50 protein-coding genes and 1 riboswitch are annotated in these 55,313 nt (G+C 59.9%); of the genes, 41 read left to right on the top strand and 9 right to left on the bottom strand.

Going from position 1 to position 55,313, the window contains the following annotated elements:
- The first annotated feature begins 150 nt into the window (after positions 1-150).
- From argF to DW732_RS08650, 29 genes are all read left to right on the top strand, one after another.
- Positions 151-1,146, top strand: a complete 996-nt coding sequence (gene argF / locus DW732_RS08785) for an ornithine carbamoyltransferase (RefSeq protein WP_006234279.1) — start codon at positions 151-153, stop codon at positions 1,144-1,146.
- 138 nt (positions 1,147-1,284) lie between these two features.
- On the top strand, positions 1,285-2,772 hold the full coding sequence (locus DW732_RS08780; protein WP_369831392.1) for a YfcC family protein: 1,488 nt from the start codon (positions 1,285-1,287) through the stop codon (positions 2,770-2,772).
- A gap of 477 nt (positions 2,773-3,249) precedes the next feature.
- Entirely contained in the window at positions 3,250-4,731 is a 1,482-nt protein-coding gene (locus tag DW732_RS08775; RefSeq protein ID WP_118099318.1) for a DUF1846 domain-containing protein, read from the top strand.
- Between the two features lie 212 nt (positions 4,732-4,943).
- Positions 4,944-5,282: a hypothetical protein gene (locus tag DW732_RS08770; RefSeq protein ID WP_117734940.1), complete on the top strand. Its 339-nt coding sequence runs from the start codon at positions 4,944-4,946 to the stop codon at positions 5,280-5,282.
- Between the two features lie 178 nt (positions 5,283-5,460).
- A complete protein-coding gene (locus DW732_RS08765; protein ID WP_117734941.1) occupies positions 5,461-7,122 on the top strand; it encodes a CTP synthase in 1,662 nt (553 codons plus the stop codon).
- Between the two features lie 2 nt (positions 7,123-7,124).
- A complete protein-coding gene (xerD, locus tag DW732_RS08760; protein WP_199569027.1) occupies positions 7,125-8,066 on the top strand; it encodes a site-specific tyrosine recombinase XerD in 942 nt (313 codons plus the stop codon).
- 462 nt (positions 8,067-8,528) lie between these two features.
- The gene (locus tag DW732_RS08755; protein ID WP_006234269.1) at positions 8,529-8,963 is read left to right on the top strand and encodes a division/cell wall cluster transcriptional repressor MraZ; all 435 of its coding nucleotides are present in this window, start codon (positions 8,529-8,531) and stop codon (positions 8,961-8,963) included.
- 20 nt (positions 8,964-8,983) lie between these two features.
- Complete coding sequence (gene rsmH, locus DW732_RS08750; RefSeq protein WP_006234266.1) at positions 8,984-9,949, top strand: 16S rRNA (cytosine(1402)-N(4))-methyltransferase RsmH; 966 nt, start codon at positions 8,984-8,986, stop codon at positions 9,947-9,949.
- A 90-nt stretch (positions 9,950-10,039) separates the two neighbouring features.
- On the top strand, positions 10,040-10,510 hold the full coding sequence (locus DW732_RS08745; protein WP_118099317.1) for a hypothetical protein: 471 nt from the start codon (positions 10,040-10,042) through the stop codon (positions 10,508-10,510).
- Positions 10,511-10,770: 260 nt separating this feature from the next.
- On the top strand, positions 10,771-12,393 hold the full coding sequence (locus DW732_RS08740; RefSeq protein ID WP_118099316.1) for a penicillin-binding protein 2: 1,623 nt from the start codon (positions 10,771-10,773) through the stop codon (positions 12,391-12,393).
- Between the two features lie 127 nt (positions 12,394-12,520).
- Complete coding sequence (gene murF / locus DW732_RS08735; RefSeq protein ID WP_118099315.1) at positions 12,521-13,945, top strand: UDP-N-acetylmuramoyl-tripeptide--D-alanyl-D-alanine ligase; 1,425 nt, start codon at positions 12,521-12,523, stop codon at positions 13,943-13,945.
- Positions 13,946-13,948: 3 nt separating this feature from the next.
- A complete protein-coding gene (gene mraY / locus DW732_RS08730; protein WP_118099314.1) occupies positions 13,949-14,968 on the top strand; it encodes a phospho-N-acetylmuramoyl-pentapeptide-transferase in 1,020 nt (339 codons plus the stop codon).
- A 9-nt stretch (positions 14,969-14,977) separates the two neighbouring features.
- Complete coding sequence (murD, locus tag DW732_RS08725) at positions 14,978-16,384, top strand: UDP-N-acetylmuramoyl-L-alanine--D-glutamate ligase (protein ID WP_118099313.1); 1,407 nt, start codon at positions 14,978-14,980, stop codon at positions 16,382-16,384.
- A gap of 36 nt (positions 16,385-16,420) precedes the next feature.
- Positions 16,421-17,914: a putative lipid II flippase FtsW gene (ftsW, locus tag DW732_RS08720; RefSeq protein WP_118099312.1), complete on the top strand. Its 1,494-nt coding sequence runs from the start codon at positions 16,421-16,423 to the stop codon at positions 17,912-17,914.
- On the top strand, positions 17,904-19,019 hold the full coding sequence (gene murG / locus DW732_RS08715) for an undecaprenyldiphospho-muramoylpentapeptide beta-N-acetylglucosaminyltransferase (RefSeq protein WP_117734948.1): 1,116 nt from the start codon (positions 17,904-17,906) through the stop codon (positions 19,017-19,019). The genes ftsW and murG overlap by 11 nt, the downstream gene beginning before the upstream one ends.
- A gap of 97 nt (positions 19,020-19,116) precedes the next feature.
- Positions 19,117-20,535 (top strand): UDP-N-acetylmuramate--L-alanine ligase, encoded by a 1,419-nt coding sequence (gene murC, locus DW732_RS08710; RefSeq protein WP_117734949.1) that lies wholly within the window; start codon positions 19,117-19,119, stop codon positions 20,533-20,535.
- Between the two features lie 5 nt (positions 20,536-20,540).
- Positions 20,541-21,452 (top strand): UDP-N-acetylmuramate dehydrogenase, encoded by a 912-nt coding sequence (gene murB, locus DW732_RS08705; protein WP_006234257.1) that lies wholly within the window; start codon positions 20,541-20,543, stop codon positions 21,450-21,452.
- Entirely contained in the window at positions 21,409-22,665 is a 1,257-nt protein-coding gene (locus DW732_RS08700; RefSeq protein WP_233539422.1) for a cell division protein FtsQ/DivIB, read from the top strand. Before murB ends, DW732_RS08700 begins: the two co-directional genes overlap by 44 nt.
- A gap of 199 nt (positions 22,666-22,864) precedes the next feature.
- A complete protein-coding gene (gene ftsZ, locus DW732_RS08695; RefSeq protein WP_117734951.1) occupies positions 22,865-24,019 on the top strand; it encodes a cell division protein FtsZ in 1,155 nt (384 codons plus the stop codon).
- A 209-nt stretch (positions 24,020-24,228) separates the two neighbouring features.
- Complete coding sequence (locus DW732_RS08690) at positions 24,229-25,029, top strand: polyphenol oxidase family protein (protein ID WP_118099311.1); 801 nt, start codon at positions 24,229-24,231, stop codon at positions 25,027-25,029.
- Entirely contained in the window at positions 25,026-25,862 is an 837-nt protein-coding gene (locus DW732_RS08685) for a phosphate ABC transporter substrate-binding protein (protein WP_117734953.1), read from the top strand. The genes DW732_RS08690 and DW732_RS08685 overlap by 4 nt, the downstream gene beginning before the upstream one ends.
- A gap of 1 nt (position 25,863) precedes the next feature.
- Positions 25,864-26,790, top strand: a complete 927-nt coding sequence (gene pstC / locus DW732_RS08680) for a phosphate ABC transporter permease subunit PstC (protein WP_118099310.1) — start codon at positions 25,864-25,866, stop codon at positions 26,788-26,790.
- Between the two features lie 3 nt (positions 26,791-26,793).
- Positions 26,794-27,699 carry a phosphate ABC transporter permease PstA gene (pstA, locus tag DW732_RS10005; RefSeq protein ID WP_199569782.1) on the top strand — a complete coding sequence of 302 codons (906 nt, stop codon included), beginning with the start codon at positions 26,794-26,796 and terminating at the stop codon, positions 27,697-27,699.
- A gap of 12 nt (positions 27,700-27,711) precedes the next feature.
- On the top strand, positions 27,712-28,515 hold the full coding sequence (gene pstB, locus DW732_RS10000) for a phosphate ABC transporter ATP-binding protein PstB (RefSeq protein ID WP_117647229.1): 804 nt from the start codon (positions 27,712-27,714) through the stop codon (positions 28,513-28,515).
- 92 nt (positions 28,516-28,607) lie between these two features.
- On the top strand, positions 28,608-29,465 hold the full coding sequence (locus tag DW732_RS08670; protein WP_118099309.1) for a PhoU domain-containing protein: 858 nt from the start codon (positions 28,608-28,610) through the stop codon (positions 29,463-29,465).
- A 120-nt stretch (positions 29,466-29,585) separates the two neighbouring features.
- The gene (locus tag DW732_RS08665) at positions 29,586-30,323 is read left to right on the top strand and encodes a YggS family pyridoxal phosphate-dependent enzyme (RefSeq protein ID WP_118099308.1); all 738 of its coding nucleotides are present in this window, start codon (positions 29,586-29,588) and stop codon (positions 30,321-30,323) included.
- Between the two features lie 60 nt (positions 30,324-30,383).
- On the top strand, positions 30,384-31,109 hold the full coding sequence (locus DW732_RS08660; protein ID WP_117734958.1) for a cell division protein SepF: 726 nt from the start codon (positions 30,384-30,386) through the stop codon (positions 31,107-31,109).
- Positions 31,110-31,124: 15 nt separating this feature from the next.
- Positions 31,125-31,412: a YggT family protein gene (locus tag DW732_RS08655; RefSeq protein WP_369832059.1), complete on the top strand. Its 288-nt coding sequence runs from the start codon at positions 31,125-31,127 to the stop codon at positions 31,410-31,412.
- Positions 31,413-31,473: 61 nt separating this feature from the next.
- Positions 31,474-32,148 (top strand): DivIVA domain-containing protein, encoded by a 675-nt coding sequence (locus DW732_RS08650; RefSeq protein ID WP_117734960.1) that lies wholly within the window; start codon positions 31,474-31,476, stop codon positions 32,146-32,148.
- Positions 32,149-32,324: 176 nt separating this feature from the next.
- Here DW732_RS08650 and DW732_RS08645 read toward each other — a convergent pair whose 3' ends face one another.
- The 3 genes from DW732_RS08645 to DW732_RS08635 form a co-directional block, all read right to left on the bottom strand.
- Positions 32,325-32,855: a nitroreductase family protein gene (locus DW732_RS08645; RefSeq protein WP_118099319.1), complete on the bottom strand. Its 531-nt coding sequence runs from the start codon at positions 32,853-32,855 to the stop codon at positions 32,325-32,327.
- Positions 32,856-33,224: 369 nt separating this feature from the next.
- The gene (locus DW732_RS08640) at positions 33,225-33,848 is read right to left on the bottom strand and encodes a DUF47 domain-containing protein (RefSeq protein WP_117734961.1); all 624 of its coding nucleotides are present in this window, start codon (positions 33,846-33,848) and stop codon (positions 33,225-33,227) included.
- Between the two features lie 67 nt (positions 33,849-33,915).
- Positions 33,916-34,965 (bottom strand): inorganic phosphate transporter, encoded by a 1,050-nt coding sequence (locus DW732_RS08635; protein ID WP_117734962.1) that lies wholly within the window; start codon positions 34,963-34,965, stop codon positions 33,916-33,918.
- 285 nt (positions 34,966-35,250) lie between these two features.
- On the opposite strand from DW732_RS08635, the gene DW732_RS08630 reads away from it, so the two are divergent.
- The 5 genes from DW732_RS08630 to DW732_RS08610 all read left to right on the top strand — a co-directional run bounded on the left by DW732_RS08630 (position 35,251) and on the right by DW732_RS08610 (position 39,032).
- The gene (locus DW732_RS08630) at positions 35,251-35,553 is read left to right on the top strand and encodes a hypothetical protein (protein WP_117762849.1); all 303 of its coding nucleotides are present in this window, start codon (positions 35,251-35,253) and stop codon (positions 35,551-35,553) included.
- Between the two features lie 83 nt (positions 35,554-35,636).
- Entirely contained in the window at positions 35,637-36,332 is a 696-nt protein-coding gene (locus tag DW732_RS08625; RefSeq protein WP_118099307.1) for a Bax inhibitor-1 family protein, read from the top strand.
- Between the two features lie 137 nt (positions 36,333-36,469).
- Entirely contained in the window at positions 36,470-37,606 is a 1,137-nt protein-coding gene (locus DW732_RS08620; RefSeq protein WP_118099306.1) for a TIGR02452 family protein, read from the top strand.
- 75 nt (positions 37,607-37,681) lie between these two features.
- Positions 37,682-38,341 (top strand): SGNH/GDSL hydrolase family protein, encoded by a 660-nt coding sequence (locus DW732_RS08615; protein ID WP_158550217.1) that lies wholly within the window; start codon positions 37,682-37,684, stop codon positions 38,339-38,341.
- A gap of 85 nt (positions 38,342-38,426) precedes the next feature.
- Positions 38,427-39,032 carry a pentapeptide repeat-containing protein gene (locus DW732_RS08610; protein ID WP_233505133.1) on the top strand — a complete coding sequence of 202 codons (606 nt, stop codon included), beginning with the start codon at positions 38,427-38,429 and terminating at the stop codon, positions 39,030-39,032.
- 61 nt (positions 39,033-39,093) lie between these two features.
- Here DW732_RS08610 and thiD read toward each other — a convergent pair whose 3' ends face one another.
- A complete protein-coding gene (gene thiD / locus DW732_RS08605; protein ID WP_117794778.1) occupies positions 39,094-39,924 on the bottom strand; it encodes a bifunctional hydroxymethylpyrimidine kinase/phosphomethylpyrimidine kinase in 831 nt (276 codons plus the stop codon).
- 180 nt (positions 39,925-40,104) lie between these two features.
- On the bottom strand, positions 40,105-41,439 hold the full coding sequence (gene thiC / locus DW732_RS08600) for a phosphomethylpyrimidine synthase ThiC (RefSeq protein ID WP_117734969.1): 1,335 nt from the start codon (positions 41,437-41,439) through the stop codon (positions 40,105-40,107).
- Positions 41,431-41,547, bottom strand: a riboswitch (TPP riboswitch). Its footprint overlaps the gene before it by 9 nt.
- Before the next feature lie 62 nt (positions 41,548-41,609).
- On the opposite strand from thiC, the gene DW732_RS08595 reads away from it, so the two are divergent.
- Positions 41,610-42,131 carry a hypothetical protein gene (locus DW732_RS08595; RefSeq protein ID WP_118099305.1) on the top strand — a complete coding sequence of 174 codons (522 nt, stop codon included), beginning with the start codon at positions 41,610-41,612 and terminating at the stop codon, positions 42,129-42,131.
- A 39-nt stretch (positions 42,132-42,170) separates the two neighbouring features.
- On the opposite strand, the gene DW732_RS08590 is transcribed toward DW732_RS08595, so the two are convergent.
- Together DW732_RS08590 and DW732_RS08585 are read right to left on the bottom strand one after the other, a co-directional pair.
- Positions 42,171-42,980, bottom strand: a complete 810-nt coding sequence (locus DW732_RS08590) for a YaaA family protein (protein WP_117799215.1) — start codon at positions 42,978-42,980, stop codon at positions 42,171-42,173.
- Between the two features lie 103 nt (positions 42,981-43,083).
- Positions 43,084-44,481, bottom strand: coding sequence for an aminopeptidase (locus DW732_RS08585; protein ID WP_118099304.1), 1,398 nt, complete (start codon positions 44,479-44,481; stop codon positions 43,084-43,086).
- 166 nt (positions 44,482-44,647) lie between these two features.
- Here DW732_RS08585 and polA point away from each other — a divergent pair, with 166 nt between their 5' ends.
- Entirely contained in the window at positions 44,648-47,398 is a 2,751-nt protein-coding gene (gene polA, locus DW732_RS08580; RefSeq protein ID WP_118099303.1) for a DNA polymerase I, read from the top strand.
- A 159-nt stretch (positions 47,399-47,557) separates the two neighbouring features.
- On the opposite strand, the gene DW732_RS08575 is transcribed toward polA, so the two are convergent.
- Positions 47,558-48,385, bottom strand: a complete 828-nt coding sequence (locus DW732_RS08575) for a Cof-type HAD-IIB family hydrolase (RefSeq protein ID WP_117776705.1) — start codon at positions 48,383-48,385, stop codon at positions 47,558-47,560.
- A gap of 554 nt (positions 48,386-48,939) precedes the next feature.
- Between DW732_RS08575 and DW732_RS08570 the strand changes: the two genes are divergently transcribed.
- The 4 genes from DW732_RS08570 to ndk all read left to right on the top strand — a co-directional run bounded on the left by DW732_RS08570 (position 48,940) and on the right by ndk (position 52,904).
- Complete coding sequence (locus DW732_RS08570) at positions 48,940-50,166, top strand: argininosuccinate synthase (RefSeq protein ID WP_117734975.1); 1,227 nt, start codon at positions 48,940-48,942, stop codon at positions 50,164-50,166.
- 235 nt (positions 50,167-50,401) lie between these two features.
- On the top strand, positions 50,402-50,572 hold the full coding sequence (locus DW732_RS09905) for a hypothetical protein (RefSeq protein WP_158550218.1): 171 nt from the start codon (positions 50,402-50,404) through the stop codon (positions 50,570-50,572).
- Positions 50,573-50,690: 118 nt separating this feature from the next.
- Entirely contained in the window at positions 50,691-52,121 is a 1,431-nt protein-coding gene (gene argH / locus DW732_RS08565) for an argininosuccinate lyase (protein WP_117743597.1), read from the top strand.
- Positions 52,122-52,499: 378 nt separating this feature from the next.
- Positions 52,500-52,904 carry a nucleoside-diphosphate kinase gene (gene ndk, locus DW732_RS08560; protein WP_117862172.1) on the top strand — a complete coding sequence of 135 codons (405 nt, stop codon included), beginning with the start codon at positions 52,500-52,502 and terminating at the stop codon, positions 52,902-52,904.
- Positions 52,905-53,138: 234 nt separating this feature from the next.
- Here ndk and rpiB read toward each other — a convergent pair whose 3' ends face one another.
- Entirely contained in the window at positions 53,139-53,606 is a 468-nt protein-coding gene (rpiB, locus tag DW732_RS08555) for a ribose 5-phosphate isomerase B (RefSeq protein ID WP_055251633.1), read from the bottom strand.
- A 267-nt stretch (positions 53,607-53,873) separates the two neighbouring features.
- On the opposite strand from rpiB, the gene DW732_RS08550 reads away from it, so the two are divergent.
- Entirely contained in the window at positions 53,874-55,196 is a 1,323-nt protein-coding gene (locus tag DW732_RS08550; RefSeq protein WP_118099302.1) for a serine dehydratase subunit alpha family protein, read from the top strand.
- Positions 55,197-55,313: the final 117 nt, after the last annotated feature.

Below are 55,313 nucleotides of genomic sequence, written 5' to 3'. Positions count from 1 at the left end.
GCGCTGCATGAGCATGCCCTTCTGGCGCGAGGACCTCTAAGTCTTTTCGTTTCCGGTGCGGTCTCCCTACAACCGCACCGGTTTCGCCCGTCAAACGGGTAGCATTACGTAAGTAATTAAGGAATTCATTTCTTCGAAAGGAAACGAACCATGGGTGTTAACCTCTCCGGCCGTAGCTTCCTCAAGCTTCTCGACCTCACCACCGAGGAGATCGAGTACCTGCTCAAGCTCTCCAAGAACTTCAAGGATATGAAGCGCGCTGGCGTTCCGCACCGCTATCTCGAGGGCAAGAACATCGTCCTGCTCTTCCAGAAGACCTCCACTCGTACCCGCTGCGCCTTCGAGGTCGGCGGCATGGATCTGGGCATGGGCGTCACCTATCTCGATCCCGGTTCGTCCCAGATGGGCAAGAAGGAGTCCATCGAGGACACCGCCCGCGTTCTCGGCCGCATGTATGACGGCATCGAGTTCCGTGGCTTTGCCCAGGACGACGTCGAGGAGCTCGCCGCTAAGTCCGGCGTGCCCGTGTGGAACGGCCTGACCACTGAGTGGCACCCCACTCAGATGCTCGCCGACATCCTGACCGTCCAGGAGAACTTCAACTACGACATCAAGGGCAAGACCCTCGTCTTCATGGGTGACTGCAAGAACAACGTCGCTCGCTCCCTCATGGTTGTCTGCTCCAAGCTCGGCATGAACTTCGTGGCCTGCGGCCCCGAGGAGTGCATGCCCGCTGACGACGTCATCGAGGCCTGCAAGCCCATCGCCGAGGCCAACGGCTGCACCATCAAGCTGACCACCGACGTCAAGGACGGCGTCACCGGTGCCGACGTCATCTACACCGACGTGTGGGTCTCCATGGGCGAGCCCGACGAGGTCTGGGCCGAGCGCATCGCTCAGCTCACCCCGTATCGTGTCACCTCCGAGGTCATGGCTATGGCCAACCCGGGTGCCATCTTCCTGCACTGCCTGCCCAGCTTCCACGACACCAACACTACGATTGGCGCCGAGAAGTGCGAGCAGTTCGGCATCACCGAGCAGGAGGTCACCGACGAGGTCTTCGAGAGCCCCGCTTCCAAGGTCTTCGACGAGGCTGAGAACCGCATGCACACCATCAAGGCTGTCATGTACGCTACGCTCAAGTAAGAGCATCTAGCATCTCGCTCGGGGTGCATTGCTGCGCACCCCGAGCGCTTTTGTCTGGTAAAAATCTCGCACCGAGCGACATGCACGGCACGGAAGAGCCGCTTTGGGCGAGATCAGTAAATGATTTATGAAGGGGGGATGAGAACTATGACTGAGACCGCTAAGAAAAAGCGCGGTATGCCTTCATCGTTCACCATTCTTCTTGCTCTGCTGGCAATTGTCGCGGTTGTTACCGTTATCGTCTCCGGTACGTCCGGCGGCGCGGTTACCGCTGCCCGCCTGAGCGATTTCTGCACCGCCCCGGTCAAGGGCTTCGCTGACGCTCTGCCCGTCTGCCTCTTCGTTATGATCCTCGGCGGCTTCCTCGGCATGATGACCGAGACCGGCGCCCTGGACAACGGCATTGCCGTTCTGGTGCAGAAGCTTAAGGGCAACGAGATCATGCTCATTCCCGTGCTGATGCTCATCTTCTCCCTCGGTGGTACCACCTATGGTATGTGCGAGGAGACCGTTCCCTTCTACGCCCTGCTCGCCGCTACCATGATGGCTGCTGGCTTCGACCCCATGGTCGGCGCTGCTACCGTCCTGCTCGGCGCTGGCTGCGGCTGCCTGGGCTCCACGGTTAACCCGTTCGCCGTCGGCGCTGCCGTCGACGCTCTGACCGGCGTTGGCATTGAGGTCAACCAGTCCATCATCATCGGCCTCGGTGCCGTCCTGTGGATTGTTACCACTGCCATGTCCATCGTCTTCGTCATGAGCTATGCCAAGAAGGTCAAGGCTGACAAGGGTTCCACCATCCTTTCGATGCAGGAGCTCAAGGACGCCGAAGAGGCTCACGGCAAGGCTGCTTCCGAGGTTAACAAGGAGGTCAAGCTCACCGGTCGTCAGAAGGGTGTTCTGATCGCCTTTGCCTTCACCTTCGTCGTCATGATCGTCGGCTTCATCCCGCTGGCCGACCTCAACGAGGGCGTCGCCAACTTCTTCGATGCTGGCGCTGTCTATGACGCCGACGGTAACGCCATCGTTCAGGGCTGGTCTGCCCTGATCACCGGCCTGCCCATTGGCCAGTGGTACTTCGACGAGGCTTCCACTTGGTTCTTCCTCATGGCTATCCTGATCGGTATCATTGGTGGCCTGTCCGAGAAGCAGATCGTCAACACCTTCATCACCGGCGCTGCCGACATGATGTCCGTTGTCCTCGTCATCGCTCTCGCCCGTGGTATCTCCGTCCTCATGGCTAGCACCGGCCTCGACGTCTACGTCCTTGACGCTGCCGCCAATGCTCTGGCTGGCCTGTCCGGCGTGATCTTCGCTCCCATGAGCTTCCTGGTCTACTTTGGCCTGTCCTTCCTGATCCCCTCGACCTCCGGTATGGCCACCGTTTCCATGCCCATCATGGGACCGCTGGCTGTTAAGCTCGGCTTCTCGCCCGAGGTCATGGTCATGATCTTCTCCGCCGCCATCGGCGTCGTGAACCTGTTCACCCCGACCTCCGGCGCCATCATGGGCGGTCTTGCCCTGGCCAAGATCGAGTGGACGACCTGGCTCAAGTTTGCTCTTAAGCTCATCGTCGCTCTCTCCGTCGTCTGCGCCGTCATCCTGACCATCGCTTGCGTGATGCTCTAAGTACCCCTTGGGTACCCCACGGAAACCATGACGATCCTGTAAAGGATCACCTGGTCATCGTCTGTCCGGTGGGGTAACCCCACCGGTAGACTCCTACCTTTAGCCTCCTCCCGTTCCGTGCGCGGGGGGAGGCGCACTTATGTTGCGCGGCTCTACGAACCGCGCAACCAGTCGACGCTGCGCGCCGTCCAGAACGACAATTTGTCATTCAAAAGGCAAGGCATGACCAAAAGGTCTATGCCTTGCCTTTTTCATGCCAACTTGTTCGTTCTAGGCGGCGCTCGCTGACGTTGCATCTTCCTGCGACGTTTCTATTGTTGGTGCAAGGTGGTGCCGTCCCAAATAGACTACCCGGGTTCCTTACGGTTGCGTGGTGGCGTGTTTGGTTGGTGCCCGTTGTTGGCCTGGCCTTTGGGAAGGGCAGGCTTCGCTATAATCGCGTAGGAACTTAATTGGGAAACGGGACGGGAGCCATACATGCGCCAGGGTTTCGACAATGCGAAGTATATCGAGCTGCAGGCTGCTCATATTAAGGAGCGCATCTCGCAGTTTGGCGGCAAGCTGTATTTGGAGTTTGGCGGCAAGCTGTTCGATGACTATCATGCCAGCCGCGTGCTGCCGGGCTTTGAGCCGGACAGCAAGTTTCGCATGCTCAAGAGCATCGCCGATGACGTCGAGGTCATCATTGCAATCAATGCGAACCATATCGAGAAGAACAAGGCCCGTGGCGACTTGGGTATTACCTATGATGAAGACGTCCTGCGCCTGGTCGATCTGTTCCGAGGGAATGGATTTGCCGTTGCCGCCGTGGTAATCACGCAGTATGCCGGCCAGCCCGCTGCCGATGTCTTCCGCAATCGTCTGAACGCGCTCGGTATTCCCGCCAAGCTGCATTATCCCATCGAGGGCTATCCGCACGATGTCGATCTGATTGTTTCTGACGAAGGCTACGGCAAGAACGAGTTTGTCGAGACCACGCGTCCGCTCGTTGTCGTGACGGCACCCGGCCCTGGCTCGGGCAAGCTTGCCACCTGCCTGTCGCAGCTGTATCACGAGCATGAGCACGGTACCGCCGCTGGCTATGCCAAGTTCGAGACCTTCCCGGTCTGGAATCTTCCTCTGACGCATCCGGTCAATATCGCCTACGAGGCCGCCACGGCAGACCTTGACGATGCCAACATCATCGATTCGTTCCATCTTGAGGCTTACAACAAGACCACGGTCAATTACAACCGTGATGTTGAGGCATTCCCGGTTGTTCGCGCCCTTATGGAAAAGATTCTGGGCGAGAGCCCCTATCAGAGCCCTACGGACATGGGCGTCAACATGGTTGGCTTTGCCATTACCGACGACGATGCCTGCCGTGATGCCTCCAAGATGGAGATCGTGCGCCGCTATTTTGCCGCGGTTGAAAGCGTGCGCCGTACCGGCGTGGGCGACGAACAGGTCGATCGTCTCAAACTCATCATGAAAAAGGCCGGCATCGATAAAAACTATTCGCCGGCGCGCTCGGCTGCCCTCACCAGAGAGCAACTGACGGGCGGTCCCGTGGGCGCCATGGTCATGCCGGACGGTTCTGTTGTGACCGGTAAGACCTCAACGCGCCTGGGTGCCGCGAGCTCGCTGATCATGAACGCCCTCAAGCATGTCTCGGGCGTGGACCTAGAGCTCGAAGTCATCAGCGACGAGGCGATCGAGCCCATCAGCAAGCTCAAGACGCATTTCCTGGGTAGCAAAAACCCTCGCCTCCATACCGACGAGACGCTCATGGCGTTGTCGATCACCTCGGCTACGAGTGAGACTGCCGCCCGTGTCCTTTCGGGCCTGGAGCAGCTCCGCGGCTGCGACGCCTTCTTTAGCGTTATCATCTCGCCGACTGATGAGACGGTGCTGCGCAAGCTGGGCATCAATGTGTGCTGCGAGCCTAAATTCGAGCGTCGTGGATTCTTTCACCGCTAAAACGAGACGATTGGTCTGATTAGGCCGCATGGGGTATATGCCCTATGCGGCTTAATTAATCAACATTGCCTTTGTTTGGGTTAAAAATAGCCCGTTTACCTGCCTATAAGTGATTTGAGCGGTATACAATAACGCTGATGTAACATCCTTTGCGGGATACGCCGGTCGCGCACGGCGCGTTAAATGCTCGTGCTCGGTTTGAGGAGGCTGCTATGGCGGGCAAGGGTCGTGCGAGTGTCAACGATATGAAGCGTGTCGAGGTGCTGGTGTTGATGGAGATCGACCGGCAAACCGAAGACAATGGCGGGCCGTATGGTTTCTCGCGCAAAACGCTTGCCGAGTGCGTGGGGGTTTCGCCGTATCGTGCCCGCGCCGCAATCGATCGCTTGGATTCCGAAGGCATGATTGATGTCGTCTCGCGTTATAGCGATGACGGCGGTCAGCTTGCAAATGGCATTTGCCTCACCGAACGTGGCGAGTGGTATCTTGAGGGCGTCCGTACCGGTATGCTCGTTCAAGAAATGCTTGAGGACGAGGTTGCTGATCGATAGCAGCATGTAACCCTTGCCATAGCGACGCTGCCTGGGACACCGGGCGGCGTTTTGTTTCAAGACTGAGAAATGCAATCGCACGCGAGAAAAATTGCGAACGGTCCGCGGCGCGAGTATTACAATGAAGACCCGTAAGATGTGGATAAACAACTTCTACGGGAAGTGCAGGTAACTCAATATGACCAAGCATGTGTTCGTAACCGGTGGTGTGGTTTCGTCCCTGGGCAAGGGTATTACCGCGGCCTCGCTGGGCCGTCTGCTCAAGTCGCGTGGCTACAAAGTAACGATGCAAAAGGCCGACCCGTATCTGAACGTCGACCCCGGTACCATGAGCCCCTTCCAGCATGGTGAGGTCTTCGTTACCGAGGACGGTTACGAGTCCGACCTGGACCTGGGTCATTACGAGCGCTTTATTGATGAGAACCTGACCCGCGATTCCAACTTTACGACCGGTGCCATCTACAAAAGCCTAATCGCCCGCGAGCGTCGCGGCGACTTTTTGGGCGGTACCGTGCAGGTGATTCCTCACGTCACCAATGCCATTAAGGACAAGTTTCGCCGCATCGAGGAGCAGACCGGCTCCGATGTAGTCATCACCGAGCTGGGCGGCACGATCGGCGACATCGAGTCCCAACCGTTTGTCGAGGCCATCCGTCAGTACCGCAAGGAGGCCGGCCCCGAGAACGTCTGCTACATCCACGTGTCGCTCGTTCCCTATATTGCCGCCGCCCACGAGGTCAAGACCAAGCCCACACAGCACTCCGTCAAAGAGCTCCGCAGCTTTGGTATCCAGCCCGACATCATCGTGCTACGCTCCGATCACCATATTGACGATGCCATCCGCGGCAAGATCGCGAGTTTCTGTGACGTCGACACCGACTGCGTCTTTACCAACGAGGACTGCGCGAGCATTTACGATGTTCCGCAGCTGCTCGCCGAGCAGGACTTTGACCTGCGCATTTGCGAGCGCCTGGGTCTGGATCCGCGTGAGCGCGACATGAGCGAGTGGAACGAGTTCCTGCGCAAACAGAATCACGCCAACCATCACGCCGACAAGGTGAAGATCGCCGTCGTGGGTAAGTACACGCAGCTGCCCGATGCGTACCTGTCGGTTATCGAGGCCCTGCACCATGCGGGCGTCTTCTACGATCGCCATGTGGACGTCCAGCTGGTCGACGGCGAGAGCCTCGACGAGCAGAATGTCTCCGAGGTTTTGGGCGACGCCTCGGGCATCCTGGTCCCCGGCGGCTTTGGCAAGCGCGCCCTGGAGGGCAAGATCCTCGCGGCCGAGTTTGCCCGTGAGCACAAGATTCCGTATCTGGGCATTTGCCTGGGTATGCAGGTGGCCGTGTGCGAGTTCGCCCGCAACGTCGTCGGCCTTGCCGGCGCCAGCTCCTCTGAGTTCGATCCGGACGGCCCGTTTAGCGTCATCGATCTGATGAGCTCGCAGGAGGACGTGACCGAGAAGGGCGGCACCATGCGCCTGGGCGCCTATCCGTGCAAGCTCGCCGCCGATACCCTTGCTCGCGAGGCATATGGCGAGGAACTCGTCTACGAGCGTCACCGTCACCGCTTTGAGTTCAACAACGCCTTCCGCGACCAGCTCGAGGACGCCGGCTTGGTTATCTCTGGCCTCTCGCCCGACGAGCGCTTGGTCGAGATGGTCGAGCTGCCGCGCGATGTGCATCCGTGGTATGTGGCAACCCAGGCTCACCCCGAGTTCAAGAGCCGTCCGACCAACCCGCAGCCGCTGTTCCGAGAGTTCGTGCGTGCCTCGATCGGTCGGCACGAGGGTGTCGATCGCCTGCAGGTGACGCCCATGAACCTCGCTACGGACTAAGGGTGCCGGCGAACAAAGAACATACCGGAGCTACTCCCTCGTCGCTCGCCGTGGCGGCGGGGGAGTATCTCGATTACCTCGCGGTCGAGCGGGGTTTGGCGCGCAACACGATTGCGGCCTATCGTCGTGACCTGACGACGTACTGCGCCTATCTGGAGCGGGCGGGTATTGTGTCTTTTGAAGAGGTGACCCGTCAGGTCGTGGAGGGCTTTGTCGCCGACCGTCGCGATGGGGGCTATTCCGATGCCTCGGTGGAGCGTGCGCTTGCGGCAGTGAAGGGCCTGCATGCCTTTTTGGTGCGCGATGGGGCTGTGGCCCAAAATCCAACGGCGGCGTTGCGCCTGCCTAAAAAGGCTGAGCGTTTGCCGGAGTATCTATCGGTGGAGGATGTCTCGGCGCTGCTCGATCAAGACTTCCCCGAGGGCGAGATGGGCTTGCGCGACCATGCCATCTTGGAAGTGCTCTACGGATGCGGTTTGCGTGTGAGCGAGTTGGTGGGGCTCGATGTGGGCGATATCCATATCGACGATGGCTTTGTGCTCGTTCGCGGTAAGGGCTCAAAGGAACGCCTGTCCCCGCTGGTGGGAAGCGCGGCGCGAGCTCTGACGCTCTATGTAACTGAGGGGCGTTCTCGCTTGGCGGCCCATGCCCGCGGAACCGAGACCTCGGCGGTCTTTTTAAATAAGAACGGCCGCCGTCTGTCGCGCCAGGGCATCCATGCCATCTGTGAGCGCTATGGGCGCCAGGTGGGGCTGGTGGGGCTCCATCCCCATACGCTGCGTCACTCCTTTGCCACCCATATGCTTGCTGGCGGCGCAGACCTCCGTGTGCTACAGGAGATCTTGGGACATGCCGATATATCGACCACGCAGGTCTACACGCATGTCGATCGTACGCAACTGACCGAGGTCTATCTGGCGGCGCATCCGCTGGCGCATCGTTAGCACATCGCTGACCTGCAAATTAATAGGTGTTTGGGAACGGGCCCCAGATTGCCGCGGCGTGCTTTTGCGCGTGCATGGGCAATCTGGGGCCCGTTCTATTTTTCGCCACATGTCGTCGCGGTGGTGGGCCGCACGTGCCTTGGGTGGGGGAGTTTGGGGGCGATGTGAACGGCATGTAAAGGGACGCAAAAATCGCCTCAAGGTCAACTTGAAGGTTGAGGATGAACGGCGGGGTGCCACAGGTGGCATCCCGCCGTTGCTGTAAACACAACATATTGTGTTTTCGAACATATGATTGGGGGTGTTTTGCAATATATGGTGGGTGGAGTGGTGGGGCGGAGTGGGGGAAGAGGTGGGGAAAGGTGTTGAAAAATGGGGCGGTTCCCCATATTATTAATGACGTCGACAGGCGGGGTGGTTCCCCGCGTACGTGCCATCTGAGTAACCGAGGGGAGGGCGCACATGGGAATGACTGGCGCATACGAGCGCAATCTCGATGCAAAAGGCCGTCTGTCCCTGCCTGCACCCCTTCGCGAGGAGCTTGGAGAGCACGTTCGCGTGTTCAAAGCCCTGGATGTCGATGCTCTGTACGTGTTCTCTGCCGAGGCCTTCGATAAGTGGGTCGAAGGACTCTTCGCGGGTCGTGAGGGCCACGAGGGTTTTAACCCGCGCGACATCAACGACCAGAAGCTCATGAGGGCGATCAACAAGCGCACCACGTCGATGGACGTGGACAGCGCCGGTCGTATCGGTCTTTCCGAGTCTCTCCGCAAGCAGGCGAACCTCGACCGCGAGGTCACGGTTGTGGGCAACTACGACCACCTTGAGGTTTGGGATCGCGCCGCGGCCGATGAGGACGATGACGACGAGGCCCTGCTGGACCTCTTCTTCTCGTAAGGGCAAGGCACGGGTAACGGATGGAGCGTGGGATCTTGACACAAGAATATCGGCATGAACCTGTCATGCTCGGCGAAGTGCTTGAGTCGCTGCGGCTAAAGAGCGGCTCCGTTGTCTGCGATTGCACCCTTGGCGGTGCCGGCCATTCGGTAAAGATGGCTGCGCAGGTGGGGGAGACGGGCCTTTTGCTCGGCGTCGATCAGGACGACATGGCCCTCGAGGCCGCTGGCGCCCGTCTGGACCGCGAGGTTCCCGGCGTTCCGCACCAGCTGCTGAAGGGCAACTTCGGTGACTTGGACGAGCTGCTTTGCTCGGCCGAGGTGCCCGGGGTCGATGGCTTCCTGTTCGATTTGGGCGTTTCGTCACCGCAACTCGATATCCCTGGCAGGGGCTTTTCGTATAACGAGGACGCCCCATTGGACATGCGGATGGATCCGGGTAATAACACCTTAAACGCAGCTGAGGTCATCAACACCTATAACGAACACGACCTCGCCCGGATTCTACGCGTCTACGGCGAAGAGAAGTTCGCCTCGCAGATCGCGCGCGAGATCGTGCGCCGCCGCGAGCAAGAACCGATCGAAACCACCGGCCAATTTGTCGAGATCATCAAGGCGGGTATCCCGGCTGCCGCTCGTCGGCATGGCGGACACCCGGCCAAGAAAAGTTTCCAGGCCATTCGCATCGAGGTCAATCACGAACTCGATGTGCTCGAACGAGGGCTTGATGCCGCCACCAGGTGGCTCAACCCGGGCGGACGTATCTGCGTCATCTCGTATCACTCGCTCGAGGACCGTATCGTAAAGAACCACTTTAAGGAGATGAGCCAGGGGTGCACGTGTCCGCCGGAGATTCCGGTGTGCGTGTGCGGCAACGTGCCGATACTCAAGGTCATCACCCGCAAACCCTTGGTTGCCCAGCCTGATGAGGTTGAGCGCAACCCTCGGGCGAGATCAGCCAAAATCCGCGTGGCGCAGCGTCTGTAGGCGCGACCGCGCGATATTGGACCTCCCGCTCGCACCATAAACGAAGCTTAAACACACTACCAACGTACTCGGGATGGGAGGCGGCATATCATGGGCTACAACACTTCAAGCGCAGCACTTGCCTATGATATGAACGCCATGCCCGCCTATCGTGAGACACCGCGGGCCCCCGTTGCTCCCCGTGAGCAGCGCACGCCGCGCTTTGATGTCTACACGGGCGCGGGCCGTCAGGCAAACCAGGCGGTAAGCCCGGTTTTCATGAGCGTTCTTAAAACGTTTTGCATCATTGCGGCTATCTTCATGACGATCGGCGTCGCCCGCGTGGCGCTCGCCGGCGTTACGGCCCAGGTGCTCAACAGCAACGCCGAGCTAACCAACACGCTCGAAAAGGCGACCGACGAGAGCTCCGACCTGGAGGTCATGCATTCGGTCTATGGCGCCGACACGCGCATTCGCGACCTTGCGGGCGCTTATGGCATGGTGGAGCCCAGCGAGAGCGTTACACTTGACTTTTCGCAGGATGCAGCCGCGGGCGCCAACGCGACCGCGACCGCTCAGTAGCAAGACGGTAGCTGAGTATGACAAATGACTATCGCCGCGGTTCCGATGGGGGCCGCGGTTCTGGACGTCCCTCGTCGCGGGGACGTTCTGGTTATCAAGGAACGGGTCGGCAATCTTACAACGCCGGGCGGTCCCGTGGCAACGACCCGGCGTCGCGACTTCGCGGCTCGGGCGGCCCTCAAGTGCATAACACCAGGTCGCGCAAGAGTTCGTCGACCGAATGGCTCACAGGCACGCCGCTGCCTCGCCGCAAAGCCGTCATGGGATTCATTGGGCTTGGCTTGGGCTTGGGCGTCTTTCGCCTTGCCGACTATCAAATTGTCGAAGCCGATAAACTGCGCGAGCGTGCCGATGCGCGGCGCCTGCTTGCGCAGACCCTCTATGCCAAACGTGGCACCATCTACGACCGCAACGGTAACGTGCTGGCGTCGTCGGTCGAATGTCGCAACATCGCCGTGAACCCGCAGCTTGTCGAGGATGTTGACAAGACGGTGTCGGCGCTGGTCAAGGCAACTGGAATCGATAAAAAGACCTGCCGTAAGCTCGTCGAGTCCGATGGAACCTGGGTGTATATCAAGCGCCAGGTGGACGAAGACGATGCTGCGGCGCTGGAGAAGAAGAGCCTGCCCGGCGTGCTTTTTGAGCAGGCCATGAAGCGCGTATATCCATACGGCAATCTGGCATCGCAGGTGCTGGGTGTAGTGAATGTAGACAACGACGGCTTGACGGGTCTCGAAAAGCAATACAACAAGCTTCTGACCGGCACGAACGGTTCTCTCGTACGCGAGCGCGCGAGGGACGGCAGCTATATCGCGGGCGGTGCCTATAAAAAGGTGGCTGCGGTCGACGGCGTTGATATCGTGACGACGCTCGATGTCAATATCCAGCGTACGGCTGAGGACGCTCTGGCAGAGGCTGTCGAGAAGACAAAGGCCAAGAACGGCTCGGCTTTGGTCACCGACCCCACGACCGGAGAAATTCTCGCCGCCTGCTCGTATCCGACCTACGACCAGACCGATTTGGAAAACGCCAAGACCGAGGATATGAACCTGCGCCTGGTAACCGACGCCTACGAGCCCGGCTCGGTCTTTAAGACACTCGTGGCGGGCGCCGGCTTCGACTTGGGCGTAGTGCGATCGAGTACGTCGTTTGAGGCGCCGGCGAGTATCAAGGTGGGCGACGATACCGTCACCGATGCCGACAAGCGTGACTATGCCATGACCATGGATGTGCGCGAGATGATGCGCCGTTCGTCCAACGTGGGCTTTGTCCTGGTGGGGCGCAAAATCGGTGCCGACGACTTTGCCGCCTATGTGGACAAGTGGGGCATCGGTCACAGCTCGGGTGTCGATTTTCCGGGCGAGAGCCTGGGCATCGTCAAGGAGCGTGACCAGTATGACGGCGCCACGCTGGGCTCGATGAGCTTTGGGCAGGCGCTGTCTGTCTCGCCGATTGAGATCGCACGTGCCGTGGGCGGAATCGCCAACGGCGGCGTGATGATGACCCCGCACTTCTATAAGTCCAGCAAAGGCAACGAGAAGGACTGGGGCGAAGGCGAGCGCGCGATTTCGGAGGACGCCGCATCGCAGGTGACATCGTGCATGCAGACGGTCGTGTCCGAGGGAACGGGCGTTGGCGGCGCGGTTGACGGCTATGACGTGGCGGGTAAGACCGGTACGGCCGAACGTGCCGACGAGAACGGCGGCTACCTCAAGGAGAACTACATGTCGTCCTTTATGGGCTTTGCGCCGGCGCAATCGCCCAAGGTGCTGTGCTATATCACGCTCGACGGAACGCCGAGCGGCTCAGATGCCGCTGCGGTGCCGTTCCAGTCCATTATGGCCAACGCGCTCGACGTGCTGGGTATCCCGCGCACGAAGTAGGGGGTTACAATCTTTGGGGCGTGATTTGTTGTCCCATATGAGGGGTGTTCACATGCCCTGCACCACGCATGCGTTGCGCTGGGATACAATACGCCGATAGCATTATTAGGTTTACAGGGGAGCTGCAATGATAGAGATCGCCGTCAACAACCTCGCGGCCGCAACAGGGGCCCGAACCGTGACGGGAGAAGTCGATCGGGTATGCCGCGGGTGCGTTATCGACTCGCGCCAGGTCGAGGAAGGGACGATTTTCGTCGCCTTTCCCGGTGAAAACGTCGACGGCAATGATTTTGCTTCCCGTGCCGTCCAGTCGGGTGCCGGCGCCGTCGTGATGACGCGCGAGCCCGAGGCCGAGCTGGTCTCGCTGGCGCAGGACAAGGGCTGTGCCATCCTGCTGACCGATGATCCCGAGGAGTTTCTGCTGCGTTTGGCGCACGCGTACCGCCTGGAGCTTGGCTGCCTGGTCGTTGGTATTACCGGTTCCATCGGCAAGACGACGACCAAGGACGTGCTCGCCGCTGTGCTCGCCAAGCGCTATCGTGTCTGGGCCACCAAGGGCAATTTCAATAACCTGATCGGCATGCCGCTCACGGTGCTTTCCGCCCCGGCCGATACCGAGGTCCTGGTGCTCGAGATGGGCATGAACCATTTCCACGAGATCGAGCGCCTGTCCCAGTCCGCCAATCCCAACCTTGCCATTGTGAGCAAGATCGGTACCTCTCATATCGGTATTTTGGGCAGCCGCGAGAACATCGCCCGCGCTAAGGCCGAGATTGTCCAGGGCATGTGCGCCGCCGGCGACTATTTGCCGCTGCTGGTTTTGGGCGGCGAGGACGACTTTACGCCGTTCATTCGCGATACGTTCGCCCAGCCCGCTGGTATCGACGTGATGCTGGCCGGCGTCTCGGACGATGATGAGATCCGTGCCCGCGACATTCGTGTTGATGACGAGGGCCGTCCGGTCTTTACGCTCGATTTTGGCCAGGGCGAGACGATCGATACCATGCTTGCCATCCCCGGCGTGCAGTCCGTTCCTAATGCCGTTAAGGCCGCCGCGGTTGCCTATCGCCTGGGTGTGACGTCCGAGCAGATCGATGCTGCCTTTAGGGGCCTCGCAATCACCGGGCACCGCCAGGAGATCAAGCGCGCCAAGAGCGGTGCACGCATCATCGATGACTCCTATAACGCTAGCGCCGAATCGATGGCTGCCGGTCTCGATCTACTGTGCTCGCTTTCGTGCACGGGGTCTCGCATGGCGATCCTGGGCGAGATGGGCGAGATGGGCGATGAGGCTCCTCGCATGCATGAGCTCGTGGGCGCCTATGCCGCCGCCAAAAAGCTCGACATGCTGGCGTGCGTGGGTGGTGAGCTGGCCCAGCTTATGGCCGATGCCGCGCGCATGATGGGCATGGACGAGGACCGCATCCAGGTGTTCTCCGATTATCAGCAGGTGCTCGACCGCATGGGCGGCGCGCTTGAAAAACATGATGTTGTACTGGTCAAGGGTTCCCGCTTTGTTGAGCTCGACCGCTTTGTGGAAGGTGTGTGCTAGCCCATGTTCGGCAATCCCTCGTATCCAACGTATCAGGCCTTTTTGGGGCTTGGCATCGCCGCCGCCGTTGCGCTGCTGCTCATGCCGTGGTGGATCAAGCTGCTCAAGGTCGAGGGTATCGGCCAGCAGGTTCGTGCCGACGGCCCCAAGCGTCATTTGGTTAAGCAGGGAACGCCCACCATGGGTGGCGTTGTCATCCTCGTCGCGATCTCGCTGACCTGCCTGCTGATGGGCAAGCTCACCACCGAGCTCGTGCTCGTGCTCCTCGCCACGCTGGCGACCGGCGTGCTGGGCCTGATCGACGACCTGACCTCCGTTACGCATGGGCGCTCGCTCGGTCTGACGCCCCATGCCAAGATGATCGGCCTAACCATTATCTGTGTCGCCTTTACGGTACTTGCCGTCAACTGGTGCGGCGTCGCCCCTGAGATTCGTTTTCCCGGTGGGTTGACGATCGACCTTTGCGTACTTTCGACTACCATCTGCGGCTATTCGTTCCCGTGGCTCTATATTGTCTTTTGCTGGCTGATGATTGCCGGTCTTTCTAATGCCGTGAACCTGACCGATGGCCTTGACGGTCTTGCTGGCGGCACCTCCATGATTGCCATGCTCGCCATGGCTGCCATGGCATTTTTGCACGGAGACGTGAACCTGTCCATCTTCTGCACCGCGTGTGCCGGTGCCTGCTTGGGCTTTCTGTGGTTCAACTGCTATCCGGCGAGCATCTTTATGGGCGATACCGGCTCGCTTGCCCTAGGCGCCGCGTTTGCCTGCACGTCCATCATGACCAACACCGAGGTCGTCTCCCTCATCATCGGCGGCCTGTTTATCGTTGAGACCCTTTCGGTCATGATTCAGGTTGTCTACTTCCACTTTACGCACAAGCGCGTCTTCCTTATGGCGCCCATCCATCATCATTTCGAAAAGAAGGGCTGGGCCGAGACCAAGGTCGTCATCCGTTTTTGGATTATCGCTGCGGCCTTTGGTGCCGTTGGCCTTGCTCTGTTCTTCCAGTTGGGATAGTGGTCTTTCATGCCTCTTGCTGATGTCTTTAGCCTGCTCGTTTTGGGTCAGGGCAAATCCGGTCTCGATGTCGCCCGCTGGGCGCTGGCGCATCCCGAGCGCGTAAGCGCCGTTACCGTGTATGGCGGCGGCACGTCTGAGCCCAATGACGCCACGCGTGCGCTCGAGGCTGCCGGTGCGTCGTTTGTCTATGGGACCGAACAGGTCGAGGGCGCCTATGACGTATGCGTGACGTGCCCGGGCATCTCGGAGTTCTCGGGCTTCTTTAAGACCGGGCACGAGCATGCCGCCCAGATTATGGGTGAGCCCGAGTTTGCCTATCGCCTGTCGCCCGATAACTGGATTGCCATTACGGGCACCAACGGCAAGACGACCACCACGTCGCTGACTGATTATCTGCTCAAGGCTGCCGGCGAGGCCAGCGTAGCTGTCGGCAACATCGGCGAGCCGCCGGTCAACGAGATTGACGGCCGAGCCCACAACGAGTGGTTTGTGGCTGAGCTCTCGAGCTATCAGATTGCTACGACCACCGAGCTCCACCCTCGCGTGGCGGTGCTGCTCAACATCACTCCAGACCACTTGGGCTGGCATAAGAGCCATAAGAACTACGCGCTTGCCAAGGTCAAACTGTTTGACAATATGGGCGATGACGATCTGGTGGTTGTCGACGTCGAAGACGCCGGCATTCACGAGTTCGATGAGTACATCTACACGCCGGGTCGTCGCATCTGCAAGGTTGCCTTTGACGAGCCTGAGGGCGAGGATGTCGCCTTTGTGCGCGATGGCAAGATGGTCGTGCGCCTGAAGGGCGTCGAGACCCCGCTCATCGCTACATCCGAGCTCAAGATCTCGGGTCATCACAATGTTATCAATGTCCTGTGCGCTGCCACGGCTGCCCTGGCAGTCGGTGCCGATGTCGATGGTGTCTGCCGCGGCCTGGCCTCGTTCCAGCCGCTCGAGCACCGCGTGGAGCCGTGTGGCGAGATTGACGGCGTGCGCTACGTCAACGATTCCAAGGCGACCAACACCGATGCGGTCGAGAAGGCCCTGACGGCATTTCCCGATGACGACGTGATCTTGCTGCTCGGCGGCCACGATAAGGGCACGCCGCTCACGGACTTCGCGCGCGTCGTTATGGATAACGTACGCTCGGTCGTCTGCTTTGGCGATGCACGCGAGCGCTTCACCGCCGCTATGGACGAGGCCGATGTCGATGGCGATGTGGATATCGCCCAGGCGGATGACCTACGCGACGCCGTGGACGTTGCCCGCTCGCTGTCGAGCCGTGGCGACGTGATCTTACTTTCTCCTGCCTGCTCTTCGTTCGATGAGTTCTCGGGCTATGAGGAGCGCGGCCGCGTGTTTAAGGACTATGTTGCCCAGCTTGCCGCTGCGGCGAAATCGCAAATGGAATAGGGGCTGCCGGTGAGAGAGGAGAGCCCCCGACAAGGTATGAGGAGGCCCGACTCGGACCGTGCTTCCTCGTGGCGCAGCAATCCGCGTTCCGGTCGCGGCGGGCAGACGTTTAGCGAACGCTATATTGCCGGCGTTCCCGCCCGTATCATGCGCCCCCGTTTGATATTCATGGCCTGCCTGTTTACCTTGGTGTGCTTTGGCCTGCTGATGGTGTACTCGGCATCTTCGGTCGAGGCGCTGCACGAGAATGGCTCGGCGACGTTTTTTTTGGGTCGACAGGCCGCGTTTACCGCGATCGGTGTTCTAGCGCTGATTGCCATCGTGCGCGTTTTGCCGGACAGCTGGTTTGGGGAGGATGTGCTCAGGATCTTCCTTATCGGCATGATGCTCTTGCTTCTGCTGGTTTTCTTGGTGGGCAGCGGCAGCCGTGGCGCCACGCGCTGGCTCAACATCGCCGGCATTCAGTTCCAGCCTTCCGAGTTTTTAAAGCCATTTGCCATCGCGTATTCGGCCATCATGCTCGACCGCTTCTTTTCGTCCGGTGGCAACATCAACGAATTCCTTCGCAAGATGGGCATCTACCTGGGCATTTCGCTCTTTCTGATCTTTATCCAGCCCGATTTCGGTACCGTCCTGATTATCCTGTTGACCCTCATGTGCATGGCGTTGTTCGCGGGTCTCGACCCCAAATTCATCCTCGGCGTGATAATCTTCGGCATTCTCGTGATCGTGATTGCGCTTGTTGCAGAGCCGTACCGTATGGTGCGTATTCAGGTTGCCTTGAACCCTTGGGCCGACGAGTATGGTGACGGCTATCAGGCCACGCTTGCCATCATGGCCTTTGCCTCGGGCGGCCTGTTCGGCCGTGGCATCGGCAACTCAACCATGAAGTACTCGTATCTGCCCGAGGCGCACAACGACTACATCCTGGCCATCGTTGGCGAGGAGGCCGGTTTTGTCGGAACCGTGCTGTTCTTCTTGGTGTTTGCGATGCTGATCTACTCGGCGTTTCGCATTGCCGAGCAGGCGACCGACCGTCGCGGAGCGCTTATGGCGTCTGGCTCCGCGGTCATCCTTGCGGTGCAGTTTTTGATCAACGCGCTGGGCATTCTCAATGTGTTTCCCATGACGGGCAAACCGCTGCCGTTTATTAGCTACGGCGGCTCGTCGATTATTGTGTCGCTTATGCTCGCCGGGTTGATCCTGCGCGTTTCGTACGAGAGCGCCCGCCGCGATGAACATGACCGCCGCCGTGAGAGCTTTGCCGTTATGGACGAGAGCACCGCCGGCGTTGCCCATGTGCGCGGTGAACGACCTTCGCGTAGCGGCTTTACCGTTCTGGATGGTTCTGCATCCGAGCCGGTAGCCCGTCCACGCCCGCGAACGGCTCCGCAAGGTCGTCCGCAGCGCCCCAGCCCTCGCAACGCGGGCGGCGGATATAATCGAATCGATTTGAACTCGGACCCGTCGGCGCGTCTGCGCACCGACGACCAGGGACCGCGTGTACGAAGGGACTACCATGACCGATAAGATGACCGTTGCTATTGCAGCCGGCGGCACGGCAGGACACATCAACCCTGCGCTCGCCTTGGCCGAAGAGCTGCGTGACCGTGGTCACTACGTTGTGTTCGTGGGCCAGTCGCGCAAGCTCGAGGGTCGTCTGGTCCCCGAGGCCGGGTTTGATTTTGTGCCCATTACGGTCACGGGCTTCGACCGCTCCCGTCCTTGGACGGCGCTGACCTCGCTGTGGCGTGTCAACAAGGCCAAGCGTGCGCTCGCCAGTTATTTCTCAAAGGTCGGCAAGCCCGATGCCGGCATCGGTTTTGGTGCCTATGTCGAGGTTCCGCTGCTGGGGTGGTGCAAGGGCGCGGGCGTTCCGTATCTGCTGCATGAGCAGAACTCTGTTCCGGGCCTGGCCAACAAGATGATGAACTCCCACGCCGCCCGCGTGTGCATCTCGGTGCCGGCAGCGCGCGCGGTCTTTGAGCGCGAAGGCGACCCTGACCATGTGCTCATGACCGGCAACCCCGTACGTCGCTCGGTGATCGAGGGCGATCGCGCTCGCGGCCGCAAGGCACTTGGCGTTCCCGAGGACGCTACGCTGCTGCTCGTCTTTGGCGGTTCACTTGGCGCCCAGCACCTCAACGAGCGCGTGGTTTCGCTCAAAAACGAGCTGCTTTCGCGCAAGAACCTCTATGTGTTGCATTCGACGGGTGCCGACGGCTTTGAGGAGACCGAGCGCGCTTTGGCGCTGACGCCCGAGGAAGCGAAGCGTTACCGCGTCCAGCCTTACATCGACAACATGGGCGATATGCTGGCTTCTGCCGATTTGGCGCTCTCGCGTTCGGGCGCATCGAGCGTGGCCGAGATCGCTGCGCTTGCCGTGCCCTCGGTGCTCGTGCCGTATCCGCATGCGACGGCCGACCACCAAACCACCAATGCCCGTTATCTGGTCGACGCCGGGGCCGGCGTACTTTGCGCCGATGCCGATATCGACGGTTCTGCCTTTGCCGATGAGCTGCTGCACCTGGTCGATGATGCGTCGGCGCGCGACGCCATGCGTCAGGCGGCGCGTGGTCTGGCTCAGGATAGGGCCGCCGCTCTTCTGGCGGATGCGGTAGAGGGTTTGCGTTAGTTAGACGGGATATCGTCGGTCGCCCTCGCGCTGATGCGGTAGGTGCGGTACAGTTAACGGGTTACAGGCAGTGTTTACGCAAGGAGTACACGAGCACATGGCTGATTCCCAGACTGCAACCTCCGCGCCCAAGTTTAAGAGCGCCCACTTTATCGGTATCGGCGGCGCCGGCATGAGCGGCATCGCCCTCGTTCTGCACGAGCGCGGTTATGCCGTTACCGGCTCTGACCTTAAGACGTCACGTTATATCCGCCAGCTTACCCGCGCTGGCGTGAAGGTGCATGTGGGCCATGAGGCCGCCACGATCGACGAGGTCAAGCCCGACGTGGTTGTTGTCTCCACCGCTATTCCGGAGTCCAACCCTGAACTTGTGCGCGCTCGCGAGCTTGGTATTCCCGTGTGGCCCCGTGCCAAGATGCTCTCTGCTTTGGGCCACGGCTACACCACCGTCGCTGTTGCCGGCACGCATGGCAAGACCACCACGTCTTCGATGTGCGCCACCATGCTCGACCGCATGGGCCTGGATCCGAGCTTCTTGATCGGCGGCATCGTCGAGGGCTATGACACGAACGGCAAGAACGGCTCGGGCGACTACTTTGTCGCCGAGGCCGACGAGTCCGACAGCTCCTTCCTGTTCCTGAACCCCAACGTGGTCATTGTGACCAACGTCGAGGCCGACCACCTCGATCACTACTCGGGTATCGAGGAGATCGAGGCAACTTTCGCCAAATTCATGAGCCTGGTGGGCGAGGACGGCACCGTCATCGTCTGCGGTGAGGATCCGCATCTGGTCGAGCTCGCCAAGTCGACGGGCCGTCACGTGCTTTCCTACGGCTTTGCCGAGAGCAACGATGTCGTCTGCGTGCATCCGGATGTCAAGGGCATCCAGAGTGACTTTATCGTTCGCTTTGAGGACGGCACTGAGCACGCTGTGGAGATCAAGAGCAATCCCGGTCGCCACAACATGCTCAACGCCACGGCGGTGCTCACCGTCGCCCATGTCCTGGGCCTTGACATCGACGCCGCCGCCAAGGCGCTCTCGAGCTTTGAGGGCGTCCGCCGTCGTTTTACCCACGTGGGCGATATCGATGGCATCACCGTGGTCGATGATTACGGCCATCACCCCACTGAGATCAAGGCGACGCTTGCTGCCGCTTCGTCGCTGGGCTACAAGCACGTCGACGTCGTATTCCAGCCGCACCGCTATTCGCGCCTGCAGGCCCTGTGCGACGACTTTGCCGATGCATTTGCCAATGCCGATAAACTGCTGCTGATCGATGTGTTCTCGGCTGGCGAGATGCCCATTCCGGGTGTCACCTCTAAGATGCTCGCCGATACCGTGCGCGCCAAGCATCCTGGCAAGGAGGTCGTGTACTGCTCCAGCCGTCTTGAGCTCAATCAGGAGCTCGAGCAGATGGTGGGCGAGGGCGACCTGCTGCTCACCATGGGTGCCGGTGACGTTACGACCGTCGGTCCCGAGTTCATCGAGTATCTGACTGCCAAGAAAGACGCTTAAGTCAAATGGGTCTGTTTAACGCCGTCATGGCGCTCTCGGGCATGATCGACACGGATGTGATCGAGGACGAGCGCCTTGCGCGTCATACGAGCTATCGTATCGGCGGCAAGGCCGACCTCTTCGTGACGTGCCATAGCTATCATGCCCTCCGCCGCGCCGTGGCGGTGCTCGATCGCGAGCAGGTGCCGTGGGTCATCATCGGCAAGGGCTCCAATCTGCTGGTTGCCGATGGTGGTTATCGCGGTGCCGTCATTTCGCTCGGACGTGAGTTTCAGCGCACGGTTGTTGCCGATGACGGCTGTACGCTGACGGTCGGTGCGGGCGTGATGTTTGCGCGCCTGGTCAACGATGCCCTGTCGCGTAGCCTCTCGGGCCTTGAGTTTGCCGTTGGCATCCCTGGTTCGGTCGGCGGTGCGATATCTATGAATGCCGGCACACGGACCGAGTGGATTGGCTCGCTGGTCGAGGATGTCGTAACGTTTGACCCGGCATCCGGTATCAAGCATTATGCGGGGTCCGAGATCACTTGGGGCTACCGCGAATGTAGCCTTCCCCGCAATGAGATTATCCTCGAGTGCGTGCTCAAGCTTAAACCGGCGCCCAAGGCCGACATTCGCGAGCGCATGGAGCGGTACCTGACGAGGCGCAAGCGTACACAGCCCATGGGTCGCGCATCCTGCGGGTCGGTCTTTCGCAACCCGCCCGATGCGAGTGTGGGCAAGCTTATCGAGGATTGTGGATTAAAGGGTTTTTCGATTGGCGGCGCGGAAGTTTCGCCCGTTCACGCTAATTTTATCGTTAATAACGGAACTGCCTCGGCCGATGACGTTGCCGCGGTTATCAGACATGTGCACGGAAAGGTGAGGGAGGCGTATGGCATCGAGCTCAGACCGGAAGTTAAATTCCTCGGCTTCTAGAGCATCGAAACCCACCTTCCGCCGCGCCGGAGGGCGTTCCGGCGCGCCTGCCAAACCTCAACGCAATACCGTCGCGCACTCTAAGTCTGTCGGGCATGCTCGACAGACCAGTCGTCCGGTCGTCGGCTCGCAGCTCGGTAATCGTCCGGCCGCAAAAAAGTCCTCGCGTCCCTCGGTGACGTCAAAGCCTGTTATGGGCGCCAAGCCTGCCCGTCCCATGGCAGCTCCTAAGCCCTCGACGGGAACTAAAGCGGCGCGTCCGGGTCGCATGCTAGGCGCATCGAAACCGCGCTCGCTGACATCGGTGTCGGCTACCGCCGAGAAGCCTTCGGGTAAAAAAGGCGTCAACCCGTTGTCTTCACTTGGGGCGATGGCAAATAAAACATCAGACGCCGCTTCTGTCGTTGCAGGCAAAGGCAAAATCCTGGGCGGCGTTCTGGCCGTCTTGGCCGTGCTCGTCGTCGTTGCCATCGTGGTGATCAACTCTGGATTGTTTACCGCCACTGATATTCAGATTCAAGGCAGCGAGCATGTGACGAAGCACGATGCTGTCCAGCTGATCGATTTGCCCGAGGGAACGTCGCTTTTTAACGTCGATCCCGACCAGATTACCGAGGACCTCAAGCAGAACCCGTGGGTCTCGGGCGTGGATGTCCAGCGTCAGTTCCCGCATACGCTCATCATTACGCCGATGGAGCGCAAGGTCATCGCAATTGCATATATCAGCTCCGATGACCTTGCCTGGGCCATCGGTGATGATGACACCTGGATCGCCCCGCTGTCGACGTCGGTCGAAGTGGACGACCAGGGCAACGTCATCACGACAGGGCAGGGCTCAAATACCCTGACCGGCATTGATGCCGCACTGGCGCTCGCTAAACACTATGGCGCGGTGTTGCTGACTGATGTCTCGGCGGATGTCGCTCCGGTTTCCGGCCAGGCGGTGAGCTCCAAGGCCGTTAAGGCTGGCTTGGATTATGTGCGTGGTTTTTCGAGCGAGTTCTTGGGACAAGTCAAGGATATTTCCACGCCTTCGGTCGAAGCCATCTCGGCAAACCTCAATAACGGCATTGAGGTGTCGCTGGGCGATTCGGACGATATCGCCAAGAAAGAACGCGTAGTCACTAAGTTGCTTTCGCAGGTAGAGGGCGTAACGTATATCAATGTGCGCTCTCCGGGCAACTACACATTTAGGAACGCTCCGACCTCGTAGCGCTGGTTGATGCTTTGTTGAGGGGCCATACCACGCCGTTTATCTGGTTTGTTTGGTTTTCACGGTCAATTATTTGACTGATACGTTCATAATGTGCAAACATAATACGGTTTACCTTTGCATTTACTTTCAACCTGAAGGTTAATGTGCGCAGGGGTCGACCCATGCTATGGCTATAACCTTTGTTCGGAGGACCGACATGCACGAGACAGAGATCAACAACTACCTTGCCGTCATTAAGGTGGTCGGCGTCGGCGGCGGCGGTACCAACGCGGTCAATCGAATGATCGAAGAGGGCATCCGCGGCGTCGAGTTTGTTGCCATCAACACCGATGCTCAGGCACTCGCGATCTCTGATGCCGATATCAAGGTGCACATCGGCACCGACCTTACCCGCGGCCTGGGCGCCGGCGCCAACCCCGAGGTTGGCCGCAAGGCTGCCGATGAGTCCCGCGACGACATTGCCGAGGCGCTCGCTGGCGCCGACATGGTGTTCATCACCTGCGGCGAGGGCGGTGGCACCGGTACCGGTGCTGCTCCCATCGTTGCCGATATCGCGATGAACGAGGTCGGCGCACTGACCGTCGCCGTCGTGACCAAGCCCTTCACCTTCGAGGGCCGCAAGCGCAAGAAGAGCGCCGAGGAGGGCATCAAGACCCTCTCCGATTGCGTCGACACCATGATCGTCATTCCTAACGATAAGCTGCTCGACATCGCCGAGAAGAAGACCACCATGCTCGAGGCCTTCGCGATTGCCGATGGCGTCCTTTCCCAGGGCACCCAGGGCATCACCGACCTCATCACCGTCCCCGGTATCATCAACCTGGACTTCGCCGATGTTAAGACCATCATGAAGCAGGCCGGTACCGCCATGATGGGTATTGGTACCTCTTCTGGGGATACCCGTGCCGTCGACGCTGCCCAGCAGGCCATCTCCAGCCCGCTACTCGAGAGCTCCATCGATGGCGCCACGCGCGTGCTGCTCTCCATCGCCGGTTCCAAGGACCTGGGCATCCAGGAGATCAGCGACGCCGCCGACGTTGTCGCCAACGCCGTCGACCCCGAGGCTAACATCATCTTCGGTACCGTTGTCGACGAGTCCCTGGGCGATCAGGTGCGTATCACCGTCATCGCTACGGGCTTCTCCGACTCCAACGTCAACCGTCAGGACGAGCTCTTTGCTGCTCAGCAGTCTCAGAGCAAGGTCGCTGCCTCCGCTGAGCCGCAGCGCACCGCTCCTGCCGCCAGCCCGGCTCAGGCCGCTCCGACCCGCAACGTCGGTGGCACCGAGCTTCCTAACTTCGGCAACGATCAGTTCGAGCTTCCCGACTTCCTGAAGCGCGGTAGCTTCTAAGTCGTTCTTTGCATTGTTGTGCACAGGGGCGTGTCCGTATGGATGCGCCCTTTTTATTTCGACTTTGTAAACTAGAACCTCCAATCTCTTTACGTTCCCTTTACGATTGCCTCCAGTGCAGCAGGTATCCTTTTAAGGAAGTATGACAGCCGTATAAACGCGGGCTGTAGCGGCGATGCCGCGTACTTGTGTTATTAGGAGGCTTTGGTATGGCAGCACGTGCGGACAAAGTTTCGCGTGTCGACCATGATGGAGTTACGTTGGTGGAGGGCGCGACATCCTATGTTCGCTTTGCCTTCACCGAGCGCGTCGGTGGTGTTTCCGAAGATGCGTACTCCTCACTCAACTTGGGCTCGCATGTTGGCGATGATCCCTTTGCTGTTCAAGAAAATCGTCGTCGCGCGCTCGAGGCTATGGGTGCCGCCGAGTGCGAGCACAACCTGCTCGTTCCCAATCAGATCCATGGTGACCATATCGTTGCGGTGACCTCGAACGGCGCCGATGACCTTGAGGACGTTCGCGAGCAGATTGCCGAGGGCTGCGATGCCATCGTCTGTACGGCGCATAACGTGCCCGTGCTGCTCTGCTTTGCCGACTGCGTTCCCGTGGTGCTGGTGGCTCCCGGCGGATTTGCCGTGGTGCACTCCGGTTGGAAGGGCACGATTGCACGTATTTCCGCCAAGGCGTGCCAGGCGCTTTGCGATGCTGCCGGCTGCGATGCGAGCGACGTTTCCGCCTATATCGGTCCCCATATCTTGGGTGACGAATATGAGGTGTCCCAGGAACTCATGGATCGCTTTGCCACCGAGTTCTCGTGCATCGATGCGAGCATCTCTCGCATGCTCGATCTTTCCGCTGCCATTTGCGAGGCGCTGGTAGATGTCGGTGTCGACGCGGATAATATCGTGGATACCAAGCTTTCGACTGTGCGTCAGAACGACCGCTTTTTTTCCTACCGTAACGAGAACGGCACCTGTGGGCGCCATGCTGCGATCGGCGTGATGCTATGAGAAAGATCGTATCGGTCCTGAGCGCCGCTGTGCTTACGCTTACGCTGTGCGCCTGTTCTTCGGGATCTTCTACTTCTTCCATTACCGTCGCCGGCTCGACCACCTGCCTACCCATTGCCGAGATTGCGGCCGAGGGCTTTAAGGAAGAGACCGGCATCGACGTACTTGTCTCCGGTCTGGGCTCCTCTGCGGGCATCGAGGCCGTCAGCAACGGCACGGCCGATATCGCCAGCTCATCTCGCGGCCTCAATGCCGACGAGCAGGATCTGGGCCTGACCCCGATTGTGATCGCGCACGACGGCATCGCGGTCATCGTGAATGACGATAACCCGGTCGATAACCTCTCGACCGGGCAGCTCCGCGATATTTACGCCGGCAAGATCACCAACTGGAAGGAAGTCGGCGGAGAGGACCTGAAGATTCAGGTCATCAACCGAGATGAGGCGTCTGGCACGCGTGAGGCCTTTCGCACCATCGTGATGGACGGCACCCCGTTCGATCGTCGCTCGGCCGTTCTTTCGGGCACGGGTCAGGTGCGCGACGTGGTATCTCGTTCGCGCGGTGCCATTGGCTACATTTCGCTGGGCTTCGTCGATAGCCTCAACGCCAAGACCTCGGTCAAGGCCGCCTCGGTCAATCATGTTGAGGCGTCCGAGAAGACGGTCGCGAGCGGCGGCTATCCCATCTCGCGTGACCTGTACTTCTTTGTGAAGGGTGCGCCTTCGCAGCAGGCGCAGGATTACATCGACTACGTGACGTCCGAAAAGATGGACAAGCAGATTCGCGAGGCGGGCTTTATCCCCGTCACCAACGACGAGAAGGGGAGTGAGTAGCATGGAAGCACAGGAAAACTCCCAGACTGAGCAGAATGTTCAGGCGCCCAAGAAGCGCGAGCTGGCGCTCGTATCGCGCAGTACCTATATCAAGGAGAAGGCGCTGCAGTGGATCTTCTTTGCCTGCGCGTTCTTGGCGGTCGTTACCGTCATCCTGATTTTTGTCTTTACCACGTACTCGGCGCTGCCCGTCTTTACCGACATCGGTCTGGCGGACTTCTTCAGCTTTACGTGGGCGCCCTCTGAGGGCCACTATGGCATCATGTCGCTGCTTGCCGGCTCAGGTCTGGTGACTGTCGGTGCGCTCGCCATGGGTGTGCCCCTGGGCGTGGGCACGGCCGTGTATCTGGTCGAGATCGCCAGCAAGCGCGTGCGCAAACTCATCAGCCCCGCCGTCGACCTGCTGGCGGGCATTCCCTCCATCATCTACGGTTTCTTTGGCATGATCATCATCCGTCCGTTTATCGCGCAACTGACCGGGGGTCTTGGTTTTGGTGCGCTAACGGCGTGGTTCGTGCTTGCCATCATGATCGTCCCTACCATCACCACGCTCACTATCGACGCTCTCAATTCCATTCCCATGGGCATTCGCGAGGCATCGTATGCCATGGGCGCCACCAAGTGGCAGACCATTTATAAGGTCGTGCTACCTGCCGCCAAGCTGGGTATCGTGGATGCCATCGTGCTGGGTATGGGCCGTGCCATCGGTGAGACCATGGCCGTGCTCATGGTCGTGGGTAACGCTCCGGTTATTCCCGACAGCATTGCGAGCCCCATCTCGACGCTCACGAGCCAGATCGCGCTCGACATGAGCTATTCCTCGGGCCTGCACCGCTCGGCGCTGTTCGGCATGGGCGTGGTCCTGTTTATCATCTCCGCCACGCTGGTGGGCATCGTCCGCCTGATTTCCAAGAAGAAGAGGGGGTAGGCTATGTCCGATTCCGTTGACACGACGGTCGATACGACCTCGTCGCGCGAGCGCATCAAGCGTGCCCTTTCCCACGGCAGGAAGGGTCGCATCAACAAAGACCTGTCCAACAAGATCATGCTCGGCGTGTTCCGTGCCGCAGCATACATCACCACGCTGGTGCTGGTCGCTATCATCGCCTACGTGGTCATTAACGGCCTGCCGCATATCTCGTTCGACTTTATCTTCGGTTGGCCCCAGGGCGTCAACGCCGAGGGCGGCATTTGGCCCACGATCGTCTCGACCGTCTACGTGACGGCGCTCGCCATGCTTATCTGCACGCCGATCGCTGTGCTGGCAGCCGTCTATCTGGCCGAGTACGCCAAGCAGGGCAAGGTCGTCGAGCTCATACGCTACGCTGCTGACGCTTTGGCGTCGGTGCCCTCCATCGTTATGGGCCTGTTTGGCTACGCCTTGTTTGTCGAGGCCATGGGCCTGGGCCTTTCGATGGTCTCTGCCGCTCTGGCGCTGGCGCTTCTGATGCTGCCTATCGTCATGCGCACCACCGAAGAGGCCATTCGCGCCGTTCCGCGCTATATCCGTTGGGGCGCGTACGGCTTGGGCGCCACCAAGTGGCAGGTCGTCTCCAAGATCGTACTTCCTTCGGCCTTTGGTCGCATTGCCACCGGCATCGTCCTTGCCATCGGCCGCGCCATCGGCGAGACCGCCGTGGTGCTCTACACCATGGGCCAGGCCATCAATCTACCTATTTCGCCGCTCGATTCCGGCCGCCCCATGACGGTTCACCTGTACCTGCTTGCCAACGACGGCATCAACATGAACGCGGCCTACGGCACCGCGCTTTTGCTGATGGCGATTATTCTGGCCTTCAACCTGTTTGCGCGCTACCTGTCGCGCAAGCGTCGCTAGTTAAGGAGTCCCATGTCCGTCTATCAGTCCGCTCCCACGCCGGAGCAAGCAGCCATCACGGCCAAGGATTTCAACTTTTGGTACGGTGACTTTCATGCGCTGACGGGGCTCGACCTCAACATCGCAAAAAACGCCATCACCGCCTTCATTGGCCCTTCGGGCTGCGGCAAGTCGACGTTTTTGCGCTGCATCAACCGCATGAATGACCTGATCGAGGGTACGCGCGTCGAGGGTACCATGACGCTCGACGGCAATGATATCTATGCCGAGGGCGTCGACCCGGTCGACCTCCGTCGTCGCGTGGGCATGATCTTTCAGCAGCCCAACCCGTTTCCCAAATCCATCTACGAGAATGTCGCCTTTGGCCCTCGTTTGCAGGGCGTGACTAGCAAAAGCGACCTCGATGACATCGTGGAAGAATCGCTCAAGCGCGCCAACCTCTGGAAAGAGGTATCCAATCAGCTCAACAAGGATGGTTTGGCGCTCTCGGGCGGTCAGCAGCAGCGTCTGTGCATCGCCCGCGTGCTTGCGGTGCAACCCGATGTCCTTCTGATGGACGAGCCCTGCTCCGCCATCGACCCCACGTCCGTCTCTAAGGTCGAGGATCTGATGGCCGAGCTGGCGCCCGAGATGACGATTATCATCGTCACGCATTCTATGCAGCAGGCAGCTCGTATCAGCGACTACACCGCATTCTTCTTGCAGGAAGTTGCCGGCGAGCCCGCCACGCTCATCGAGTATGGTCAAACCGACGCGATCTTCACCAGTCCGGTGGACTCGCGTACGGAAGACTATATCACCGGCCGCTTTGGCTGATCGGTGCGACTAGTCCCAAGCCGATCGGACCTAGTCCGGTGCGTATTCACTGTGCGGGCGGCATGACCGCACCCAACTGATTGGAGTGAACCATGCGCAAACTGTTTTCCCGTCAGCTCATCGAGGCCCGTCACGAGATGCTGAGCATCTATGAGGCCGTCGATCTGGCCCTCCACGATGCCGTAAAGGCCTATGTGACCGACGACCGCAAGCTCGCCACCAAGACCAAGAAGCGCACGCTTTCGATTGACGCACGCTGCGCCAACCTGGAGGCCGTCTGCTACAACCTGATTGCCACGCAGTCACCGGTCGCCTCCGACTTCCGCCTGCTTCAGACGATCATCTATGTTGACTTTAACCTGCAGCGCATGACCGATAAGGTCCGTCAGATTTGCCGCGCCACGCGTCATATGATCAAGGCCGACATCTCGCTGCCCAAGGAGCTTGTCGGCACGGTCGAGGCCGAGGCTGAGGCCGTCTACCAGGTGCTGGGCTCTTCGCTTTCTGCGCTCGTCACCAATGACATGTCCATCATCTGCAACCTGGCCGTCGAGGACGAGCCAGTGCACGCTGCCTACGAGAAGTTCTTTCGCATCTTTAACCGTATGGATACGGGCGACTTTATGGACGACGACAGCAACTATGACGACCTGCGTCGTGCCATCATGGTTTCACGCTACCTCGATCGCATCGCTTCGATTTCCATCGATGCCGCTTGCCGTCTGACCTTCCTGTTGACTGGTCAGCGTATGAACGCCGGCGATATCGCCCGCACTGATGAGGATGAGCTCGAGAGCATGCGTGTGCCTTCGGGCGAGGGTGTTATCATGAGGCCCGCCGTCGATGCTCGCTATGTTGCCAAAGTGCCTGCTAACGAGGTTAGCGAGGGCCTGCGCTACCTGCTGGATCATCTTGAGGATGAAGACGATGGCGAGGACGACGAGGAGTAGGGTAGCTCCGCTCGTTGAGAGATTGTAAATACCTGAGGGAGCGCGGCCTTGCGGATGCGGGGCCGCGCTCTTGCGTTAGCATGGGACTACTTGTTGTGCTGTCTGCGGAGGCGATTTGCCATGGATAACTATTTTGACTTGATGCGCGCTCGCCGCGAGCAGATACTCGAGCGCTTTTATGCCGCGCTCGATCGCGCTGGGAGGCCCCACGATGCCGCGCGTTTGATTGCCGTGTCCAAGACCGTTGGCGTCGACGAGACCATCGCGGCCATTCGGGCGGGGTATCGCCATTTTGCCGAGAACCGCCCGCAAGAGCTCGTCCGCAAGCTTACGGGTCTGGCGGAGCATCCGGAGCTGCCCGAGGTGCGTTTCGATATGATCGGCAACCTTCAGACTAACAAGATCAATGCGGTGCTGGGCTCAGCCGAGCTAATCCATTCGGTGGGGTCGCTTCATCTGGCGCAGGCTATCTCGAGCCGTGCGACTCGTAAGATCGAAGCGGGCGAGCTGGTTGCTCCTCAGCAGGTGCTGATTGAGGTCAACGTGAGCGGCGAGGAGTCCAAGGGCGGTTTTTCGCCCGATGAGATTCGCGCCGCCGCGGGTGAGCTTGCAGAGCTTGAGGGAATTTGCGTGCAGGGGCTTATGACTATGGCGCCCCGGGGGAATAAGGATGTGGCACGCCGCACCTTTGCGGGGCTTCGTGAGCTGAGGGATGAGCTGGAGGCAGCGCATCCCGATTTGAACCTGCCTGAGCTTTCCTGCGGCATGAGCGAGGACTTTGAGCCTGCCCTTGAGGAGGGCTCTACGCTCGTTCGCCTGGGCAGGGTAGTATTTAGCCCGGAGTTTGCAGTAAAATAGGGCTCTGAGGTGCGCACTGGTTTACAGAGCGCCTGCACTAAACCGTGAGAGGACACAACCATGGGCTTCCTTGACGAGATTAAAAATAAGATGCACCTGGGCGGCCAGCAGGGTTACGACCAGGGCTATAGCCAGGATGACGACTACGGCTACGATGACGGCTACGACGACGGCTATCAGGGCGGCGGCTACAGTGGTGCTTCGGGCGAGGGCTTCTATACCCAGGACGAGCCGAGCAACGGCCTGTTGGGCCAGACGCGCCGCGGTGAAGCTGAGTCGGTTGCCGTGTATACGCGCTCCGGTCAGCTGGTCGGCGATGACTCGCGTCATGCAACGACGTACAATCCGCCGTCGCGTTCTCAGGATACGGTCACCGGTGGCTATCGTCCCGGCGCCTACGACACGCCGTCGAGCTATGCCGAGAGCGCCCGTGCTCGCGCCGCGGCGCCTGCGCCCGCCCCTGCGCCGAGCGACGCCTCGGCCTATGCGAGCAACATCATCAACGCCACGCCGCAGCTGCCTGCCTATGTCCTGCGTCCCGAGAGCTATGATGACGTTGAGACCGTTGTCCGTCGTGTGCGTACCAAACAGCCCGTCGCGCTGATTTTTGTCGGCGTTCGCACCGAGGTCGCCAAGCGTGTCCTGGACTTTAGCTATGGCTTTGCCTGTGGCCTGGGCGCTACGGTCAAAGAAGTGGGCGATCGCGTGTTCATGGTGCTGCCCGCCGGCTGCGAGGTCAAGGATTCGGACCTCAAGAAGCTTCGTGCCGACGGCTACCTTAAGTAAACCCAAGACGAGGAGATTCTCATCAACATCTACACCATTGTCCAGCTGGTCAACACGCTGTTCAACTTCTACTCCACGCTCATCGTGGTCTATTGCTTTATGACGTGGATTCCCATGAAGCAGGGCGGCCTGCTGCAGGATATCGCTGCAGTGCTCGATAGCGTCTGCGGCCCGTGGCTCAACCTCTTTCGTCGGTTTATCCCGCCGATGGGCGGCGTTGATTTTTCGCCGGTCGTTGCGATTATTGCGTTGCAGTTGGTGCAGAGACTGGTTCTGCAGCTTCTTATAGGTATACTCGTATAGAACTGACTTAGTAACTTACGTCGGGCGTGTAGCGCCGAGGCGATGAAAAAGGAGACTTGTTATGGCTATTACCCCTGCAGACATCCAGGCTCAGACTTTCTCTGAGGCCAAGCGTGGCTACGATCCTGCCGAGGTCGACGTCTTCTTGGAGACGCTGTCTTCCGAGGTTGACGCTATGCTCGCTAAGATCGTCGACCTTAAGGGCCGTCTGACTGCTACTGAGCAGCAGCTTGCCGATGCACAGGCTCAGCTTGCCCAGGCTCAGGATACCGCCGCCCAGGCCGCCCCTGCCGCCCCCGTGGCCGCTCCCGCCCCTGACTTCTCCGCTCAGGAGCGCCAGATTTCCGCTGCCCTGATCGCTGCTCAGCAGACCGCTGAGACCATCGTCAACGATGCCAATGAGAACGCTGAGCGTATCCGCAACGAGGCTGACGCCAAGGCCCGCGAGGTTATCCGCCAGGCTCTGACCGAGAAGCAGGCCGAGCTCGAGGAAATCGACCGTCTGAAGGCTTCCCGTGAGGAGTTCAAGGCCGAGTACCTCAAGCTCATCCAGCACTTTATGGACGACGCCCAGAACTCCTTCCCGGCCGACCTCATGGCCTCCACGCCGGTTGGTTCTGCCGCTTCTCCTGCGGTGACTGTTCCCGCCGAGCCGCTGCCCGTCGCCGATCCGGTTGTCCCCGTGGCCGATCCCTTCGCCCCGATCGACAACTTCGCTGCCGACGACCTGGACTAACATTCGGCCTACAATTTAGTGCCTAGAAAGGACCCGCAGCTTGCGGGTCCTTTTTTATGACTGTGCAGGGTGTGCAGGGGTGCGCAACATAAAAAACCGAGCCCTGCACATAGTGGCGCAGAACTCGGTGAACGGGTGAGCGGTCAAGGGTAGGTTTTGCGGCATGTCCCAAAAATCTACTTGAGGAGGAAGTCGGAGAGGGGGATGGTGCGGGCCTCTCGATGCTCGGGGTCGGCGATATGGTCGGCAGGATAGCCACAGACGAGCATGTGATAGGGATAGACACCCTCGGGCAGGTCGAACTGCTCACGGGCCACCTCGGGCTTAAAATGGCACACCCAGCACGTTCCCAGGCCCTGCTCGGTGGCCTCCATCATCATCTGATCACACACGATGGACGTATCGATTTCACTGGAATTCATCTGATCATACGGGCGCACCCAAGCATCATCGGTAACGCTGCAAATGAGGAAGACAAGCGGAGCCCCAAAGATAGACCCATCACGAGCAAACCGAGGCTGACAAGCAGCAGCCTTCTCCAACAGCTCGGGCGTATCCAGCACCATTACACGAGAAGGATGATTATTACAAGCAGAAGGAGCAATCCGTCCAGCTTCAACAATAGCATCCACCACCGACTGCTCCACAGCCCGAGTCTCAAACTCACGACAAGAATAACGACCCCGAGCCAGATCCAAATACCCCATAACCAAACCCTCCAAAGTCAGCGAATCAATCCAAAGTAAACCAAAGGGTACCCAAAGCACCATCCAGCCAAACGCCCAACACAGCCCCAAAGTACCCATTCGGGCATAAAAGGCCGCATCAGCCAAAGCCCCATCGCATCCAAACTATCAGCCGAGGTTCCCAATGGTGGTACGCAAGGCGAAGGCCCGACACCTATTTACTTTCGAACGACTCTGCTACGCAGCCGGAGTGAGAAAGCAAATAGGTGCCGGGCCTTCGCCGGTGGGGCGGGTACCACTAATTAACCGCTTTCGAACGACTCTGCAAAGCAGCCGGAGTGAGAAAGCAAATAGGTGTCGGGCCTTCGCCGCCGGGACACGTACCCCCAATTAACTGTTCTTCATGACAATCGAATCCACGACATCGGCCACATTCTCACAGCAGTCGGCGCAGTACTCCAGGAAGGCATATACGTCACGCCAGGCGATGACCTCGAGCGGGTCCTTGCCGTTGACGTGCAGGTTGCGCATGGCGTTGATGTAGAGCTCGTCGGCCTCGGACTCGATGGTGTTGATCTGGATGACCAGTTCGCGCAGCGTTTTGGACTTGCGGTAGTTGGGCAGCTCGACCATCAGGTCCTTCATGGCGCGGCAAGCGTCGGTCACCTTGTGGGCGATGACGATGGCGTCGGGATGGATGCTCTGAATGTTGGTGAAGTAGACGCGCTGCACGACGCCCTCGATGCGGTCGAGCACGGTGTCGAGTGAGCAGCTCATCAAATTCAGATCCTCGCGCTCGAGCGGGGTGATAAAGGCGGTGAGCAGGGCGTCTTCAAGCTCGTGGTGCTTCTTGTCTGCCGCATGCTCAATGGCATGCATCTCCTCGAGCATATCGTGAATCTTCGCGGGATCGAAGTTCTCAAAAATCTGGGTAAGCAGCTCGGCGGCCTGGACGGCGAGGTCGGCGCAGGCGACGTAGTTGTCAAAGTAGAACGAATTGGGTTTCTTTGCCATGGGTGGGTCCTTTCGAGGCGAAGACGGGTAGGCGAAGTGTTGCGGTCCGGATGGACACTCGGTTTGACTAGAGGAACATCATGAACAGCTTGGCCATGAAAAAGCTGATGAGTCCGCAAGCGGGGAAGGTGAAGAACCAGGTGAACATCATGTCCTTGACGACGCCGAAGTTGATGGCTGAGAGGCGCTTGACGGCGCCGACGCCCATGATGGCGCAGGTTTTGATGTGCGTGGATGACACGGGGATGCCGGTAAGGGTGGCAAGTAGCAGGTTCGCGGCGCCCGCGAGGTCGGCAGAGAAACCCTGATACTTCTCGAGCTTAACCATGCTCTGGCCGACGGACTTGATGATGCGCTCGCCGCCCACGCTGGTGCCGATACCCATAGTGGCCGAGCACAGCAGCATAATCCAGATGGGGATGCCGGCATCGCCGACGCTCGTCTGGCCGTTGGCGAAGGCCACGCCTAAAAAGAGCACGCCGATGAACTTCTGTCCATCCTGCGCGCCGTGCATGAAGCTCATGGCCGCGGCACTCGCGATCTGAGCGTATTTAAAGAAGACGTTGGCACGTCGCCTGTTGGCGGCGGCAAAAAGAATCGAGACGAGCTTGCACAGGACCCAGCCCATGACAAAGCCCAGGCCGATGGAGAGCGCCAGGCCGTAGATGACCTTCATCCACTCGTGGACGTTGACGCTGCTCGCGCCGCCGAGGGCGATAGCGGCACCGGTCAGGCCGGCGATAAGGCTGTGGCTTTGCGAGGTGGGGATGCCAAAACGCGACGCTGTGGCGCCGTAGACGACGATGGAGAACAGCGCCGCGCACAGGCACGCGAGCGCCATGGTGCTATTTCCGCCAAAGTCGACGATATGTGAGATGGTGTTGGCGACGCTCGCGTTAAAGTGCGTCATGATGAGCACGCCGAGGAAGTTGAATGCGGCGCTCATGAGAATGGCAGCGCGGGCGGGCATGCAACGCGTAGTGACGCAGGTCGCGATGGCGTTGGGCGCGTCGGTCCATCCGTTGACGAAGATGGCGCCGAGCGCGAGAATCACGGTGACGGCAAGGACTGGGTTCGACACAAGCTGGCCGAGGAAGGTTGAGAACGTTACGTCCATATATGGGCTTTCTCGAAGTTTGCAGACACGTTACAAAAACATGATAAATCGTATCACCTCCTGCGGGTTTCTTTACCGAGTTCTGATGGGAGAAGTGAATTATTGGGTACTAAAATTGAATATTAGCCCTGTTGACCTCCGGTGTTCTTTTTGCTAACACGTCGTGCGGACGTGCGCATGCGGTCCGACACGCCAAAACCACAGCCTGTTCGCTTTACAATATGCAAACATGCGTTCGATAATAGGGGCATGGAATATCGACAGACAGATGGCAAAACTCGGCGCGTGCACAAGCAGTATGTGGACGTCGTGGCTCGCATCCTCGCGGGCGGACAAGTCGTGCCGGTCACCGTCTGCTGGGTTGACGGTCGCTGCTTTACGATTGACGAGATTGTCTCGACCACTGGGTTTGGCCTGACGGTTCACGGCATTCGTACGGCAACCTATAAGGTTCGTTTTGGCGGTCATGCGACCGAGTTGTATCTGGAGGACCAGGCGCACGAACGGCCGGACGGCTCGCAGACCCACGTGATGCGTTGGTGGGTCTGGGCGTTTGACCGCACGCTCGAGGGTGAGCGCCGCAGGTAAGAGGGCGCGGCATTCGGGTACAATGGCAGGAATCTTGTCGCTTAAGGCGTTGCTGTCGCGGCGCTATCTGAAAGGACGAAAGCATGAATGATATCCAGGGCTATCAGAACGGCCCCATCGAGACCGGTGCAAGCCGTGCCAAGGAGATGTCGCCGCGTGCGTACAACCTTGTCATGTCCGCCCTGATCTTTTTGGGCTTTTGCGCCATGGGTGCCGGCGCCTACTTTACGAGCACCATGGCGTTTGCCCGCATGATGATGAGCGGCGCCGCTTTGCCGCTGGTCTTTGGCTCGTTTATTTTGACCATCGTCGGCATTGTCATGATGTCGGCTGCCGCGGGCAAGCAGTCTGTGGGCCTGTCGCTCACGGGTTACGTGATCTTTGCGAGCACCTTTGGCCTGACCGCGTCGTTTGGCCTTGCCAACTACGACCTGCCCACCATCAACACCGCCTTTATCGCCACCGCCGCCATCACCTTTGTCTTTGGCGCGCTGGGCGTGACTTTCCCCAAGTTCTTCCAGCGCGTGTACGGCATCGGTTTTGGCGTTCTGCTTGCCACGATCCTGGTCGAGATCGTGCTGATGTTTATGGGTGTTTTGCAGTCTATTACCGACCTGATCGTAATCGTGGTGTTCGCCGGTTTTATTGGCTATGACACCTATGTGGCCACGACGGTGCCGCCCACGCTGCCCAACGCCGTGCTCATGGCGTCCAACCTGTTCGTGGATATCATCAACGTGTTCCTGCGCATCCTGAATATCCTTGGTCGTCGCGACTAGCGGCGAGTTGCAGCGGTGCTTGCCGCGCGCGTAAATCAATGCGAAAGGCGGTCCTTCGGGGCCGTCTTTTTTGTACGCGGCGGGGTATCATGGATGGGAAAAGCCGATAACGGCAGCGACAGGAAAGGTGACCACTTATGGCAGACGTCGACAACAGGAACCGTAACCGCAGGACCGGCCGCGCAGGGCAGCCCAACCCCAAGCGCGAGGCCCGTGCCAAGGCCGCCGAGCGTCACGTGGCAACTGTGTCCGAGGCGTGTGCCAAGGATATCGAGCGCTCGCTTGCCGGCGTGCGCGAATTCGACGGTATGCCTGCCGGTTTTGTCGCGGCGATGAAGGCCAAGGCCCAGGCGGCTGCGGCTGCCGAGGAGCAGGTTGCCGGGGTTGTGGAGGCTGACGCTGCCGAGGTCGAGGCCGCTGAGGTTGCGTCCGTCGAGACCGAGGTCACGGACGAGTCTGCGCCTGCCGAGGAACCCGCAGAGACCGAGTCCGCGCCTACCGAGGAGCCCGCTCCGACTCTGCCCGAGGTCACCGTGCTTGATGCCTCCGCCACGCAGGCCATTCTGGACAACGGCCGCGGCTATGCGCAGTTCTGCGACATGGCAGTGCTCGCCTTTGCCTCGTTCACCAACCCGGGTGGCGGCTACATCCAGGGCTATCTGGGCCAGGAGGCTACGCTCTGCGCCGATTCGTATCTGTACAACGTGCTCGACAAGCAGCGCAAGTGGTATGGCGAGAACCGTCGCCGCAATATCAACTGCGAGCTCTACCGCAACCGTGCGCTGGTAGTGCCTGCGGTGCGTTTTGACCGCAACCATGTGCATGCGTATGCCGATGTGATCGTGGCCGCCGCGCCCAATGCCAAGCGCGCACGCCAGGAGTACCGCGTGAGCGACGATGCGCTGCTGGACGCGCTGCGCGACCGTATCCGCTTTGTGCTCGCCATCTGCGACGAGCTGGGTCGCGAGAAGCTCGTACTGGGCGCTTGGGGCTGCGACAACAACGGCTTTGACGCCGAGGCCGTGGCTGAGCTCTTCCGCAAGGAGCTCGCATCGGGCGACTTCAAGGTCAAGCAGGTCTTCTTTGCTGTGCCCTCTACGCGCTGGGACGAGGACTTCGCCAAGTTCGAGCACGTGTTGGCAAACTTCCCCGAGCGCAACGAGGAGTCCTATGCCCAGGTTGCCGCCCGCGCTGCGGCCGCCCGTGCCGCCGAGCAGGCTCGGGCCGCTGCCGAGGACGATGAGGATGACGACGACTGGCGCAAATACTTGTAAACTGTGCGCGTGATGCGACATGCCGAGCCGACGGGGGCTGCTCCCGTCGGCTTTTTATTGAGTGGGGAGCTTACGATGAAAAACGTTCTATGCTTTGGCGACAGCAACACCTATGGTTACGATCCGGCTGGTATGCGCGACGGCACCGCGGTGCGCTATGCGCAGGATGTGCGCTGGTGCGGCGTGGCGCAGCGTGACCTGGGCGAGGGCTGGCATGTGATTGAGGAGGGGCTCAACGGCCGTACGACGGTGCGCGACGATATGTGCCACCTGGACACTAACCTCAACGGCATTCGCGCGCTTCCGATGCTGCTCGAGGCCCATAAGCCGCTGGACGCCATTGTGATCATGCTGGGCACCAACGACTGTAAGACGGTCTTTAACGTGACGGCTTCCGATATAGCCCGTGGCGCCATGGCGCTGATTCGCGCCGTCCGCGCGTTTTCGTGGACCGACGCTGCGCCTTGTCCGCGCATTCTGCTGATGGCTCCCATCAAGATCAAGCCGCAAATCGCCGATGTGTATATGACCGATTTTGACGAGCATTCCGTCGAGGCCTCGGAGCATTTTGCCGAGTACTACGCGCACGTAGCCGAGCAGCTTGGCTGCGACTTTTTGAATGCCGCCGACTTTGCCGAGCCGGGCGATATCGACTATCTGCATATGATGCCCGAAAGCCACGAGAGCTTGGGACATGCCGTGGCAGCCAAGCTCCAAGAGATGCTCGGTGAGTAGCGCAGCCCCAAACCACCACAAAGGGGACAGGCACTTTTGTGGTGGTTTTGCCCGGGTAAACGAGCGGCTTGGCTGCCACATGGGCATGGATGAGCTCATTGACCTGTTTGCCGAGGGGGATGAGCTTGTCTCAAATACCGCTTTTGAGGAGCTGGAGCTCGCCTATGACGTGGCGAACGGTGCGACCTTTGACGGCATCGTGTTCCGCTCCTGCGTATTCGATGGCGTCGACTGGAGTGGTTCGACGTTTCGTGACGTCGTATTTCGCGGTTGTCGCTTTATCCGCTGCAATATGGAAGGCTGCTGGCTCAACCGATGCGACTTTGTTGATTGCTCGGCGCCGGGGCTCAACTTGGTCAAGGCGCGCCTGTCGAACGTTTCGTTTGCATCATGCGACCTGAGCTACGCGAACCTTTCGGAGGGACGCATTGGCCCCATCACGGCGTGCGATGTGCGCCTGACCGAGGCGGCGCTCCAGGGGGCCAAGCTGGGGCAGCTGCGGCTGGATAGCTGCGACCTGACACGAGTTGATGTGTTCAAGACACCGCTGTGTGGTGTTGATGTATCGCGCTGCACGTTTGAGGCTCCCGTTGTTTCGGGCGACTACCGTGAGTTGCGAGGCCTGACAGTCAATGCCGAACAGGCGCTCGCGCTTTCGGGCTTGCTCGGCATCCAACTCGCAGACGATTAAGTGGTAAAAGAAAAACCACCACAAAGGTGCCTGTCCCCTTTGTGGTGGTTTTGCTGCAGGGCTAGTAATTCCACATGTGGTTGACGGGGCCGGAACCTTTGCCCATGTCAAAGCCGGCGGCGAGGGCGCCCGTTAGGTAGGCCTTGCCGGCGTTGACGGCGTCGGCAAGATCCATGCCCTGGGCCAGCGCGCAGGCGATAGCGGACGAGAGCGTGCAGCCGGTGCCATGCGTGTTGCCGGTCTCGATGCGCTTGTGACGGAACCATGTGGTGAGCGGATCGCCCAGGTGGTTGCCCTCGTCATCGAGCGGCGCGGGCTCCGCCAGCACGTCGTTGGCCTCGTTGACAAGATGTCCGCCTTTAACCAAAGACGCGCATCCAAAGCGGCGGGTGAGGAGCATGGCGGCATTTTGCTGCGTGCGCTCGGAATCGACCTCGTAGTCGAGCAGTGCCATGGCCTCGGGGATATTGGGCGTGATGACGGTCGCCAACGGGAACAGGCGACGCGTGAGCGCCTCGGCCGCATCCTCGGCAATGAGTCGAGCGCCCGAGGTGGCTACCATGACGGGGTCCACGACCACGTTCGTTGCGTTCCAGGAGCTCAAGCGGTCGGCGATGACTTCGATAATCTCGACAGAAGAAACCATGCCGATCTTGACGGCGCTCGGGCGGATGTCGTCAAAGACGGCGTCGATCTGCGCGGCGACGATATCTGGCGAGATATTCTGCACGGCGGTGATGCCCAGGGTGTTTTGCGCCGTGATAGCGGTGATGGTCGTCTCGGCATACAGACGGTGCGCCGTAATGGTCTTGATGTCGGCTTGAATGCCGGCGCCACCGCTGGAATCGGATCCTGCGATGGACAGGACGGCAGGTACCTTGCTGCGATCCATGTTCGCTCCCTTGTTCGGTCGGAATCAAATGGGTCTTTAAGCCAGCATTATAAAGATGCCCGGGCCGACTCTATGTCGAACCCGGGCGGGCGATGCAATCTTTACGCAAATGTAAGCAAATGTTCACACGTCAACAACGGTCGACGTCGCGGTGCTTCCAAAAGCAATCGTGGCGACGAGTTAGTCCTCCATGCCGAGGTCGATCGTCGTGCCTTCGAACACCTTGTTGACAGTGCGAACGGCGCACATCTTGCCGCACATGGTGCAGGTGCCCTCGGTGGCGGCGGGGGATTCCTCGTAGCGCTTCTTGCCGGTGACCGGGTCGAGGGCGCACTTCCACATGGCGTCCCAGTCGAGCTTGCGGCGTGCCTGACCCATCCTGTCGTCCATGTCACGGGCGTGCGGTACCTTCTTGGCGATGTCGGCGGCGTGTGCGGCAATCTTGGTGGCCATGAGGCCATCGAGCACATCCTGAGCGTTGGGCAGGCACAGGTGCTCGGCCGGCGTCACGTAGCACAAAAAGTCGGCACCCGAGCTCGCGGAGATGGCGCCACCAATGGCGGCGGTGATGTGGTCGTAGCCCACGCCGATATCGGTCACCAGCGGCCCCAGCACATAGAACGGGGCGTTGTGGCACAGGCGCTTCTGCAGCTTCATGTTGGCGGCGATCTCGTCGAGCGCCATGTGACCCGGACCCTCGACCATGACCTGGACGCCGGCGGCCCAGGCGCGCTTGCACAGCTTGCCCAGCTCGATCATCTCGGCGGTCTCGGTTGCGTCGTTGGAGTCGTAGAGACAGCCCGGGCGGCAGGAGTCGCCGAGCGAAATCGTCACGTCGTACTCGTGGCAGATCTCGAGCACCTCGTCGTAGAACTCGTAGAAGGGGTTCTCGTTACCGGTGACCTCCATCCAACCAAACAGCAGCGAGCCGCCGCGGCTGACGATGTTCATGAGGCGGCCAGTCTCCTTAAAGGTCTTGATGACCGACTTGTTGATGCCGCAGTGGATGGTCATAAAGTCCACGCCGTCCTCGGCATGCGCGCGCACGACCTCGAGCAGATCGTCCTTGGTCAGCTTGACCAGCGGCTTTTCCATGTAGCCGATGGCATCGTACATCGGCACCGTGCCCACCATGAGCGGCGTCTCGTCGATGAGCTGCTGGCGGAACTGGCGCGTCTTGCCCGAGTTGGAGAGGTCCATGATGGCGTCGGCGCCAAAGTCCTCGGCGATCTTGACCTTCTTCCACTCCTCGGCGGCATCGGCCTTATCGCCCGAGATGCCCAGGTTGACGTTGACCTTGGTGGACAGGCCCTCACCGACGCCAAAGGCGCGCATGCCTTTTTTGATATGCACGATGTTGGCGGGGATGGCGATGCGGCCGTCGGCCACGCGCTCGCGGATGTACTCGGGGTCGCGATGCTCGCGCTCGGCGACTTCTTTCATCTGCGGCGTGATTTGCCCGGCGCGGGCGAAGTCGATTTGCGTGACGAGCTTGGGCTCGGTCTGTGTGCTCATTGGCACGGCTCCCTTCGTTGGCATTACCCATATCAGGTTTGCGGGTCAGGGCGGGCGCGCCCAATCTCAGCCTGCCGTCTTGTCCTGCAAGCTCCCCGTTATGTCATGGGCTCAAGTATAGCCTGAATGGGTACGATTGGGCCAACGAGCGTGCTTGCGGGGAGGCGAACATGGAAGACAAGCATCTATATCGAGAGACGCAATGGGATGTATCGGCCGAGGAAAGCCGTGCGCACCATGGCCTTGTCGCGATTGGTTTTGCGGTGCTTGCCGTGCTGGTGATTGCCTTTTGTATTTGGACGTTTGGCGGTCGCGGCGGCGCTGGCTGGGAGTTCGAGGTTGATGATAGCCTACCGATTATGACGGTGAGGAGTACTGGCGGTAATGCCAATACGCTCGCCGTTCCGGGCGATTATTGGTACCCGCGCGATGAGTTTGTGCAGTTGCAGCTGAGTGGTGGGTCCATTCCAGGTGAAGAAATCGAACGCGTGACGTTTGATGCGGCGCTCAAAACGCTGACGGTGAAGCTCAAAAATCAAGGAGACGTTCCCACGACGATGGATATCGCGCTGACGGAATGGCGCCTGGAGCCCCCGTCGGGCGTCAAAGTGTCCGAGGTGGAGCACGTCAAGATTACCTATCAGGACGGCTTGACAAATGAAATTGCCAAAGCCGACGGCTTGGCGGAATAGACGCCGTGCCTAGGTAGCACATTCAAAGTAGCGGTGGTCCTACAAGGCCTGTTCGTTCAGGAAGACCAAAGTGTTTTTATTTGAAAGTTCGGGAAAGTGACGATAACCAACGTCGAACGCGGTGAGCCCGCTTACATCCTCGAGCTTGTTTTCTGCCATCCACCGCACCATGGAGCCGCGCGCCTTTTTGCTGGCGGTCGACCGTTGGATGGGCTTCCCGTTGCGGATACCCTCGCCAAAGAGGCATGTGACGGCCGTGGCGTCGCCCGCGAGGTGGGGCAGAACGGCTTTGGCATACTCTACGCTGGCGAGGTTGACGATCGTGGTGTTTGAGTCCGCCGGGGCGATAGCCCGCGCGAGCTTGTCGCTCCAAAACGCGTAGAGGTCTCGGGCATCGTCAACGGCGAGCTTCGCGCCCATCTCCAGCCGATACGGTTCGACGGCATGAAAGGGACGAACGCACCCGTAGAGGCCGGAGAGGATCCATAGATGGTCTTGTAGCCATGCGAGCTGCGCGGAATCCATCACCTCGGGCGCCATGCTCTGGTATTGAATGCCGTGATAGGACATGACGGCAGGGGAGAGGTGACGGGCGAGTTCGGGATTGTCGAGATTGCCGTTTTTCAGGATGGGCCCGAACTCATGCAGGGTGTTGAGGCAAGGCCCCAGCAGTTTGTCACTCACGTTCCATAGCGCTTGCAGGCCGCCGCTGCCTTCATTTCGTTCGATATCTAGCAGTGCGCGGTGGAGGCGAGCCGTCTCGTGCGCAAAAGGTGGAATGCCCAGGACTTCAAAAGCATCTTGGGCCGCGCGCATCTGCTTGGCGGGCGAAATGATGACCTGCAGCATGGACTCTCCTCTGCCAAAAAGGAAGTTGCGGTGGAATACGGTCTGTTTGGGCCGTTTATGGGCCAGTTTAGTCCGTATTTCACCGCAACTGATGAAGGGCTGGTTAGGCGCGCTCGATGAAGGCCTTGTAGCCGCGATAGGCCTCGTAGATATCGGCCTTGTTGGCGACCTCCCACAGGGCGTGCATGGACAGGACGGCAACGCCGGAGTCGATGACGTTCATGCCATACTCGGCCATGATGTAGGCGATGGTGCCGCCGCCGCCCGCGTTGACGCGGCCGAGCTCGCAGGTCTGGAAGTCCACGCCGGCCTCGTCCATGATGTCGCGGACGAGGGCCACATACTCGGCGTCGGCATCGTTGGAGCCGCCCTTGCCGCGGCTGCCCGTGTACTTGTTAAAGCACAGGCCGCGACCCATAAAAGCTGCATTCTTAGTCTCGAACTTACCGGCATAGCCCGGGTCAAAGCCGGCGGACACGTCAGAGGAGAGCATGCGGCTGCGGGCGAGTGCGCGGCGCAGGGCCAGCGGGCTGCTCTCGCCGGCGAGCGTCATGATCTCGGCGACGGTGTTCTCGAAGAAGCGGCTCGTCATGCCGGTGGCGCCCACGGAGCCGATCTCCTCCTTGTCGACGATGAGCGTGATGCTCGTGCGCTCGACGTCTGCCACGTTGATCTGAGCGAGCATGGAGGGGTAGGCGCAGACGCGGTCATCGTGGCCATAGCCCAAAATCATGGAGCGATCGAGACCCATGTCGCGGGCGGGGCCGGCGGGCACGACCTCGATCTCGGCGGAGAGGAAGTCCTCCTCCTCGACGTCGTACTGCTCCTTGAGGATATCCAGGAACATCTGCTTGACGGGCTCCTTGGGGGCGTCCTTGTCGTCCTCGTCAAACTTGACGGGGCGGCCGCCCACGATCACGTCGAGGATCTCTGCGTCGACGGCGTCCTTGGCGGGCTTGGCCATCTGCTCGCTCGAGAGGTGGATCAGCAGGTCGGAGATGGTAAAGACCGGGTCGTCGGCCTTGTCACCGATGTTGATGTCGACGGTGGTGCCGTCCTTTTTGCAGATGACGCCTACGAGTGCGAGCGGGGAAGCGACCCAGTGGTAGCTCTTGACGCCGCCATAGTAGTGCGTGTCGAGGTAGGCCATGTCGCCGGCCTCGAAGGCGGGATTCTGCTTAAGGTCCAAGCGCGGCGAGTCCACGTGGGCGCCCAGGATGTTAAAGCCCTGCTCGAGCGGGGCGGTGCCAAGGTTGACGAGCATAAGGTCCTTGCCGTGGTTGGCGGCGTACACCTTGTCGCCTGCCTTGAGCTCGCGGCCCTCGGCGATCACGGTCTCCAGGTTGACGTAGCCCGCCTCCTCGGCCATCTTGATGCCGGTCTTGACGCACAGGCGCTCGGTCTTGTTCTCGCTCAAAAACTGCTTATAGCCGCGGCAAAGCTCCTCGAGCTCCTCGATCTGCTGTGGCGTGTACTTTTTCCATGCGCAGGGACGCTCCATGACGCAGGCTCCTTTCGGATCGATCGTGCTGGTTAATGTACCGTGAGCCATCGTATCATGCGTGGGCGCGCGGTGGCGGAGGAGCTTGATGTGCGGTGGCCGCGAGGCGGGGAGCGTGTAAACTGGTGGGAGCAAATCGTGCCCAGCCCAAAGCGAGGTATTCAATATGTCTGACAAGCGCCGCACCTTTGCCGTTATCGACGGCAACTCGCTCATGCACCGCGCCTTCCATGCCGTGCCGCCTACCATGAACGCGCCGGACGGTCGCCCCACCAACGCGATCTTTGGCTTTCTGAACATGTTTCTCAAGATGATCGACGCCTTTAACCCCGACGGTGTGGTCGTGGCGTTTGATAAGGGCAAGCCGCGCGTGCGCATGGAGATGCTGCCGCAGTATAAGGCGCAGCGCCCGCCCATGGACCCCGACCTGCACGCGCAGTTCCCCATGATTAAGGAGCTGCTCGCTGCGCTCAACGTGCCGATTTTGCAGTCCGAGGGCTGGGAAGGCGACGATATCCTGGGCACCATGGCGCGCCTGGGCGAGGAAGCCGGCTGCGACATGCTGCTGGTGACCGGCGACCGCGACATGTATCAGCTCGTGACCGAGCACGTCAACGTGGTCTCGACCCGCAAAGGCCTGTCCGACGTGGCGATTATGACGCCCGAGAGCGTGGACGACCTGTATCACGGCATTACACCGGCGCTCGTGCCCGATTTTTACGGCCTGAAGGGCGATACTTCCGACAACATTCCCGGCGTGCCGGGCATCGGCCCCAAAAAGGCGAGCGCGCTCATCGCGCAGTACGGCAGCTTGGACGAGGTCATCGCACATGCCGACGAGGTCAAGGGCAAGATGGGCGAGAACCTGCGTGCGCATATCGACGATGCGCTGCTGAGCCGCAAGGTCGCAGCCATTCGCACCGATGCGCCTGTCGAGCTCGACTTTGATGCAACGTCCTTCCCGGCGTTTTCTGCCGACGAGGTGTCCGCGGCGCTGGGCACGCTCGGCATCACGGCCATGCAGAACCGTTTCCTCTCGCTGATTGGCGGCGAGGGTGGGGCTGCGGGCGCTGCCAGCACGTTCGAGATGCCTGCTGTTTTGCGTGCCGCCGCCGGCGATGCCGAGGCGCTTGCTGCTGCCGCCGCCGAGGTCGCTCGCGCGATTGATGCGGGCGAGTGGATTGCCGCTGTGGTGGACGATGACAAGGAGGAAGGCGCACTTTTTGGCCTAACGCGTACACTGTGGCTGGCGACGTCCAAGGGGCTGTTTGCGCTCGAGGAGGGCGACGGCGCTACGCCTGCCGAGGTCGATGGCTTTAACGTTGCCCATGGCGTGATCGCCGGTGTGCTCGCGCGCCTGTTTATGGAAGGCCGTGTGGCGAGCCCGGATATGAAGGCGCTGCTGCATGAGCTTTCGCCCATCGATTCTTCTGAGTCCGAGCTCATGGATCCGCTGGCCGTTGACTCCACGCGCATCTTCGATACCGTGGTCGCTGCCTACCTGCTGGATTCCGACCGCTCCGAGTTTGATGAGGCGTATCTGGCCGATACCTATCTGCAGATGGCGCTGCCTGCGGCGCGCGGTGCGGAGGGTGCTGGCGAGGACGCTCCTGCGCCTGCCGCCCGCACTGCGGCCCTGACGCTGGCGCTCGTGGCGCCGCTGCGCGACCGCATGGCCCGCGAGAACGCCGCCAACGTGTTCGATGGCATCGAGATGCCGCTCGTGCCGGTGCTTGCCAAGATGGAGCGCGCGGGCATGCTCGTGGACCCCGATCGCCTGCATAGTCTGTCCGAGGGTTTGGCGACCCAGATTGCCGAGGTCGAGCGGAGCATTCGCGACCTGGCCGGTGACGAGACCTTTAACATCGGCAGTCCCATGCAGCTCTCGCACGTGCTGTTTGACGTGATGGGCCTTCCGACCAAGGGCCTCAAAAAGACCAAGCGCGGCTATTATTCGACCAACGCCAAGGTACTGAGCGACCTTGCCCGTGACCACGAAATCGTGCGTCTGATCTTGGACTGGCGTGAGAAGTCCAAGATCAAGTCCACCTATCTGGACACACTGGGCCCGCTGCGTCGCGGTGACGGTCGCGTGCACACTACGTACAACCAAACCATCACGGCGACGGGTCGTCTTTCCTCGAGTGACCCGAACTTGCAGAACATCCCGACGCGCTCGGAGCTGGGCCGTACCGTCAAGACGGCGTTTTCGGCAGGCGAGGGAAGCGTCTTTTTGGCGGTGGACTACTCGCAGATCGAGCTGCGTCTGTTGGCGCATCTCTCGGGTGACGAGCACCTGGTGCGTGCCTTTAACGAGGGCGAGGACTTCCATGCCGAGACAGCCGCGCGCGTGTTTGGCGTACCGGTGTCCGAGGTAACGCCCGATTTGCGCAGCCGCGCCAAGGCCGTGAACTTTGGCATCGTGTACGGTCAGCAGGCCTACGGCCTGTCGCAGTCGCTGCATATCTCGATGGCCGAGGCACGCGACATGATCGACCGCTACTACGAGGCATACCCGGGCGTGCGCACGTTCCTCGACAACGTGGTGGCACGTGCCAAGCAGACGGGCTACGCCGAGACCATGTACGGCCGCCGTCGCCATATTCCGGAGCTCAAGGCCAAAAATCCGCAGCTCCGCGGTTTTGGCGAGCGCACGGCCATGAACCACCCCATGCAGGGAACCGCGGCCGACATCATCAAGATCGCGATGGCCCGCGTAAGCCGCCGCCTGGAAGAAGAGGGCTTTGCCGCCCACATGATTCTGCAGGTACACGACGAACTGGACTTTGAGTGCCCCGTCGACGAAGTCGAGCGCCTCACCGCCATGGTCCGCGACGTCATGGAGCATGTGGTGGAGCTCCGCGTACCGTTAATCGCCGAAGCTTCGACTGGAGTGACCTGGGCAGACGCCAAGTAAGGGCATGACCACAATTCCAAAGTAATACAAAATCAGAAGGACGCCCCTCATCAACAAGGAGCGTCCTTCGTTCAATAAAAATCAGCCAAAGTATCTAGGCGCCAAGACGTCATCCAAGCGGCAAGCAAGTCACCGCAGGACCTGGCCGGGCGAGCAACGTTAACGAGCCGCCAAGATGGCATCGATGAGCGTCAGTACGCCCCCGTCGTTGTTGCTCGGAATGCGCCACTTGGCGTGCGCGTTCATATGCTCTTCGGCATTGTCCACGATATAGCTATGCCCGACGCGCTCCAACATGGGGATGTCGTTGTAGGTATCGCCCACGGCGGCGGCATCGGCGATATCGATGCCGAGTTGCTCGCACAGGTGCGCGACGCCCGAACCCTTGTCGACGCCCAGGTTCATAAAGTCGATCCACTCGCGGCCGGCATTGGTGACGTAGAGCTGGTCCGAGAACGCGGGGTTATAGTCCTCGCGAAATGCGGGCTCGGCATCGTAGGCGGGGAAGAAGATCGAGATCTTGTTGGAGTCGACGTCGAGGCCCTCAAAGGTATCGACGTAGTTGATCGTGTTGTAGTAAACGCTGAGCTCGTCGTGGTATTGGTGGTCGCGAGCAAGCACGTAAAACTCGTCGAAGCAGCACAGGACGGGGACAGCGCGCGGATCCTCCGAGGCGCGGCTCAAGACCTGCTGATACAGCGCCACATCGATAGTGCTCTTATAGATATAGTTGCCGCGGTAGATCACGCAGGCTCCGTTATCGGGGCAGAAAGCAAGGCGGTTTTTGATGCCCTCGAACATCTCCTCGAGCTTGGGGGCAGGACGTCCGCTGGCGGGGCAGAACACGATGCCAGCCTCGGCGAGCTTTTCCAGGCGCTCATCGAGGCCCTGGGGCAGTACGCGCTCGTCGGTCAGCAATGTCTTGTCCATATCGACGGCAAGGATCTTGATGTTGCCGATAGCGGCGTCCGATTCGTAAGTTTGCATAAAAGCGCCTTTCCGTTTCTAAATTGTTTCGGGCGGAATAACCCTCCGGTTGGTAATCGAGCGTATTTTCGCAGGAACGAAGCCTGTTTGCATCACGATTCACAAAGTAATGAAAAAACTTTTCAGAAATTTGAATTTGTCGCTTGTACTGCGGGCACTTTAGCGTAATATAGCGACCATCGAAAACGGAGACGGAAAAACAACCGCTTACCGAGGAAAAGGTACCGTTTGCGATATTTGAATTGCGCCCGGCGATATGTGAAAGGAGAGGCAGATGCAGTTCGTAAAGATCATCACCACTGCAGACAATGCCATCCGACGCCAGCGCGCAATTTCCCGACGACGATAACAATCGTCTCTGTCCGCATGGGGCGAATTGCCTCAACAGAGTCATTTTGAGGTCGTTGGGTTTTAGCACGATATTGCTGCATGTTTCTAGGGCATGTATGTGCTGATTTTTGCTTTTTAACCTGATATTGCACGGTATTTGACCTTGAAATGACTTGCAACTGACCGATGTTCTAACTAGCTACCAAGGGCGAAAGGAAACAGCCATGAGCAAGGAAAAAGTCGTTCTCGCATATTCTGGTGGCCTTGATACATCCGTATGTGTCAAGTGGCTCCAAGACGAGAAGAATCTCGATGTCGTTTGCGTCTGCGGCAACGTGGGCCAGGAGGAGACCGGCCTGGACGCCAAGAAGCAGAAGGCACTCGACCTGGGCGTTCTCGATTGCCAGGTGCTCGACCTGCGCGACGAATTCTCCGATGAGTTCCTGACTAAGGCCATCGCCGCCAACTCCATGTATGAGAACAAGTACCCGCTGCTCTCCGCCCTGTCTCGTCCGCTGCTCGCCAAGAAGCTCGTCGAGGTCGCTCACGAGTTTGGTGCGACCTACGTTGCCCATGGCTGCACCGGCAAGGGTAACGACCAGGTTCGTTTTGAGGCTGCCGTCAAGGCCCTCGATCCCGTGCTTAAGGTTATCGCTCCGGTTCGTGAGTGGGATCTGAAGTGCCGCCCCGACGAGGTCGCCTATGCCCACGCCCACAACGTGCCGGTTCCCGAGGGTGCCAACGACAACCCCTATTCCATCGACGACAACCTGTGGGGTCGCGCCATTGAGTGCGGCCATCTGGAGGATCCCTGGAACGAGCCGCTCGACGACGCTTGGGTTATGACCAAGAATCCCGAGGACACGCCCGACATCCCGACCTACACCGAGATTGAGTTTGAGGCCGGCAAGCCCGTCGCCGTCGACGGCAAGAAGATGAAGCTCTCCGAGATCGTCATCGCCCTCAACAAGATTTCGGGCGACAACGGCTTTGGCCGTCTCGACCTGGTCGAGGACCGTCTGGTGGGCCTCAAGAGCCGCGAGTGCTACGAGGTTCCCGGCGCCCTGACGCTTATCACCGCCCATAAGGCGCTCGAGGACATTTGCGTTGAGGGCGATCTGCTCAAGACCAAGATCAAGCTCGAGCAGGATTGGGCTACCGCCGTGTACAACGGTCAGTGGTATAGCCCGCTCAAAAACGCGCTCGACGCCTTTATGGCTGACACCCAGAAGTTCGTGACCGGCACCGTCCGTCTGAAGTTCTTTAAGGGCAACTGCCACGTTGTCGGCCGCAAGAGCCCCTTTAGCCTCTACGACTACGGTCTGGCCACCTACGACCGCGACACTACGTTTGACGAGAAGGCCAGCGCCGGCTTTATCGAGATCGACACGCTGTCGCTCAAGACGTGGGCTAAGGTCCAGGGTCCCAGCTCCGCTGCCGCCCAGGCCTAAGGCTTTTCCTTCCCTTGGTATCCGCGCGGCCCATCCGCGTGATACAAAACGGGCGCACGGGGTCCCTACCTTTCGTTATGCTTGCTGACACTTCTTAACATCGGTGGCCCCTACGTTCCGCCCGCATATATGATGCCGCATCTGCGGCTGAGTCCGAGCCCCGCCGGGGTTGTCCGGCGGGGCTCCTTCTATCAATTTGGCGGCTCTGCGCCTATATATATGAGGAGTATCCATTATGTTCAATGCTATCGCGCATGCTTTACTTGCCCTCGCGCCCGAGTTCGATGCTGCAAGGGTCGAGGACGTCCCTATGAGCCTGAAGGCCTGGATCGATGGTTCGCAGGGCAACATCCGGAGGGAGACGTTGGGCGCCAAGTGCATGGCGCGTCACTTCTTTGCAAATTAGCTACATGGCTCCGCACACGGTGGGGAATGTGTAAAACTAGCGGTTGAAAAATCGCTTTAGCGATATGGCGCATTGCTTTGGGCGCTTGTTTTGGTATTTGGAGAAAGGGGACGGTTCCATGGCTCTTTGGGGCGGTCGTTTTGAGGCAGGCGTGGCCGAGGTCACGCAGGAGTTTGGCGCGTCGCTGCCGGTCGACAAACATCTTTATAAGCAGGATATCGCCGGCTCTAAGGCACATGCCAAGATGCTGGCCGCCCAGGGCATCATCACTGCCGAGGACGAGCAGGCGATCTCCGAGGGCCTGATCGGAATTGAGCAGGATATCGATGCCGGTAACTTCACCTTCGATATCAACGACGAGGACATTCATATGTCCATCGAGAGCGAGCTGACGCGCCGCATCGGCGAGGCCGGTAAGCGCCTGCATACCGGGCGTTCGCGCAACGACCAGGTTGCGACCGATACGCGCCTGGGCGTCAAGGCGCTCGCCAAGGAGCTCATGGAGGCCAATCTTTCGCTTCGCCATGTGCTGGTGGATGCCGCTAAGAAGTACGACAAAGTGATTCTACCTGGCTACACGCACATGCAGCATGCTCAGCCCGTGCTGCTGTCGCATCATCTGCTGGCGTATTCCTGGATGTTCGCGCGCGACTTTACGCGCCTGAAGGCCGCCTTTGATGCCGCCGACAACTGCCCGCTGGGTGCTGCCGCGCTTGCCGGCACGAGCTATCCGCTCGATCGCCAGATGACGGCTGCCGAACTTGGCTTTGCGGGTGTGATCCCTAACTCGCTCGATGCGGTTTCCGACCGTGATTTCCTGCTCGATCTGCATTACGCCGGCTCCGTCATGGCCATGCACCTGTCGCGTCTTTCCGAGGAGATTGTGCTGTGGTCGAGCTCCGAATTCGGCTTTATCACGCTTTCCGACTCCTATTCCACCGGCTCGTCCATCATGCCGCAGAAGAAGAACCCCGACTTTGCCGAGCTTATCCGCGGCAAGAGTGGCCGAGTCTATGGCAACCTGGTGCAGCTGCTTGTAACCATGAAGGGCCTGCCGCTTGCTTATAACAAGGACTTGCAGGAGGACAAGGAGGGTGCGCTCGATACCGCTCACACGCTCATGCAGTGCCTGTCCGTTATGGCCGGCATGATTTCGACTTGGACCGTCAACGAGGATGCCATGGCGCGCGAGTGCGGCGTGGGGCACCTTGCCGCCACCGACGTTGCCGACTACCTGGCTAAGCGCGGCTTGCCATTCCGCGAGGCGCACGCTGTGGTGGGGCACCTGGTCCTGATGTGTGAGAAGCGCGGCTGCAATCTTGAGGACCTGCCGTTTGAGGTGTTCCAGGAGGCGAGCCCGCTTTTTGAGCGCGATATTACCGAGGCGCTCGACATCCCGTCGATCGTTGCCGCGCGCACGACCGAGGGCGGCACCGCTCCTGCCGCCGTTGCCGTGCAGCTGCAGCGTGCCGAGGCGCAGCTCGTGGCCGATGAGGACGTGGTTGGATCGCTGACCAAGGTCGTCGAGATGGGCCACGGAGCTAATTAGCTTATTGGATGCGTCTGTCTGGTGTGTTCATCATATCTTGCCTTTACGGGTGCCCGCTACGGTGGGCACCCGTTTTGTTATAGAGAAGGAAGGGGCTTGTCGAGAACTTCTGTAGGACCTTTGGGCAGGTTGTGAAGGGGGGTACGTTCACAGGCGGCAACCGACCGTCCGCTCGGTTCGGTGCGGTTGATGGGCAGTCGGATGGTACTCTAGTCGGGCTTCGAAACAGAAGTGACACATATGGAACGCTTCAATTAATTGCAGCGCTTCAATAAACATCTTTTTGTTTAACTGCAGCTAAAACTCTGTTACGATGCAGTCCAGGCGAGTGCCGGAATGGGACTTGGGCACGCGCGAACCTACTTGAAAGGCTACCTTATGGCTATCGAGAAGACCTTCATCATGATTAAGCCTGACGCCGTGCGCGATCGCAAGATCGGCGAGATCGTTACTCGCATTGAGCGCAGCGGCCTTGTCATCGAGCGCATGGAGATGACCACGCTCGAGCGCGCTACCGTCGAGGAGCACTACGCTCATCTGGCCGACAAGCCTTTCTTTGGCGGTCTCTGCGACTTTATGACGAGCGGTCCGGTCGTCAAGATGGTCGTTTCCGGTCTTTCTGCTGTCTCCAAGATGCGCACTCTTATGGGCGCTACCAACCCGCTTGATGCTGCCCCCGGCACCATCCGCGGCGACTTCGCTGTCGATGTCAACGCCAACGTGATTCACGGCTCCGACTGCCTGGAGAACGCCGAGATCGAGATCAAGCGCTTCTTTGGCTAAACCAGCTTTGACTCCTTAAAGCTGTTAGCGTGTGGCTTAGGCGCCGCGGAACTCCATCCGCGGCGCCCTTTTTATCCCAGTAGATTTTTGGGACATGGCTAGAAATCTACCTTTTGTCGCACATGGACTGCGAAAGGTAGATTTCTAGGCATGCACCAAAAATCTAATAAAGAGCCCCCGCCCGGATTTGCGTTCCGGACGGGGGTTTGCGTTGGCGTATGGCGTTGTAGGTCTTTAAGCTTCGTCGACGACCTTGAGGCCGCGGGTCTGGTCGATCTCGTTGAGGAGATTGACGCGACGCTCGTGACGGCCGCCCTCGAACTCGGCATCGAGCCACTCGTCGACGATCATCTTGGCGAGCTCGGAGCCCACGACGCGGGCGCCAAAGGCGAGCACGTTGGTGTTGTTGTGCATGCGCGAGAGCTTGGCGCTGAAGGGCTCGGAGCACACGACGGCACGAACGCCCTCGACCTTGTTGGCGGCCAAGCTAATCCCGACACCGGTGCCGCAGATCAGGATGCCCAGATCGACGTCGCCGTTGGCTACGGCTTTGCCCACCTTGTAGCCGGCGATGGGGTAATCAAAGCTCTCGGAGGTGTCGGTGCCAAAGTTCACGACCTCGCAGCCGCGCTCCTTCAGGTGCTCGGAAATGATGTTCTTGAGCTCGACGGCGGCGTGGTCGTTGCCGATACCGATCTTCATGAGTGGTTCCTCTCTGGTCCGTGCGGCGGAATTGCTAAAGGTCTTACCGCGTTCGACTGCATGATAGCGCGTCTTTTGCCTAAACACTCGGGCGTTTTTTGGTCAAACGCTTTAGCGGACGCGAACATCAGCCCATCACGAAAAATGCCGCCAATTTGCTTCTGGCGGCCGTCTGCCGGAACTCGACTTGCGGTTTTTGGTGCCTTGTTATCAAATGGAGAAGTTGATACTTGCGAGAGCAACCCGTTATACATGTAGGAGATACCTATGCCTACCGATTCCATCCGTGATACCGCGTTTTGTGATGTTTTGAACCGCGAGCTTGTCTGTGCGCTCGGCTGCACCGAGCCCATTGCCGTTGCCTATGCGGCGGCGCTGGCGAGCCAGACGCTCGGTTGCGAACCCGAACATATGGTTGTTGCCTGCTCGGGCAACATCATCAAGAACGTAAAGAGCGTGACCGTGCCCAACTCGGGCGGTATGCACGGTATTGAGGCCGCGGCCGTGCTGGGTGCTGTGGGCGGTGACGCCAAGAGCGCGCTCGAGGTGCTCGAGAGTGTTGGCGATGCAGACCGTGCTCGCGTGACCGAGCTGCTCTCCGATGCCGACTACTGCGATGTGTCGCTTGTCGAGGGTGTGCCCAACCTCTACATTAAGGTGACTGCCACGGCCGGAGGTCATACTGCGGTCGTCGAGATCACCGACCATCACACCAATGTTACGTGCCATACACTCGATGGCATTCCGGTGTGTGGCAAGTCGGCGGGGGAGTGTGCCGCCTGCGCCGAGCGCGTCGTGGCCGAGCGTGCCGCCGATAACGCCGATACGCCCATGTCGATTGAGTCTATCATTGACTTTATCGAGGACGGCGACATCGAGGGCGCCCGCGCTGCCGTTGAGCGTCAGATTGAGCTGAACGGCGCTATTAGCGCCGAGGGCTTGGCGAACGTTTGGGGCGCCGAGGTGGGCCGTACGCTGCTGGGCGCTCGCGCCGACGACGTCGCCTGCCGTGCGCGTGCGCGTGCGGCCGCCGGGTCTGACGCCCGTATGAACGGCTGTGCGCTGCCGGTCGCCATTGTGTGCGGCTCGGGCAACCAGGGTATTACCTGTGCGTTGCCCGTTATGGAATATGCCGACTACCTGCGCTGCGACCACGAGCGCCTGGTGCGTGCCGTGATGCTGTCTGATCTTATTGCCGTGCATATCAAGAGCTATATTGGTGCGCTCTCGGCGTTTTGCGGTGCTATTTGCGCTGCGTGCGGTGCCGGCGCGGCGATTACCTGGCTGTGCGGTGGCACGCGCGAGCAGATCGGCGCGACGGTCTCCAATACGCTCGGTAACGTGGGCGGCATCGTGTGCGATGGCGCCAAGGCAAGCTGCGCCGCCAAGATTTCCGCTGCCGTTGATGCGGCGATTCTGGGCCACGATATGGCCATGCAGGGCCGCGGCTTCCGTGCCGGAGAGGGCCTGATTCAGGATACGGTGGAAGAGACGATCGCCAGCATGGGCTATGTGGGCCGCGTTGGCATGAAGGATACCGACGTCGAGATCCTCAACATCATGATCGGCAAGACCATCGTCGACTGCTAGGGGCTCTGGGGCACTGCATCTTGTTGTTGAAACTATCGCGCTTGTGGCCGTAAAGCACCTGCCTGCATTGCGGACAGCGAGGATCTCGCGGTATGTCACCAGGTCGTTCTCGCGCTT

Source organism: Collinsella sp. AM28-11LB (assembly GCF_003469895.1).
Classification (GTDB): domain Bacteria; phylum Actinomycetota; class Coriobacteriia; order Coriobacteriales; family Coriobacteriaceae; genus Collinsella.
The sequence above is the reverse complement of the archived record's forward strand: the minus strand, read 5'-3'. Positions and strand labels throughout refer to the sequence as shown.

What these genes read in the sequence shown, in the direction of transcription:
- argF (WP_006234279.1), top strand. Translation starts at nt 151, where the DNA reads ATGGGTGTTAACCTCTCCGGCCGTAGCTTCCTCAAGCTTCTCGACCTC.
- DW732_RS08780 (WP_369831392.1), top strand. Translation starts at nt 1,285, where the DNA reads ATGAGAACTATGACTGAGACCGCTAAGAAAAAGCGCGGTATGCCTTCA.
- DW732_RS08775 (WP_118099318.1), top strand. Translation starts at nt 3,250, where the DNA reads ATGCGCCAGGGTTTCGACAATGCGAAGTATATCGAGCTGCAGGCTGCT.
- DW732_RS08770 (WP_117734940.1), top strand. Translation starts at nt 4,944, where the DNA reads ATGGCGGGCAAGGGTCGTGCGAGTGTCAACGATATGAAGCGTGTCGAG.
- DW732_RS08765 (WP_117734941.1), top strand. Translation starts at nt 5,461, where the DNA reads ATGACCAAGCATGTGTTCGTAACCGGTGGTGTGGTTTCGTCCCTGGGC.
- DW732_RS08755 (WP_006234269.1), top strand. Translation starts at nt 8,529, where the DNA reads ATGGGAATGACTGGCGCATACGAGCGCAATCTCGATGCAAAAGGCCGT.
- rsmH (WP_006234266.1), top strand. Translation starts at nt 8,984, where the DNA reads ATGGAGCGTGGGATCTTGACACAAGAATATCGGCATGAACCTGTCATG.
- DW732_RS08745 (WP_118099317.1), top strand. Translation starts at nt 10,040, where the DNA reads ATGGGCTACAACACTTCAAGCGCAGCACTTGCCTATGATATGAACGCC.
- DW732_RS08740 (WP_118099316.1), top strand. Translation starts at nt 10,771, where the DNA reads ATGGGATTCATTGGGCTTGGCTTGGGCTTGGGCGTCTTTCGCCTTGCC.
- murF (WP_118099315.1), top strand. Translation starts at nt 12,521, where the DNA reads ATGATAGAGATCGCCGTCAACAACCTCGCGGCCGCAACAGGGGCCCGA.
- mraY (WP_118099314.1), top strand. Translation starts at nt 13,949, where the DNA reads ATGTTCGGCAATCCCTCGTATCCAACGTATCAGGCCTTTTTGGGGCTT.
- murD (WP_118099313.1), top strand. Translation starts at nt 14,978, where the DNA reads ATGCCTCTTGCTGATGTCTTTAGCCTGCTCGTTTTGGGTCAGGGCAAA.
- ftsW (WP_118099312.1), top strand. Translation starts at nt 16,421, where the DNA reads ATGAGGAGGCCCGACTCGGACCGTGCTTCCTCGTGGCGCAGCAATCCG.
- murG (WP_117734948.1), top strand. Translation starts at nt 17,904, where the DNA reads ATGACCGATAAGATGACCGTTGCTATTGCAGCCGGCGGCACGGCAGGA.
- murC (WP_117734949.1), top strand. Translation starts at nt 19,117, where the DNA reads ATGGCTGATTCCCAGACTGCAACCTCCGCGCCCAAGTTTAAGAGCGCC.
- murB (WP_006234257.1), top strand. Translation starts at nt 20,541, where the DNA reads ATGGGTCTGTTTAACGCCGTCATGGCGCTCTCGGGCATGATCGACACG.
- DW732_RS08700 (WP_233539422.1), top strand. Translation starts at nt 21,409, where the DNA reads ATGGCATCGAGCTCAGACCGGAAGTTAAATTCCTCGGCTTCTAGAGCA.
- ftsZ (WP_117734951.1), top strand. Translation starts at nt 22,865, where the DNA reads ATGCACGAGACAGAGATCAACAACTACCTTGCCGTCATTAAGGTGGTC.
- DW732_RS08690 (WP_118099311.1), top strand. Translation starts at nt 24,229, where the DNA reads ATGGCAGCACGTGCGGACAAAGTTTCGCGTGTCGACCATGATGGAGTT.
- DW732_RS08685 (WP_117734953.1), top strand. Translation starts at nt 25,026, where the DNA reads ATGAGAAAGATCGTATCGGTCCTGAGCGCCGCTGTGCTTACGCTTACG.
- pstC (WP_118099310.1), top strand. Translation starts at nt 25,864, where the DNA reads ATGGAAGCACAGGAAAACTCCCAGACTGAGCAGAATGTTCAGGCGCCC.
- pstA (WP_199569782.1), top strand. Translation starts at nt 26,794, where the DNA reads ATGTCCGATTCCGTTGACACGACGGTCGATACGACCTCGTCGCGCGAG.
- pstB (WP_117647229.1), top strand. Translation starts at nt 27,712, where the DNA reads ATGTCCGTCTATCAGTCCGCTCCCACGCCGGAGCAAGCAGCCATCACG.
- DW732_RS08670 (WP_118099309.1), top strand. Translation starts at nt 28,608, where the DNA reads ATGCGCAAACTGTTTTCCCGTCAGCTCATCGAGGCCCGTCACGAGATG.
- DW732_RS08665 (WP_118099308.1), top strand. Translation starts at nt 29,586, where the DNA reads ATGGATAACTATTTTGACTTGATGCGCGCTCGCCGCGAGCAGATACTC.
- DW732_RS08660 (WP_117734958.1), top strand. Translation starts at nt 30,384, where the DNA reads ATGGGCTTCCTTGACGAGATTAAAAATAAGATGCACCTGGGCGGCCAG.
- DW732_RS08650 (WP_117734960.1), top strand. Translation starts at nt 31,474, where the DNA reads ATGGCTATTACCCCTGCAGACATCCAGGCTCAGACTTTCTCTGAGGCC.
- DW732_RS08645 (WP_118099319.1), bottom strand. Translation starts at nt 32,855, where the DNA reads ATGGGGTATTTGGATCTGGCTCGGGGTCGTTATTCTTGTCGTGAGTTT.
- DW732_RS08640 (WP_117734961.1), bottom strand. Translation starts at nt 33,848, where the DNA reads ATGGCAAAGAAACCCAATTCGTTCTACTTTGACAACTACGTCGCCTGC.
- DW732_RS08635 (WP_117734962.1), bottom strand. Translation starts at nt 34,965, where the DNA reads ATGGACGTAACGTTCTCAACCTTCCTCGGCCAGCTTGTGTCGAACCCA.
- DW732_RS08625 (WP_118099307.1), top strand. Translation starts at nt 35,637, where the DNA reads ATGAATGATATCCAGGGCTATCAGAACGGCCCCATCGAGACCGGTGCA.
- DW732_RS08620 (WP_118099306.1), top strand. Translation starts at nt 36,470, where the DNA reads ATGGCAGACGTCGACAACAGGAACCGTAACCGCAGGACCGGCCGCGCA.
- DW732_RS08615 (WP_158550217.1), top strand. Translation starts at nt 37,682, where the DNA reads ATGAAAAACGTTCTATGCTTTGGCGACAGCAACACCTATGGTTACGAT.
- DW732_RS08610 (WP_233505133.1), top strand. Translation starts at nt 38,427, where the DNA reads ATGGATGAGCTCATTGACCTGTTTGCCGAGGGGGATGAGCTTGTCTCA.
- thiD (WP_117794778.1), bottom strand. Translation starts at nt 39,924, where the DNA reads ATGGATCGCAGCAAGGTACCTGCCGTCCTGTCCATCGCAGGATCCGAT.
- thiC (WP_117734969.1), bottom strand. Translation starts at nt 41,439, where the DNA reads ATGAGCACACAGACCGAGCCCAAGCTCGTCACGCAAATCGACTTCGCC.
- DW732_RS08595 (WP_118099305.1), top strand. Translation starts at nt 41,610, where the DNA reads ATGGAAGACAAGCATCTATATCGAGAGACGCAATGGGATGTATCGGCC.
- DW732_RS08590 (WP_117799215.1), bottom strand. Translation starts at nt 42,980, where the DNA reads ATGCTGCAGGTCATCATTTCGCCCGCCAAGCAGATGCGCGCGGCCCAA.
- DW732_RS08585 (WP_118099304.1), bottom strand. Translation starts at nt 44,481, where the DNA reads ATGGAGCGTCCCTGCGCATGGAAAAAGTACACGCCACAGCAGATCGAG.
- polA (WP_118099303.1), top strand. Translation starts at nt 44,648, where the DNA reads ATGTCTGACAAGCGCCGCACCTTTGCCGTTATCGACGGCAACTCGCTC.
- DW732_RS08575 (WP_117776705.1), bottom strand. Translation starts at nt 48,385, where the DNA reads ATGCAAACTTACGAATCGGACGCCGCTATCGGCAACATCAAGATCCTT.
- DW732_RS08570 (WP_117734975.1), top strand. Translation starts at nt 48,940, where the DNA reads ATGAGCAAGGAAAAAGTCGTTCTCGCATATTCTGGTGGCCTTGATACA.
- DW732_RS09905 (WP_158550218.1), top strand. Translation starts at nt 50,402, where the DNA reads ATGTTCAATGCTATCGCGCATGCTTTACTTGCCCTCGCGCCCGAGTTC.
- argH (WP_117743597.1), top strand. Translation starts at nt 50,691, where the DNA reads ATGGCTCTTTGGGGCGGTCGTTTTGAGGCAGGCGTGGCCGAGGTCACG.
- ndk (WP_117862172.1), top strand. Translation starts at nt 52,500, where the DNA reads ATGGCTATCGAGAAGACCTTCATCATGATTAAGCCTGACGCCGTGCGC.
- rpiB (WP_055251633.1), bottom strand. Translation starts at nt 53,606, where the DNA reads ATGAAGATCGGTATCGGCAACGACCACGCCGCCGTCGAGCTCAAGAAC.
- DW732_RS08550 (WP_118099302.1), top strand. Translation starts at nt 53,874, where the DNA reads ATGCCTACCGATTCCATCCGTGATACCGCGTTTTGTGATGTTTTGAAC.